This is a genomic window from Arthrobacter sp. H35-D1, assembly GCF_030063185.1.
In the GTDB taxonomy this organism is placed as follows: domain Bacteria; phylum Actinomycetota; class Actinomycetes; order Actinomycetales; family Micrococcaceae; genus Specibacter.
In genome coordinates, this window is sequence record NZ_JASISP010000004.1 from 1 (window position 1) to 42,752 (window position 42,752).

32 protein-coding genes are annotated in these 42,752 nt (G+C 61.9%); 26 read left to right on the forward strand and 6 right to left on the reverse strand.

The genetic code is table 11. The annotated features are described in order from the left end of the window. Positions 1-206 precede the first annotated feature (206 nt). Positions 207-728, forward strand: coding sequence for a hypothetical protein (locus QMG25_RS06815; protein ID WP_283458574.1), 522 nt, complete (start codon positions 207-209; stop codon positions 726-728). Positions 729-753: 25 nt separating this feature from the next. Here QMG25_RS06815 and QMG25_RS06820 read toward each other — a convergent pair whose 3' ends face one another. Beyond that, positions 754-972 (reverse strand): helix-turn-helix domain-containing protein, encoded by a 219-nt coding sequence (locus QMG25_RS06820; RefSeq protein ID WP_283458577.1) that lies wholly within the window; start codon positions 970-972, stop codon positions 754-756. A 259-nt stretch (positions 973-1,231) separates the two neighbouring features. On the opposite strand from QMG25_RS06820, the gene QMG25_RS06825 reads away from it, so the two are divergent. From QMG25_RS06825 to QMG25_RS06840, 4 genes are all read left to right on the forward strand, one after another. Beyond that, complete coding sequence (locus tag QMG25_RS06825; RefSeq protein ID WP_283458579.1) at positions 1,232-1,873, forward strand: hypothetical protein; 642 nt, start codon at positions 1,232-1,234, stop codon at positions 1,871-1,873. Between the two features lie 5 nt (positions 1,874-1,878). Continuing rightward, positions 1,879-3,558: a CpaE/TadZ family protein gene (locus QMG25_RS06830; RefSeq protein WP_283458581.1), complete on the forward strand. Its 1,680-nt coding sequence runs from the start codon at positions 1,879-1,881 to the stop codon at positions 3,556-3,558. Positions 3,559-3,617: 59 nt separating this feature from the next. After that, complete coding sequence (locus QMG25_RS06835) at positions 3,618-8,492, forward strand: NAD-glutamate dehydrogenase (protein ID WP_283458583.1); 4,875 nt, start codon at positions 3,618-3,620, stop codon at positions 8,490-8,492. Between the two features lie 102 nt (positions 8,493-8,594). Then, positions 8,595-10,073 (forward strand): sensor histidine kinase, encoded by a 1,479-nt coding sequence (locus tag QMG25_RS06840; protein WP_283458585.1) that lies wholly within the window; start codon positions 8,595-8,597, stop codon positions 10,071-10,073. A gap of 115 nt (positions 10,074-10,188) precedes the next feature. On the opposite strand, the gene QMG25_RS06845 is transcribed toward QMG25_RS06840, so the two are convergent. After that, a complete protein-coding gene (locus QMG25_RS06845) occupies positions 10,189-10,437 on the reverse strand; it encodes a WhiB family transcriptional regulator (protein WP_038469266.1) in 249 nt (82 codons plus the stop codon). A gap of 230 nt (positions 10,438-10,667) precedes the next feature. On the opposite strand from QMG25_RS06845, the gene QMG25_RS06850 reads away from it, so the two are divergent. After that, positions 10,668-11,147 (forward strand): hypothetical protein, encoded by a 480-nt coding sequence (locus QMG25_RS06850; protein ID WP_283458594.1) that lies wholly within the window; start codon positions 10,668-10,670, stop codon positions 11,145-11,147. Between the two features lie 18 nt (positions 11,148-11,165). Here QMG25_RS06850 and QMG25_RS06855 read toward each other — a convergent pair whose 3' ends face one another. Next, positions 11,166-15,524, reverse strand: coding sequence for an FtsK/SpoIIIE domain-containing protein (locus QMG25_RS06855; protein ID WP_283458596.1), 4,359 nt, complete (start codon positions 15,522-15,524; stop codon positions 11,166-11,168). Between the two features lie 307 nt (positions 15,525-15,831). On the opposite strand from QMG25_RS06855, the gene glf reads away from it, so the two are divergent. From glf to QMG25_RS06910, 11 genes are all read left to right on the forward strand, one after another. Beyond that, positions 15,832-17,016 (forward strand): UDP-galactopyranose mutase, encoded by a 1,185-nt coding sequence (glf, locus tag QMG25_RS06860; protein WP_283458598.1) that lies wholly within the window; start codon positions 15,832-15,834, stop codon positions 17,014-17,016. Further along, entirely contained in the window at positions 17,013-19,070 is a 2,058-nt protein-coding gene (locus QMG25_RS06865) for a glycosyltransferase (RefSeq protein ID WP_283458600.1), read from the forward strand. The genes glf and QMG25_RS06865 overlap by 4 nt, the downstream gene beginning before the upstream one ends. Next, positions 19,067-19,972, forward strand: coding sequence for an ABC transporter permease (locus QMG25_RS06870; RefSeq protein ID WP_283458602.1), 906 nt, complete (start codon positions 19,067-19,069; stop codon positions 19,970-19,972). The genes QMG25_RS06865 and QMG25_RS06870 overlap by 4 nt, the downstream gene beginning before the upstream one ends. Further along, complete coding sequence (locus QMG25_RS06875; protein ID WP_283458605.1) at positions 19,972-20,700, forward strand: ABC transporter ATP-binding protein; 729 nt, start codon at positions 19,972-19,974, stop codon at positions 20,698-20,700. The genes QMG25_RS06870 and QMG25_RS06875 overlap by 1 nt, the downstream gene beginning before the upstream one ends. A gap of 137 nt (positions 20,701-20,837) precedes the next feature. Then, positions 20,838-22,772 (forward strand): DUF6541 family protein, encoded by a 1,935-nt coding sequence (locus QMG25_RS06880; protein ID WP_283458607.1) that lies wholly within the window; start codon positions 20,838-20,840, stop codon positions 22,770-22,772. A 175-nt stretch (positions 22,773-22,947) separates the two neighbouring features. After that, positions 22,948-24,237 (forward strand): nucleotide sugar dehydrogenase, encoded by a 1,290-nt coding sequence (locus QMG25_RS06885; RefSeq protein ID WP_283458609.1) that lies wholly within the window; start codon positions 22,948-22,950, stop codon positions 24,235-24,237. A 45-nt stretch (positions 24,238-24,282) separates the two neighbouring features. Continuing rightward, positions 24,283-24,879 (forward strand): acyltransferase, encoded by a 597-nt coding sequence (locus tag QMG25_RS06890; RefSeq protein ID WP_283458611.1) that lies wholly within the window; start codon positions 24,283-24,285, stop codon positions 24,877-24,879. Continuing rightward, complete coding sequence (locus QMG25_RS06895; protein ID WP_283458613.1) at positions 24,876-25,967, forward strand: DegT/DnrJ/EryC1/StrS family aminotransferase; 1,092 nt, start codon at positions 24,876-24,878, stop codon at positions 25,965-25,967. The genes QMG25_RS06890 and QMG25_RS06895 overlap by 4 nt, the downstream gene beginning before the upstream one ends. A gap of 3 nt (positions 25,968-25,970) precedes the next feature. After that, complete coding sequence (locus QMG25_RS06900) at positions 25,971-26,963, forward strand: Gfo/Idh/MocA family protein (RefSeq protein WP_283458615.1); 993 nt, start codon at positions 25,971-25,973, stop codon at positions 26,961-26,963. Beyond that, positions 26,963-28,135, forward strand: a complete 1,173-nt coding sequence (locus tag QMG25_RS06905; protein WP_283458618.1) for a glycosyltransferase family 4 protein — start codon at positions 26,963-26,965, stop codon at positions 28,133-28,135. Before QMG25_RS06900 ends, QMG25_RS06905 begins: the two co-directional genes overlap by 1 nt. A 5-nt stretch (positions 28,136-28,140) precedes the next feature. Further along, on the forward strand, positions 28,141-29,184 hold the full coding sequence (locus tag QMG25_RS06910; protein WP_283458620.1) for a D-glucuronyl C5-epimerase family protein: 1,044 nt from the start codon (positions 28,141-28,143) through the stop codon (positions 29,182-29,184). 10 nt (positions 29,185-29,194) lie between these two features. On the opposite strand, the gene wecB is transcribed toward QMG25_RS06910, so the two are convergent. Together wecB and QMG25_RS06920 are read right to left on the reverse strand one after the other, a co-directional pair. Beyond that, positions 29,195-30,259, reverse strand: a complete 1,065-nt coding sequence (wecB, locus tag QMG25_RS06915; protein WP_283458622.1) for a non-hydrolyzing UDP-N-acetylglucosamine 2-epimerase — start codon at positions 30,257-30,259, stop codon at positions 29,195-29,197. 9 nt (positions 30,260-30,268) lie between these two features. Further along, positions 30,269-31,456, reverse strand: coding sequence for a glycosyltransferase family 2 protein (locus QMG25_RS06920; RefSeq protein ID WP_283458624.1), 1,188 nt, complete (start codon positions 31,454-31,456; stop codon positions 30,269-30,271). A 55-nt stretch (positions 31,457-31,511) separates the two neighbouring features. Here QMG25_RS06920 and QMG25_RS06925 point away from each other — a divergent pair, with 55 nt between their 5' ends. The 3 genes from QMG25_RS06925 to QMG25_RS06935 all read left to right on the forward strand — a co-directional run bounded on the left by QMG25_RS06925 (position 31,512) and on the right by QMG25_RS06935 (position 35,142). Continuing rightward, on the forward strand, positions 31,512-32,621 hold the full coding sequence (locus QMG25_RS06925; RefSeq protein ID WP_283458627.1) for a glycosyltransferase: 1,110 nt from the start codon (positions 31,512-31,514) through the stop codon (positions 32,619-32,621). 65 nt (positions 32,622-32,686) lie between these two features. Then, positions 32,687-33,808: a glycosyltransferase gene (locus QMG25_RS06930; protein ID WP_283458629.1), complete on the forward strand. Its 1,122-nt coding sequence runs from the start codon at positions 32,687-32,689 to the stop codon at positions 33,806-33,808. A gap of 236 nt (positions 33,809-34,044) precedes the next feature. Then, positions 34,045-35,142 carry a glycosyltransferase gene (locus QMG25_RS06935; RefSeq protein ID WP_283458630.1) on the forward strand — a complete coding sequence of 366 codons (1,098 nt, stop codon included), beginning with the start codon at positions 34,045-34,047 and terminating at the stop codon, positions 35,140-35,142. Between the two features lie 12 nt (positions 35,143-35,154). Here the strand turns inward: QMG25_RS06935 and QMG25_RS06940 are convergent, their stop codons facing one another. Further along, positions 35,155-36,993 (reverse strand): ABC transporter ATP-binding protein, encoded by a 1,839-nt coding sequence (locus QMG25_RS06940; RefSeq protein ID WP_283458632.1) that lies wholly within the window; start codon positions 36,991-36,993, stop codon positions 35,155-35,157. A gap of 327 nt (positions 36,994-37,320) precedes the next feature. Between QMG25_RS06940 and QMG25_RS06945 the strand changes: the two genes are divergently transcribed. Genes QMG25_RS06945 through QMG25_RS06970 form a run of 6 tightly spaced genes read left to right on the forward strand, consistent with a single transcriptional unit; the run spans position 37,321 to position 42,599 of the window. Further along, positions 37,321-38,664 (forward strand): glycosyltransferase family protein, encoded by a 1,344-nt coding sequence (locus QMG25_RS06945; RefSeq protein WP_283458634.1) that lies wholly within the window; start codon positions 37,321-37,323, stop codon positions 38,662-38,664. After that, the gene (locus QMG25_RS06950; protein ID WP_283458636.1) at positions 38,661-39,149 is read left to right on the forward strand and encodes a hypothetical protein; all 489 of its coding nucleotides are present in this window, start codon (positions 38,661-38,663) and stop codon (positions 39,147-39,149) included. The genes QMG25_RS06945 and QMG25_RS06950 overlap by 4 nt, the downstream gene beginning before the upstream one ends. A 53-nt stretch (positions 39,150-39,202) precedes the next feature. Continuing rightward, on the forward strand, positions 39,203-39,868 hold the full coding sequence (locus QMG25_RS06955) for a glycosyltransferase family 2 protein (RefSeq protein ID WP_283458638.1): 666 nt from the start codon (positions 39,203-39,205) through the stop codon (positions 39,866-39,868). Positions 39,869-39,872: 4 nt separating this feature from the next. After that, entirely contained in the window at positions 39,873-40,289 is a 417-nt protein-coding gene (locus tag QMG25_RS06960; RefSeq protein ID WP_283458640.1) for a DUF2304 domain-containing protein, read from the forward strand. A 29-nt stretch (positions 40,290-40,318) separates the two neighbouring features. Beyond that, entirely contained in the window at positions 40,319-41,395 is a 1,077-nt protein-coding gene (locus tag QMG25_RS06965; protein WP_283458642.1) for an acyltransferase, read from the forward strand. A gap of 58 nt (positions 41,396-41,453) precedes the next feature. After that, positions 41,454-42,599 (forward strand): glycosyltransferase family protein, encoded by a 1,146-nt coding sequence (locus QMG25_RS06970; RefSeq protein WP_283458644.1) that lies wholly within the window; start codon positions 41,454-41,456, stop codon positions 42,597-42,599. Positions 42,600-42,752 lie beyond the last annotated feature (153 nt).

A 42,752-nucleotide genomic window follows, 5' to 3' on the forward strand; every position in this document is an offset into this window, starting at 1 on the left:
CATTGTCAGCTCCATAGAAACTGGCGTACCCGACACCGCAGAACCAGACTTGAAACCACGCCGAAGCGGATGAAATCAAATGAGGCAACGTATGTGGATACGCGGAGGTTTTCTATGAGTCAACGCGCCCGGTTGACGTCCAGTCCGCCCGCGCCTAGCGTGGCGCCATGCGATGGGAACTACTATTTGGTGATTTGGAAACGCAAATGCAGGCAGCCTCACAGCAGGACCTGGAGCACCATATCAACGAACTGGCGCGGGTAGAGGCGGCCCGGCTGACGATGGCCGAGGCTTTGCGCGGATCCGTTGGCAGCCGGCTGTCCATCGTGATGAGAACCGGAACGGCCTTTCATGGGCGGCTGTGCCGGGTGGAAACGGAGTGGGTGCTGTTGGACGAAGGCAGCCGGTCAGTGCTTTTGCCGTTGGCCATGATCCAGCGGGTGCAGGGGTTGGGTACGCAACGGGCCAGGGCGCCGTCGAAAATCCCCTATACATTCGCCGCCGCACTGCGCGTTCTGTCCCGCAACAGATCGGCGCTGGTGCTGGAATTGGACAGCATCCGCCCGGCCGCCTTGCGCGGAGTGATCGACGAAGTGGGCTCTGACTACATCCAGCTCATGCAGCTGTCCGACGGCGTCAATCGAGACCGCGAGAATCGACAAGGAAGCGTGGTGGTGCCGACGGGCGGGCTGGTTTCCTTGGCGTCGTCGCCGGACAACGAGTTCTGACCGCCGACAGTGCAGCGGGCGGGCGTCAACGGCCGGGTGTTGAATTCTCGGCATCCAGCATGGCACGGGCCGCAGCGTGGCGGTCCTCGATGAATTGCTCGAACTTTGCCGCATCCACGCGCCATTGCCCGCGGCCGCCAATTTGGAACGCGGGCAGTTCGCCGCTGTGGACAAGTGCATAGCAGGCGGCGGCGGAGATTTGCAGTTGTTCGGCAACGTCGGCCAATGTCAGGAAACGAGGCATGCAACCATTATCCCCCTTTTGACCACCTTTGACGAGATTCGTGAAAGATATCCACAGGTCCGGCAATGCCGCTCGTTGTCCACAGATTCAGCCTGCATCGGCACAAGGTCTTTCCACCGGAGCGAAGAGGCGGTAGAAATGGTAGACGGCGGCAGGGCGCACAGGCAACGCGCGCACGGCGGCCCACACTGGATGCGACGGCGGATCCTTCGACAGGGCCGGCAGCACGTGGTGGCACGATCCCGTAGGGGGAGGAACCATGACGATGGAAGGGCGAGGGCCAGCCCCTCGACTGAAGAAGCCGACGTGGAAAGATCCCAGGCTCTTGATTGGCATACTGCTGGTTCTGGCCTCCGTTGCAGGTGTCGTGGCGCTGGTGGGAAATGCCGAAAAGACCGTGCCAATGTATGCGGCACGGGATGCGTTGGTGGTGGGCCAGAAGATCAATGCCGGCTCCTTCACCATCGTCCACGTCCAGTTGGGGGAGGCCAGCGGTCAGTATTTGGACCCAGCTGAGGAGCTGGTGGAGAACGCTGTCGCAGTGCGCATGGTGCCCAAGGGCGAAATTGTGCCCCGCTCAAGCATCGGTCGCACCGACGCCCTTGATCGCAAGCCCGTCTCCGTAACCATTGAGGAGCCCCTGCCGAAGGAAGTCATCGCCGGCACGCACGTCGACGTGTGGGTTTCGCTGCCTGATGAGCGAAACGGCTTCCAGGCTCCGGTGCTCATGCTGCCGGGTGCGGAGGTTGCAGCCTTGAATGTCGCCGCCTCCTCACTTGGCTCCAGCAAAAACATGCAGTTGATGGTCCTTGTCACGGACGCGCAGATGCCGAAGTTCATCGGTGCCGTCGCCAACAAAGCCAAGATCTCCGTCGTGTGGAACCCCGGGGCCGCCCCGTGAAGCCGGTGACTGTCATTGCAGTGGGGGATACGGAAGCGGCCGTCGTTGAAGAGCTCGCGCAGCAGCAAGGGCGGCTGCACATTGTGCGGCGCTGCCCGGAACTGCCCGAATTGCTGGCTGCCTGCCAGAGCGGGTTGGCACAAGTGGCGTTCGTCGCCGGATTCTCCGGCGACTTGACTGCAACTCTTGTGGACAGGCTGACAGCTGTCGGCGTGAGTGTCGTGGCGGTCGCAGACTCGCCCGAGGAAGCACGGCGGCTGCGAGGCATCGGTGCCACACCCGTCGCCGCGCGCGTTGCGGCAACTTCGCTGGTTGGGGTGGTTTGCGCCGCAGTTGAGGACCGCCGCCACCCTGGCCATTCCGGCTATGCAGTTGCGTCCGCCGAAGCGGCTCTTCCGCCGGGCAGGGCAGTGCCCACGGACCACACCGGGGTGGCGGCGCCACTACACAACAACGCTGCAGGGGACGGCGACAACGGCGGCAACAACGCCGGGCCCGGGCACCAGACGGACTCCACGGGCGGAAGCCCGCCTGAACCCGACGCCGGAGACGACGATGCCAGCGGGACAGGAAACGAAAATGCGGCTGAGCCGCCAGAGAACAACCTCCACCTCCGCCGACCAGAAAAGGTGGGCGAAGACGGGTCGCCGCCGCAGGACTCGAGCCAGCCAGAAAGAACTGCAAGCTGGAGGGCGATGATCACCGCCAACCTGCGTCCGGGCAGGAACAGGGACAGCGACCGAGAAGCGGACCAAGCCGGGGCATCAAGGCGGAAATTAAGGAAGCAGGGGTCCAGCCCCGCCGCACCGTCCACCAAACCTGCCGTCCCCGGCAGGATTGTGGCGGTGTGGGGGCCGATCGGCTCCCCGGGAAGGACCACCGTGGCCATCAACCTGGCAGCCGAACAAGCAGCTGCCGGCCGAAGGGTCATGCTGATCGACGCGGACAGCTACGGTTCCAGCATTGCCGCCACCTTGGGATTGTTGGATGAATCGGCGTCTTTTGCCCAGGCGTGCCGCGCAGCGGATCAAGGGGCGCTGTCCCCTGCCGCACTGGCAAAAATCACCACTGAGCTAGTCTTTTCCGGAGGAACATTTTCACTGCTGACCGGACTCACGCGGGCGGACAGGTGGCCGGAATTGCGGGCAGCCGCCGTCGAACGGGTCCTGGGGCTGGCCCGGGGCATGGCCGAACTGGTGGTGGTGGACTGTGGCTTTGGGTTGGAGAACGACGAAGAACTCAGCTACGACACTGTGGCCCCTCGGCGCAACGCAGCCACCTTGGCGGTGCTTTCACAGGCGGAGCTGATTTATGCCGTCGGCAACAGTGACCCGGTGGGCATTCCGCGCTTGATCAAGGGGCTGAGCGAGCTGGCCGAGGCGTGCCCTGGCGCCGATGTGCGTGTGGTGGCCAACAAAGTGCGCCGCAAGGCTGTGGGCAGCTCCCCTGAGAAGGCGCTCGCACAGGCTTGGGACCGCTTCGGCCCGGCGATGGGCATCAGCCATTTCCTGCCGTGGGACCCGGAGCTGACGGACAAGGCCCTGCTGGAGGGTCGGCTGCTTTTGGAGATTGCCCCTGATGCGCCGCTGCGCAGGGCCATTCGGGACATCACTTGTGCAGCTGACCAACAGAAGTCAAAAGTTGCTGTAGCAAAAGCCACTGCAAAGCTTGAAGTTCAAGGCTAGGCTCAAGTGACGGATCGCAATGAAGCGGTCTAAACTTTTTTGACGGAGGCGTTATTTTCATGTCATCGCACACAAGCAGCCACGAGCCTGAACAGAACCAAACCAGGTACGGCGGCCAGTCATTCTTGGATGACTATTTTGTGCAACTATCCGAAGAAGACGCGGGCACTTATGACACCGAACGGTTGAGCGCCAGGGCCTGGGCCCACCAGGAGCTGGCAGCCAATCGCAGCCCGGGCGAGGCCAACCTGGAAATCCGTGATGAGCGCGACGCCAGCGTCGTTTACATCGTCACCGATGACATGCCATTCCTTGTCGACTCGGTTAGCGCAGAGCTGGTGCGGCAGGACATGGCCATCCACCTGGTCACCCACCCCGTCTTTGTAGTCGCCAGGGACAAGACCAGCAACGACCTGACAAAGGTGACAAAGGTTCCTTCGCATGCCGGCGTGGCCAGCGGCGACACCTCCGCACTGCCCAACATTGCCTACCTCCTCGGGGATGGCGAAAACAGCTCCTTCCTGGAATCATGGATTGCCGTTCAAATCCCCAAAACCAGTGCGCCTGAGAAGGAAGCTCTGCTTGCGGGAATAGCCAAGGTCCTCACAGACGTCCGAGCTGCTGTTGAAGACTGGCCGGCCATGCGCGAGAAAGCCCTGAGCAGGGCAGAGATTCTGGCCTCCGTGCTTTCCGGGGAATCCTTGGTGGACCTGCGCGAAGCCGAAGATCTCCTGCACTGGATGGAAGCGGACAACTTCGCCTTCCTGGGCTACCGGGAATACGACCTTGAGAAGCGCGACGGCGAAGACGTCCTTGTCAACCGCGAAGGCAGCGGGTTGGGCCTGCTGCGGGACGGCTCCGGCCACCCGACGGTGCAGCACCTGACCAAGACGGGACGGCGCAAGGCCCGCGAGAAGCGTGTCTTGGTGATCACCAAAGCCAACTCCCGCTCCACGGTGCACCGTGGCGCCTACTTTGACTACATTGGTGTGAAGTCCTTTGACTCCCAAGGCAATGTCAACGGCGAGCAGCGCTTCATCGGGCTGTTTGCCAGCGCGGTCTACACCGGCTCGGTACGGAATATCCCCGTGGTGCGCGAAAAGGTTGATGCCGTGCTGCGACACTTTGGCTTCCCGCCCAACTCACACTCCGGCAAGGACCTGTTTGCCGTCCTGGACACCTATCCTCGCGACGAACTCTTCCAAATCGAAGTTGACGACCTGATCGAGATCGCCGAGGGCATCCTCCGGCTGGCCGAACGCCGTCGCACGCGCTTGTTTTTGCGACCGGACATCTATGGCCGTTTCATGTCCGCACTGGTTTACATTCCCCGCGACCGGTATACAACGGCCGTGCGCCACCGCATTGAGCGGGAGCTGATGCGCACCTTCGACGCCAGCTCCATTGACTTTGAAGCCCGCATGAGCGAATCAGCGCTGGCCCGGTTGTTCTTCCGCATCCGGCTGCCCAAGGACTACATTGTCTCTGCCGAGCTGCATGCCGCGGAGCTGGAACAGCGTCTTGTTCGGGCGGCACGTTCCTGGCCCGAAGGGATCGCCCAAGTGCTGCGCGACTCCCGCCACCTGGATGTGGCCGACCCGCTTGTCACCAAATGGTCCGACGCCTTCCCGGCCGGCTACCGGGTGGACTTTGAAGTGGAGGAGGCGCTGGCCGACATTGCCCGCTTTGAGAGCTTCGACGCCGACTACAAGGCTGTGGTTGCTGCCGGCCTGGCACCGAACCAGTGTCCTCCCGGCATGCACGTTTATCTCCCGGCAGGCACCGGTGCGTTGCTGGAAGAGGACGCGCGCGTCAAGCTGTACATGGCACACCCGAAAAGCTTGAGCAAGATTGTGCCGTTCTTCCACAATCTTGGGCTTGAAGTCCTGGACGAGCGCCCCTTTGAAATTGAGACAGCCGATAAACGCGACTTTTTCCTCTACGACCTGGGCCTGAAGTATCCCCAGGGGGTTGACCCGCTGGCGACGGCGGAACTGCTCACCGAAGCATTTGGGGCCGCCATCACGGGCAAAAGCGAATCGGACCACTTTGACATGCTGGTGCTCACCGAAGGCATGCCGTGGCGCCAAATCGTGATCCTGCGCGCGTACGCCAAGTACATGCGCCAGATTGGAAACACCAACTCCTTCGGCTTCATCGCCGACACGCTTTTGCAAAATGTGGCCGTGACAAGGGGGCTCGTTGAACTGTTTGAGGCCCGGTTCGACCCCGCTGTCGACGCAACGGCCAGGCCCGGCTTGCAAGCCGAGATCCACGAGCGGCTCAACGCCGCACTGGAGGACGTCCCCACCTTGGACGCGGACAGGATCCTGCGCACCTTCGCCAACCTCATCGACGCCACCCTGCGCACCAACTTTCATCGCGACCGGGCATACCTGAGCCTGAAACTCGATCCCTCCGCCATCAATGGCTTGCCCGCCCCGCGGCCCATGTTCGAGATCTGGGTGTACTCCCCGCAGGTGGAAGGCAGCCACTTGCGTTTTGGCAAGGTGTCCCGAGGTGGTTTGCGCTGGTCGGATCGTCGTGAGGACTTCCGCACCGAGGTGCTGGGCCTTGTGAAGGCGCAGACGGTCAAAAACGCCGTCATTGTTCCCACCGGCGCCAAGGGCGGCTTCTTCGCCAAGGCGCTGCCCAACCCTGCAATCGACCGTGGCGCATGGTTGGAAGAGGGTCGGGAAAGCTACAAAATGTTCATTCGCGGCCTGCTCGATGTCACGGACAATCTCAAGGCCACCGCCGAGGGTGAAGTGGTGGTTCCGCCGGAGAATGTGGTCCGTCATGATGCCGACGACAGCTACCTGGTGGTCGCCGCGGACAAGGGCACGGCATCTTTTTCCGACACCGCCAATGCCATCTCCGCCGAATACGGCTTCTGGCTCGGGGACGCTTTCGCCTCGGGCGGCTCGGTTGGCTACGACCACAAGGACATGGGTATCACCGCCCGCGGCGCGTGGGAGTCGGTCAAGCGGCACTTTAGCGAGTTCGACGTGGACACCCAGACCCAAGCGTTCACGGCAGTGGGTGTCGGGGACATGTCGGGGGATGTCTTTGGCAACGGCATGCTGCGCACCCGCCACGTGCGCCTTGTCGCGGCGTTTGACCACCGCGACATCTTCCTTGATCCGAACCCCGATGCGTCGGCGTCCTTTGACGAGCGCCAGCGCCTGTACGACCTGCCGCGCTCCTCTTGGCAGGACTACAATGAGGAGCTCATCAGCGAGGGTGGCGGCGTGTTCTCACGCACGCTGAAGTCAATCCCCATCTCCGCCGAAGTCCGCGCTGCGCTGGGGTTGCCCGAGGGAACCCAAAAGCTCAGCCCGCCGGAACTGCTGCGTGCGGTGCTTTTGGCGCCGACGGACCTGCTGTACAACGGTGGCATCGGCACCTACATCAAGGCCAGCACCGAATCCAACGCCGATGTGGGGGACAAGACCAACGACTCCATCCGGGTGGACGGTGCGGATCTGCGAGTGAAGATCATTGGCGAAGGCGGGAACCTCGGCATGACCCAGCGAGGCCGTGTCGAGGCAGCCCTGCACGGGGTCATCCTCAACACCGACGCCATTGACAATTCAGCCGGCGTTGACTGTTCCGACCATGAAGTGAACATCAAAATCTTCGTTGACAGGATGGTCGTGGCAGGAAAGCTGGATCCGGCCGAGCGCACCGAGTTCCTGATGTCCATGACAGATGAAATCGGGCAGTTGGTGCTTGAAGACAATATTGAGCAAAACATCCTGTTGCTCAATGACCGCCAGAACGTGGTTGAAGCAAGTCCCAGCTTCGAGCGCTTCATGGACTGGTTGGAGGAATGCGCCGACCTTGACCGCGAGCTGGAGGCGCTGCCCAGCAATGCCGTGTTGCGGGAACGTGTGGCTGCAGGGCAGGGGCTCACCTCCCCGGAACTGGCCGTGCTGCTGGCCTACGCCAAGATGGAATTGGCCTCTTCGTTGGCCAAGAGCGACTTGGCCAACGACCCGTGGTTCAAGTCGACGTTGCGGCGCTACTTCCCGGCTCAGGTGGCGGACCGTTTCGATGCCGAGCTCGACAGCCACCCGCTGCGGAAGGAGATCATTGCCACCGTGGTGGCCAATGACATGGTGAACCTCGGCGGCATCACCTTCGTCTTCCGGGCCTTGGAGGAAACTTCGGCCAGCGAGGTCGCCATTGCCAAGGCCTTTGTGGCACTGCACGAGATCTTTGACATGGACTCCATGCGCTCGGCGTTGCGGGAGCTGCCGCCGAGCTTCCCCACCGGGCAGTGGTGCGATGTCCAGCTGGACATGCGCCGCCACCTGGACCGGTCCGTGCGCTGGCTGCTCAATGAAGGCACCGGAGCGCAAGAGATCGAGGATGTGGTGAAGCGCTTCAGGCCGGTGGTCGGCAGTCTTGGTGCTCGCATGGACGACTTCCTCCAAGGAGTCGACGCCGAACGCGTCGCCAGCTGGTACGGCCGTGCCGAAGCCGTCGACATGCCCACGACCCTGGGGCGCCGCTGGGCGGAACTTTTTGAGACGTTCCCGCTCCTTGACGTGGCCAAGGTCAGCGAAGGCCTGGGGCAACCCCAGGCCGCCGTTGCCAGTGTGTATTATGCGCTGTACAACCGCTACAGCGTGGACGCGTTGCTGGACCGCATCACGTCGCTGCCGCGCAAGGACAGGTGGCAGGCCCTGGCCCGCGCGGCCTTGCGCGACGACCTGTATGCGACCATTGCCGACATGGTGCGCAATGTCATGGACAGCACCACCCCCGGCGCCGGCCCGCTGGAACGGATTGAGGAATGGGAAGCGCAGAACGAGGAGCAACTGGCCCGGTCCATGCGCATGTTTGCCGAAGTCAACGCCCTTGAACAAGACGACATGGCGTCGTTGTCTGTAGCATTGAGGCTCTTGCGTTCGATCGTGCGGCGTTAAAGCCACAGCCTTGTGAGGCTGTGCCAGCGGCACAGTTGCAACAGCCTATGCGGTGCCCGCCTGCCACAGGCGGGCACCGCCACCCATTTTTGAGGAGCCAGCATGGCAATTTTTGCCGACATGATCAGGGAAAGCACGGGCTTGTGCCCGGGCGACGCCGAATGGCTGCACCTACTGGTGGGGGACTGGCAGATGATTGCGGATCTCTCGTTCGCGGACCTGGTGTTGTGGTTTCCGTCCAGCGACGGCAAGAGCCACGTTGCCTTGGCGCACGTGCGCCCCTCCACCTCCCACACCATGTTTCACTCCGATTTCGTGGGGGATTCGGTGCAGCCCGAGCTTGCGCCCCTGATCCGGGCAGCGTGGACAAACCAGAACATTGAGCGCTCGCATGAGACGAAAATTTGGAATTCGGACATGGCGATGCGTGTTGAGGCGATCCCGATGGTCCGCAGTGGCCGAACTCTGGCTGTCATCACCACGCACATGGATCTGACCAGTTCACGCATGCCCTCACGGCTGGAACTGACGTACCGCCAGTGCGCCTACGACTTGCTGAAAATGGGCACCTTGGGGTTGTGGCCCGACTTTGCCTCGCCCACCGGTTCACGCCGTGGAGCCCCACGCGTGGGCGATGGACTGCTGCGCCTTGATGTTGACGGGATCGTGCAATATGCCAGCCCCAACGGCGTTTCGGCCTTCCGGCGGCTGGGCGACGGTGAATCATTGGAAGGCCGTTCCTTGGCCGAAGTCACCACGTCCCTGCTCAAGGACCGACGCATGGTGGATGAATCCCTGCCGTTGGTGGTCACCGGGCGGATGCCATGGCGCACCGAGATTGAGTCCCGCGGTGTCAGCCTGTCGCTGCGAGCCATTCCGCTGCGTGATGCCACTGAGCGGTTTGGTGCCCTGGTGTTGTGCCGCGACGTCTCTGAACTGCGACGCCGCGAACAGGAACTGGTGACCAAGGACGCCACCATCCGTGAAATCCACCACCGGGTGAAGAACAACCTCCAAACCGTGGCCGCCCTCCTGCGCATGCAGTCTCGACGCATGCACAGCGAGGAAGGCCGGCAAGGGCTTGAACAGGCCATGCGCCGCGTGTCCACGATTGCCCTGGTGCACGAGACGCTGTCCCAAGGGCTGGCCCAGAACGTGGACTTTGATGAGCTCATCGACAGGCAGTTCAGGCTGTCGGCCGAAGTGGCCTCGCCGTCGCAGCGAGTGCACACCGAACGCGAGGGAGCGTTTGAAGAGTTGCCCAGCGACTTCGCCACCCCGCTGGCACTGGTGATCAACGAATTGGTGACGAACGCCGTCGAGCATGGCCTGCAGGACAGGGAAGGGACGGTGTGGCTCACCGCGCACCGTTACAAGAACGAGTCGGGGGACGATGCCTTGACGGTGACCATTGCCGACGACGGCGTGGGTCTGCCGGAGGGGCAGATCGCCGAGGGCCTGGGCCTGCAAATTGTGCGGACCCTTGTCACCAGTGAACTTGGCGGCACCATTGACTGGTCCCCGCGGGCGGGCGGCGGAACCGTCGTCGAACTGCAAATGGCGTTGATCAGCCGGCACTGAGTCCGGTATTGAGAACTGCCCGCCTTGAAATTAAACGCAACTGGCCCGCAGCGCGGACCGAAGACCATTGCCAACAATGGTCCGGCCGCTGCTGCGGGCCAGTTGGTGCGAAAAGCTAGCTGGCGCGTCGAGCGCGGGCAGCGCGACGCTTCATGGCGCGGCGTTCATCCTCGCTCAAGCCACCCCAAACCCCTGCGTCCTGCCCGGATTCAATGGCCCACTTCAAGCAGGTGTCGATCACGGGACAGCGACGGCATACGCTCTTTGCTTCCTCGATTTGCAGCAAGGCCGGGCCCGTGTTTCCAACCGGGAAAAACAATTCCGGGTCTTTGTCGAGGCAGGCTGCGCGACTACGCCAGTCCATGCTGATCACTCACTCCTTTTAGAACACGAGACACTTGTGAAAAAATTCACATTGGCCGCATAAGAAAGGGCCCTGTATGGGCCCCTGTTGGTCACTGAGTTAAGAATGGCATGTTCACACGGCGTAAACAAGAGGTTCGGAAGGAAAATCCGCTGTGCGGCCTGAGCGATAAATCACAGTGACTCAGGGCGTCTTGGCTGCTAGACAGCAATCTCCGATAAGGTGCTGTTGTGCAAAACAATCCCCAAAATCCAGCTGAAACGCCCCCTTCCGAGGACGACGGAGCGGCGGAAACAATCGCCGGGACCGACGACGTGAAGCGACCGACAGGCGTTTTTGTGGTGGCTGGCGTGGTGGGCCTGGAAGCTCTCGCGCTGGGGGTGGTCGGCGTAGGGTCGGTCGTTGCGATGTTCACCCAACCGGTGTTCTCCCTGGCTAGCGCCATTTTCCTTTCCGTGTTGCTCTTGGGGCTGGCTGCGGCATTGGGTGCCGTGGCGGTCAATGCCTTCAAGGGATTCCGGTGGACGCGGTCGGCGGCGTTTGTGTGGCAGCTGCTGATGGTGGCAATTGCCACGCCGATGTTGCTCGAAGGAAACCTGCTGCTGGGGCTGGCGCTGTTGCTGCCGCCGATGGCCGTGGTGTTTTTCCTGTTCACCCCGAACGTGGTGGCCTTCTCACTGCGCGCCGGAGCCAGCGACAAAGTGGTGTAGGCCCTTTGGCCGAGCCCTTCATGGTCCGGGACGTCGGAGCGCTGTATGGCCTGTGTCGCCCGTGTGGCCCGCAGGGCCAGTCTCGGGCAGCGGGAACTGAAACCACGAGCGCGGGCCCCTGTCCAGCAGCACTCCGCGGCCCAGCGGTTCGGCCCCTGCCGTGTCCAGCCGCACGCCAAAAAGCTCGCCATCGCCGCTGCGTTGGGGTCTGAGGACAACGCCTTGTTGTGCCGTTCGCAGGCCCCACTCCAGCGGCAAGCTGGACAGTGCCGGTCCCGGCCAGGAGAATGCGACCACCAGCACCATACCTGCCGCCAAGCCGTCCCGTGCTTGCTGCAACTGCAGGGACGTCAGTGATGCGGCGTCGTCCAGAAAGAGCGTCCCGGGATCGTGGCCGGTTTGGCGCACGGCGCGGACGGAGCCACAGTTCAATTGCTCCAGCGCGTGGAGGAAACTTGATTTCCCGCTTCCCGGACTGCCGAGCACGGGAAACACGGTTCCGGGAGCCAGCGCGACCCGCACAGGCTGGCGTCCGTCTCCGCCCAGCCCAACCACCAGCGTTGTTTCGCAGCGGTCCCGGCTGCCGGGTGCCGGCAGCTCCCCCGAAACAGCCTCGTGCATTTGCACCATGGAGACCGATTCCGGCAAACCTGTGACGAGGAGGGTGGCGGCAGCGCAGTTTTCGGTGCCCGCGACACTGCGTTTCGGCGCGGCTGCGCCCCCGCGCGTTGCAGCTGCGCAGGGTGGTGGCGACGGAGAATTTCCGAGCTGCGCAATATGCAGCTGCTCAGCCCCTCCGGCTGAAACCACGGGATTGACCGGGCCGGCTACGGCGCCCCGCCCGTGGAGGGGTTTGAAGCCCGGCAGTCGAGGCCACAGCATGGTCGATTCGGAACTTGCCCCATACGGCAGGAAGATCCGGTTGGGGACCGACGGCAGGAAGGTGGCCGTCAACAGCTCACGGCCACCGCCCATGACCGCCACCAGGTTTGGACAGCCGAAGCGGACCAGCGCGGCAATGCTGTCCTCGGTTTCGTGCCAAGGACTGGCACGGAGTGCGGCAGCCCAGCGGCCCCAGTCGGATATGCACAGGACAAGGGTTTGCGTGCTGCCTGCGGCGGCCTGCCCCAACCGCTGGACCAGGTGTGCTGCAGTTCGCAGCTGGTTCGGTCCCACACACCCGCCCACCCAGGGGCTTCCCGAGAAACTGCCCAGCGAGCCGTCCCCGTCCAGCAGATACAGCAGCCGCGGCACGGAACCGCCAGCTGCACCTGCAGCGCCGGTGGCTGCGTCGTTGGTGGCTGCGTCGTTGGCTGCCAGGAGCTGGCCGGCGACCAAGGCCACGGCGCATGAGGTTTCCGCAGGCGTGCCAACGCAGGCGAGGTGCGCATTCAGCTCAGGATTCCACAACAGCGGCTCCACCGACTGGCGGTGCGGAACGTCCACCAGCCCCAGCAGCAGGGATACTTTGCCGGGCGGGTTGCACAGCTCCACCTCCGCCGGCAGCCCGGCGGCGACAACGGCAGGGGCTGCGCGACGGTTGGGATCGGCGGCGCTGCAGCGTTCCCACGCTTCCGCCATGAGCTTGGCGAGGGCGCCCACGTCACTTGCAAAGGCTCCCCGCGCTGCCTCATGGGCGGGGGTGGCTGCCAAGTGTTCACGGGCATCCTCCACCACGGGGATCAGCCCGGAGTCCGCAACAGACAGGCGCAGTGTGGCACTTTGGAACTCCTGCGGTGGTGCACCTGCCTTGCTGATGTAGGCCCGGCCCGGGACGGTGACGCTGATGGTTGCGGCAACGCCGGTGCCTATGACATCCGTGGAGTCGAAAGGGGATTGCACGCGCAGACAAATGGAACTTGTTACATTGGCACGGATGTCGGCGTTCAAGGCGCCTTGCGGCCGTTGCGTGGCCATGACCAGGTGGATGCCCAGCGAACGGCCGACGGCGGCAATGCGCATGAGTTCGGCCATGGCATCGGGGAACTGGTCCACGAGCACCCTGAACTCATCAATGACCACCACCAAGTGGGTCATGGCATGGCCGTCCTGGCCGGACGGCTGCACGCGGTGTCGAGCAGCGGAGCGGTAGGAGTCGCTGTCTGCAGCTTCGAGGGCGGCAAGCGCAGCTTCGCGACGGTGGAGTTCGGCCCGCAGCGAGGCCAAGGTGCGCTCCATCCCCTCGCCGCCCAAGTCGGTGATGAGCGAAGTGGTGTGCGGGAGCCTGCACAAGGAGCCCAAGCCTGCCCCGCCCTTGAAATCGATGAACACAAATTGCAGGTCTGCGGGGGAGTGCGCGGCGGCCAGGCTGCCTGCGAGGGTACGCAAGAGTTCGGACTTTCCCGATCCGGTGGTGCCGCCAAGCAAGAGATGAGGGCCGTCCCGGCGAAAATCGAACATGACGGGGCCTGCCGTCGACTGTCCAAGAGGGATGGGGAGCAGCGGACCTCCGCTCGAGAGCTGCCATTGCAGCATGAGGGAATCAACTGTGCACAGTTCAGCAAGTGGCAGGGAATTGGGCGCCAGGTCGCCTTGCACGGCAGGTTCTGCTTTGCTGGCGAACCCGGGGTCGCCGTGCTGTCCGGTCCGGGAGCCGCTCCCCGGGCGTGGCTGTCCCGCAACGGACAAAGCACGACGGCGGGCATAGGCATCAAATACTGTGGGCGGCACACCATCGGGGACAAACTCTCGGCCGGCACAAGATCCCACCAAGCGATTTCCGGCAGTACGCAGCTCCACAGTGGCCGGTGTGGTCGCGGCCCCGCGTCGGTGGGCGGCAGTGCGTGGTGGCGCTGCCGCCGCGCACCCTCCGGACGGAACCCCGGAGGGGAACCCGCTGCCGGACGGGTCCGAAACAGGCCGTGAAAGCCGGGCCTGGATAGTCCCTGTGTTCGTGCCGGGGCCGTCGGGGGCACGCACCGCGAAGTGCACCACCCGCAGTCCCGGATTCGTGTCGAGCCAGGCAGCGGCGGGCTCATCAACAAGCAGCAACACGGCCGGATGAGTTTCAGTGCCGTCGCCTGCCGGGCCGCGCAGACTGGCCAAGGCGTGTGAGGCGGCAGCAGCGGATGTGGCGAGAAGAGTGCGCGGCAGAAACCTGGCTGCCAGCGGAACGGTCTCTGCCGGGCCCAGCAGGACTGCAGGGATGGCGGCGGCATCCAATTGCATCAGAACATAGTTCAACGTTGCCACCACGGCACGAGCAGGCCCGGAGACCGTGACCGGTTCGTTCGTCAAACCGACGCACAGGGGAAGCCCCTGCAGCTGGGGCGCCGAGAAGCCCGCATCAGCCGGTGCCACCTCAATGGCGGCCGCCTGGGTGGCCGTGCCAAGGCGCAGCGCGGCCTGTGCGCCGGAGGGCGCTGGCCAGGGAGGCCCCGGCCCGGCCCGGGCGGCAACCATCAAGGTTCCGGCATCGGGGAAGGTGCGAAAACGTCGACTGGCGTCCTGCCATGCTGCAGCTTCGACGGCCGAACGGAACGTCCTGCGCCGCTTGAGGCCGCCGAACAAGGGAACCAGCACTGCCATGGCGCCCATGGCAGCAAAGGCCAGAAACATCCACGAACCCGTCAGTAGCGCCAGCCCCAAGCCCAACAACAGCGGGAGGCAACCGGCAACAGCCATGGCGGCACGGTTGCGCGTGGAACCGGTGGTGTTCGGTACGGACAGGGCACCCAACGCTGCGGAATCCAGCAAGCGCGGCCCGGCACCGGACACGGGCAGGACAGGATCATTGAAACGAAGCTCAAGGGTGCTGCTTCCGCAGGCAACCACGTGGCCCACCTCAAGAACCACTGTGCCCTTGACGCGCTCGGCGCTAGCGGTCGGGGAAGAATTCCGGGAACGGAGACTGAATCCGCTGGATCCAACAGCAGCACTCAATGTGATCTCATGCGCACCCACCACCAGGGTGCCGTGGTGCCGCGACAGGGATGGGTCGGCGACCCGGATGCGGCACTGGCCCCGGCCCAAAGTGTAGCTGCCGCGATGCAGTGCAAAGACGGCCCCTGCCCCGGGTCCGGAGCAAACGGACAACACCGCTGCGATGGCCCCGTCACGATCTTGGAAGACGGCCCGTGCCGGCTGCCTGTCCGGCCAGGCCACCAAGACGGCGCCATTGACAAGGGGAACGATGCCCGCTTGCAACGCTTCGAGGGGCTCGCCTGAGACGGTAAAGGACAAGCCGGGCCAGCGCTGGGCCAGAGCTTGGTGCAGGGACAGGCCCGAACAACTTGTTTGCGGCACCCCGGACGGCCAGGCGATGCTGAGTTCGGCCCAAGGGAATGGTGCAGCAGTCAAGACTGCCCCGTCCCCGCCTCCGCTTCCCCCTCCGTTTCCGGCACCGGGCCCTGCCACGACCGTGACTTCAAGCAACATGGCACCTCCTCCTCCCGGCTCGCAACCCAGGCACCCAACCCAAGCATCACGCCCAACCCGGTCCCCGCTGGTGTCTGTTTCCGAGCCTAGGCGGGGTGCATCGTTGGTGGGGACCGGCGTCGTACTTTGTCAATGAACGCCTGTCCAGGACCCCTTGTGGAGGAAGGAAAGCGGCCGACAAGCTGCCAACATGGTGTGAGGATTACCACCATGGAGGGGAGTGCGTATAACGGTCAGGTAACCTAGTGAGGAAAGACCACGGCACTGCTGTGCCCATAAATCGCTACCAAGCACCGCAGGAGAGTTTGTGAACGCTGACCTAGTCGTCGTCGGTTCGGGTTTCTTTGGCCTAACCATTGCAGAACGGGCCGCCACCGAATTGGGCCTGAAGGTGGCCGTACTGGACCGCCGCCACCACATCGGCGGCAACGCGTACAGCGAGAACGAAGCCGAGACGGGCATTGAGGTGCACCGCTATGGCGCGCACCTGTTCCATACCTCCAACGAACGCGTGTGGGAGTACGTGAACCGCTTCACCGCGTTCACCAACTACCAGCACAAGGTCTACACCTCCCACAAGGGCGAAGTGTACCAAATGCCCATCAACCTGGGCACCATCAACCAGTTCTTCCGCTCCTCCATGGGGCCGGGCGAGGCTCGTGCATTGATCCAGGAGCAGGCAGGCGAGCTCGCCGGCACCGATCCGGAGAACTTGAACGACAAGGGTATCCAGCTCATTGGCCGCCCCCTCTACGAGGCGTTCATCAAGCACTACACCGGCAAGCAGTGGCAGACGGACCCGAAGAACCTGCCGGCGGAGATTATTTCCCGGCTGCCTGTGCGGTACAACTACGACAACCGCTACTTCAGCGACACCCACGAAGGGCTGCCGGTTGACGGCTACACCGCCTGGATTGAGCGCATGGCGGACCACCCGAACATTGAAGTGGTGCTGAACACCGACTTCTTTGACGACGGCGTCTACGGCCGCAAGGCTGTGGCCGGCCAGGTCCCGGTCATCTACACGGGCCCCGTGGACCGCTACTTCGACTACGCCGAGGGCGACCTTTCCTGGCGCACCATCGATCTGGAGCAGGAAGTGCTGCCGATCGAGGACTTCCAGGGATGTGCGGTCATGAACTACCCGGACGAGGACGTGCCGTACACGCGCATCCACGAGTTCCGCCATTTCCACCCGGAGCGCAGCTACACCAAGGACGCCACCGTGATCATGCGCGAGTTCTCGCGCTTCGCCGAAAAGGGCGACGAGCCGTACTACCCCGTCAACACTTCCGATGACCGCAGCAAGCTGCTCGCCTACCGCGACCTGGCCCGCGGGGAGCAGGACGTGCTGTTCGGCGGACGGCTGGGCACCTACAAGTATCTGGACATGCACATGGCCATCGGTTCTGCCCTGAACATGTACGACAACAAGATCAAACCGCACTTCACCGGCGGGGCGAAGCTGCAAAGCGGAGGAGTAGACGCGTGAGCGAAGCAACGAAGACCAAGAAAACCGACGCTCCGATCGAGGCAACGGTTTGGAAGACCATCCACAGGGTGGTCTTCCCGACCGACGGCGACACCGACACCCTTCCGTTGTACGTTGACTTCAACGCCGCCCAGCGCGTGGTTTCCACCGACGAACTGGCGACGAAGACAGGTGAGTCCAAGCCGGGTGCCGGCAACACGGCCTTTTCGCCTGCATCGAGTTCCTCCGGATCGCGCCAGCGCACCGACTACATTCAGGACCGCCGCGCCTTGCGCCTGCCGGCGTTCAGCAGGGTGTCGCTGGGCACCTACTTCAACGCATTCCCGGCGAGCTACTGGCGCGCCCACACCGCGGTTGAAAAGGTTCGGCTGACGGTGGAGGCCGACGGCGATGCGACAGTCATCGTGTACCGCTCGACTCCGCGCGGCACGGCCAACCGGGTTGAGAGCCTGAAGCTCACCAAGGATGCATCGGTCACCATTGACCTGTCCATCATGAACTTTGCCGACGGCGGCTGGTACTGGTTCGACCTTGCAACAGGCGAGGAAGCAACCACCATGACGCGGGCCGAATGGTCGGTGCCACGGCCTGAAGGCTTCGAGGCAGGAACACTTTCGGTAGGCGTGACAACGTTCAACCGACCTGATTTTTGTGTGAAGCACCTGCGGACCTTCGCAGAGTCACCGGATCTCACGGCCGTGCTGGACACCTTGATCGTCACCGACCAGGGGAACCAGCGTGTTCGCGATGAAGCTGGCTTCGAAGAAGCGGCAGCCAATCTTGGCGAACGCTTCAAGCTCGTTGAACAAGCAAACCTTGGCGGCTCCGGCGGCTTCGCCCGCGGCATGCAGGAGACCGTCAAGGCAGGCAAGAGCAAGTACGTGATGCTGCTCGACGACGACGTCCTGATTGAGACCGAAGGCATCCTGCGTGCCGTCCAGTTTGCCGACTTCACCCGCAAGCCCACCATTGTGGGCGGACACATGTTCAACCTGTACGAACGTGCAGTGGTCCACAACTTTGGTGAAACCATCAATGAATACCGCTTCCGCTACGAAGCCTCGGGAGACAGCGAAGAAGTCCACGATTTCGGTGCCAGCAACCTGCGCACCACGCCGTGGATGCACCGCCGCATCGACGTTGACTACAACGGCTGGTGGATGTGCCTGATCCCGACCTCCATCATCAAGGAAATCGGGTTGGCCCTTCCCGTCTTCATCAAGTGGGACGACGTGGAATACGGCATTCGTGCCAAGGCTGCCGGCTACGCCACCGTCACCTTGCCCGGCGCAGCCGTGTGGCACATGCCGTGGACTGAAAAAGACGACACGATCGACTGGCAGGCCTACTTCCACCAGCGCAACCGTTGGTTGGCCACCATGCTGTATTCCCCGTACAGCCGTGGCGGCCGGATGCCGCTCGAGAGCCTCATGGTGGACGTCCGCCACTTGCTCTCCATGCAGTACTCGGCTGTTGAACTTCGCCTTCAGGCCCTTGAAGACCTGCTCGAAGGCCCGGCTCACCTGCATCGCAACATCGGCACGAAACTCCCTGAGATCCGTCGTGTTCGCAGCACTTTCTCCGATGCCCAGGTCAGCAAGGACCTGAGCAAGTTCCCGCCGGTCAAACGTGTCAAGCCGCCGAAATTCGGCATTGTTCCCAGCGCTCCGGCCAGCTTGCCTGCTGCCCTTTCGCGGGCACTGTCCGGCGTGCTCAGTGCAAGCCGCGACCCGCGCGACGGTTCGGTGGACTTCCCCGAGGCAGTTGTTCCCGCCATGGATGCTCGTTGGTGGCGCCTGGCAGGCTTGAATTCCGCCTTGGTTTCAGCTTCCGACGGCGCTGGGGCATCCTGGTACAAGCGCGACGCCAAGACGTTCCGCAAATACATGATTCGCAGCGTCAGGCTGCACCAGAAGCTCCTCCGTGGATGGGACGAGTTGGCGAAGACCTACCAGGACGAGCTGCCGAACTTCACCTCCCCCGAAACGTGGGAAAAGACGTTCGCCGCCAACCCGGCAGTGGTTGTTGAAGCCAAAACGGCTTCGGAGAAGTGAGTGTAAAGGTGGGGGGAAGTGGCACCTCAAACGCTCTTCTCCCGCTGACCAGCCCGGGGCATGGCAGCGGCCTGCTGGATATATTCCGGTCCCGCTACCTTTTGAACCTGCTGGTTCAGAAGGAACTGAAGGTACGCTATCGCGGTTCGGTGCTGGGAATTCTCTGGTCCTACGTGAAGCCTGGCATGCAATTTGTTGTGTTTTACATTGCCCTGGGCGTGTTTCTGGGTTTGGAGCAGAGCCCCACCAACAGGTCGGGGATGCCAAACTATGCCATCTACCTGTTTTCCGGCATAGCCCTGATCAACTTCTTCACCGAAGCCTTGGGCAATGCTGCACGTTCAGTGGTGGGAAATTCAGGGCTCATCCAAAAGATCTACCTGCCACGCCAGCTGTTTCCGGTGGCCTCCGTGTGGGTTTCGGCCGTGCATTTCCTGCCCCAGGTGCTGATCCTTGCCTTCGTTTGCGTGCTCAACGGCTGGCGCCCGGGATTCCTTGAGATTGGGGTGGCCGTGGCCGCCTTCGTCATGGTGGGGCTGCTGGCAACCGGGCTGGGCCTTTTCTTCGGTGCCGTCAACGTGTACTTCCGCGACGCCGAGAACTTTGTGGATATGCTCCTGCTCGTCGCCACGTGGGCATCCCCGGTCCTGTATTCGTGGGAAATGGTCCACAACAAAGTTGGTCCCACCTGGTTTGCCCTGTACCAGCTCAACCCTTTGACGGTGGCGGTGGAGAGCTTCCACCTGGCATTTTGGTATCCCACCACGGTCGAAACAGTGGCCTTGGTGCCAAACCTGCTCTCACTGTGGATTCCGGTGGGCATGGCTATTTCCCTGACAGTGCTCATCCTTGGGCAGTTGGTCTTTCGGCGGCTCGAGGGCCGCTTCGCGCAGGAGCTCTAATGACCACTAATTCAATCGAAATCAAGGACATCAGCAAGAAGTTTGTGCTGCGCCACACCCGTTCGCTCAAAGAAGCTTTTGTGTGGATCATGAAGGGCCGCAAAGGCGACCTGTCCAAGAAATTCTATGCTTTGGACGGCATCACCTTGGATATTGCAACGGGGGAGTCAGTGGCCTTGCTGGGCCTGAACGGATCAGGAAAATCCACTCTCCTCAAACACATCTCCGGCGTGATGCTTCCCGACACGGGAAGCGTTGCCACGCGGGGACGGGTGGCAGGGCTGATCGAGGTCGGAGCAGGCTTTCACCCCGACCTCAGCGGCAGGGACAACGTCTACCTCAACGGCGCGATCCTCGGCATGAGCAAGGAGGAGATCGATGCGGCTTTCGACTCCATCGTCGCCTTCTCCGAAATCGAAGAGTTCATTGACACGGAAGTGAAGTTCTACTCTTCCGGAATGTACTTGCGTTTGGCATTTTCCGTGGCAGTCCACACAGATCCCGATGTCTTTCTCATTGACGAAATTCTTGCGGTGGGCGACGAACCCTTCCAAAAGAAGTGCCTGGCAAAAATCAAGGAACTCCACGCAGCCGGCAAGACACTGATTGTGGTCAGCCACGATTTGGACGTTGTGGCCAAGGTTTGCGACCGGGGCATTTTGATGCAGCAAGGACACGCCGTCATGGACGCTCCCGTTGCCGAGGTCATTGCCAAGCTTCGAAGCTAGTAGTTGGCAACGGCCCTTAATATTGCCCGACAGCTTGTGAAGCGGGGGAAACCTCAACCGGGGCGCAACCCCGGCACAACGTGCGCCCGCCTTTAACCTTGGAGGAAATCGTGTCCTGGTGGACAACAGTGCCAGTCATGCTGGTATGTATTGCCCTGGTGCTCATTCCAGGCGGCGCCCTGGCGTATGCGCTTGGCTTTCGGCGTGTTTCCGTGCTGGGCCTGGCCCCGGTGCTGTCACTATCCCTGGTAGGGGTTGCAGCTGTCGGTGCCTCGTTTGTGGGCGTTGGTTGGAATATCTGGGCAGTTGTGGTCCTGGCTGTCGTCGCCTGTTTGGTGGCATGGCTGATTACCGACTTCCGCCAAAAGAGCACCAACAGGGCCGGTTTTCACCGCGATTCCTGGCTGACTTTGGGGGCCATGGTGGTGGGTGTCGCGGCCGGAGCATTGCTCATTGCCCGGCGCTTCATGCAATTGGTGGGGGCCCCGGACAACATCTCCCAACGCTACGACAACGTCTTTCAGCTCAATGCCGTTCGGCATATTTTGGACACCGGCGACGGGTCCACGCTCACGCTGGGCCAGATGGCCGGCGGACACGGGCTGGGGGCCGTTTATCCTGCCGTCTGGCACGACCTTGCCGCGTTGCTTGTCCAACTCACGGGAACCCCCATTGCTGTGGCGGAAAACGCCGTCAACATGTGCGTTGCTGCGCTCATTTGGCCCATTTCGATTATTTTTCTCACACGGGTGGTGGCAGGGCCCAAACCGGTTGCGCTCATGGCGGCGGGCGTTGCCTCCGCCGGTCTGGTCGCCTTCCCGTTCCTGCTGCTGGTCTGGGGTCCGCTGTTCCCCAACCTGCTCTCCATCAGTGTTGTGCCGGCCGCCTTGGCCATCGTCATTTTGCTGTGCAAGCTCTCCGACCAGCGGGAACGGCCCTTGCGGCTGTGGGCCACGACCGTGATCATGATTCCCGGGCTGGCGTTTTCCCACATGAGCGCCCTCGGCGCCCTGCTGGCCTTCGGCGCGCCCATGATTCTTTGGGCAGTGGGACTCCACGTGAAAGCGTTGGCGAAGGACAAGGCACCAATCCGAAAATACGCAGTGGTTGCGGCCGCAAGCGTGGCCGGTCTGGCCCTTGGCTTGCTGTTGTGGCTGAGGCTTCGCCCCGACGATTACAGCGGATGGACGCCCCACACCAACGTGCCGGGGGCCATCGGGGAAGTGGTCGCCAACGGTGTCATGGGCACTGAGGCAACGTGGGTGATTTCCATTCTTGCCGTTATTGGCGGTGCTGTGATTCTGGGCAAGCGGACCCATATTTGGTGGTTGCTCAGCTACGCCGTGGCCGCCTCGCTGTACATAGCCGATGCGTCTTTGGACCGAGGCTTTATTAGGACTTTCCTGACAGGAGTCTGGTACGCGGACACGAACCGCGTTGCAGCGTACCTGCCCATCTTTGCCGTGGTCTTGGCAGCCATCGGATTCAAACGCGTTGTTGAAGTGGTTCTCTCAGCCGTATCGAGACTTCAGCGGAACACTTCCTGGTGGACCAAATCCATTGCCTTGGCGGTTGTGCTGGCCCTGTTCGGCTTGCTGGCCCTTGGCACGCAGGTGGGCACCATCCGGAACTACATCGGTGCACAAAAGGTGTTCTATGAACGGGACACAGGCTCGTCCATCCTCTCCGACGACGAGTACAAGCTGCTGGCACGGATTGACAGCGAAGTGCCGGCAAATGCCGTCATAGCAGGCAACCCATGGAACGGCTCCGGTCTTGTCTACGCCTTCGCAGACCGAAAGGTGCTTCGCTACCACCTTTCCCAGCACGGCACTCCTGCCGAAGTGCTGGTGGAGGAAAAACTCAACACCGCAAATTCGGACCCTGCAGTGTGCAATGCCGTTAGGGAGCTCAACGTAAAGTACGTGCTTGATTTTGGCGAACAGTACCTGCTGAATCATCCCGACAGCAAAGATTTTGGCGGACTTCAGAATTTGGCCGGCTCCGGGACAGTGGAGTTGGTTGACCAGGAAGGGGCTGCGAAGCTGTACCGGGTCACGGCGTGTTGGTGACGGCGTGTTGGTGGCGCAGAGTGGACCTGCAGGAGTCGCCTTGTTGCTGCCTGCGGCGTGGTTTTGCTCTCACCTGAAGCGCAGGCGGCCCAAAGGCCGATATTCTAGTGGACAACTGCCGGTGGAAGCATGCTCCGGTCCGTCACCAAAGCTATAAAGAAAAGGCTACTAAAACGTGAAGATTGCAGTTATCGCACTCGGTAAGATCGGGCTGCCATTGGCAGTTCAGTTTGCTTCCAAGGGGCACGAGGTTGTCGGGGTCGACGTCAACGCGACCGTAGTTGACCTGGTCAACGCAGGCAAGGAACCCTTCCCCGGCGAAGCGCACCTGCAGGAGAAGCTTTCCGAGCTGGTGCCAGCTGGCAAGCTGCGCGCCACGACGGACTATTCCCAAGCGGTCCCCGGTGCCGACGCAGTGGTGCTGGTGGTGCCCTTGTTCGTTGACTCCGAGGCCAAGCCCGACTTTGGGTGGATGGATGGCGCCACGGCCGAACTGGGCAAGCACCTGACGGCAGGCACGCTTGTCTCCTATGAGACAACGCTGCCGGTCGGAACCACACGCAGCCGCTGGAAGCCCGCACTGGAGGCCGCCTCCGGCCTGGTTGAGGGCAAGGACTTCCACCTGGTGTTCTCCCCTGAACGCGTTCTCACCGGCCGCGTCTTTGCGGATCTGCGCAAGTACCCCAAGCTCATTGGCGGGCTGTCTGTTGCCGGGGCAGCCAAGGCGACGGAATTCTACGAGTCCGTTCTGGACTTCGACGACCGCCCCGACCTGAACCGCCCCAATGGTGTCTGGGACTTGGGCTCGGCTGAAGCTTCCGAGCTGGCCAAGCTGGCCGAAACCACGTACCGCGATGTCAACATTGGCCTTGCAAACCAGTTTGCCCGTTTTGCTGCCAAAACCGGCATCGACATCTACCAAGTCATCGCGGCCTCCAACTCCCAGCCCTTCAGTCACATCCACCAGCCAGGCATCGCCGTCGGCGGACACTGCATCCCCGTCTACCCGCGCCTGTACCTGTGGAACGATCCTGACGCCACTGTGGTCCGTGCTGCCCGCGCAGCCAACGCAGACATGCCCGACTACACCATCGGACTGCTCGAAGGCGCCTATGGCGACCTCACCGGAGCACGCGTGGTGGTGCTGGGTGCCGCCTACCGAGGCGGCGTGAAGGAAACCGCGTTCTCGGGTGTCTTCGACGCCGTGGAAGCCATCACCCGCCGCGGCGGCACAGCCATGGTGCAGGACCCCCTGTACACCGATGCCGAGCTGGAAAAGCTCGGCTTTGCCCCGTACCACCTGGGCGAGGCCGTTGACGCTGCCGTGGTGCAGGCCGACCACGCCGAGTACCGTGAGTTGACGCCAGCGGACCTGCCGGGGGTCAAGGCATTCATCGACGGGCGCAGGGTCAGCTCGGCCGAGCAGTGGGACGGCGTTACCTATCGCGTCATCGGCAAGGCCTAGAAAACCCAATTCGCCCGCCACACGGGCCGAGTCAGGAGAAACAGCATGAGTTATGTAGCACCCAGCGCCGACGTGTCGGATCAAGCCGCGATCGGCGAAGGCACCAAGATTTGGCATTTGGCCCAAGTTCGCGAAGAAGCCGTGCTTGGTGAGAACTGCATCGTTGGACGAGGGGCCTATGTTGGAACCGGCGTGCGCGTCGGCGACAACTCCAAGATCCAAAACTACGCCTTGGTGTATGAACCGGCAGTCTTGGGCCATGGTGTTTTCATCGGACCGGCCGTCGTGCTGACCAATGACACCTACCCGCGCGCCGTCAGCCCCGATGGATCACTGAAAAGTGCCCACGACTGGGAACCGGTTGGCGTCACCATCGAAGACGGTGCAGCCATTGGTGCTCGGGCAGTTTGCATAGCTCCCGTAACAATTGGCCGGTGGTCCACCATCGCGGCCGGTTCAGTGGTGACGAAGGATGTTCCCGCCTTTGCCCTGATGGCCGGCGTACCAGCCCGTCGCCTGGGCTGGGTCGGGAAGGCCGGATTTCCGTTGAAGCTGGAGGACGGTTTTTGGGTTTGCCCTGAAACTGGAGCAAGATACATAGAGGATTCAAACTCCCTGAAAGAGGCAGAGGACAACGCATGAGCCAGGACTTCATTCCCGCAGCAAAACCGATCATTGGCGACGAGGAACGGGCAGCGGTCGACGCCGTCATGGCCTCCGGCATGTTGGCCCAAGGCAAGGAGGTGGCCAACTTTGAGCTCGAGTTCTCCAAGGTTCTCCTTGACGGCCGCGCCAGCGTTGCCGTGAACTCGGGCACCTCCGGCCTGCACTTGGGCCTGCTGGCCAGCGGGGTCGGCCGAGGCGATGAGGTCATCGTGCCCTCGTTCACCTTTGCCGCCACCGGCAACTCGGTGGCCTTGGCGGGGGCCACCCCCGTGTTTGCCGACATCGAGCTGGACTACTACTCTCTCGATGTGGCCCACGTGGAGTCGCTCATCACGGACAAGACCAAGGGCATCATGCCTGTTCACTTGTACGGGCACCCGTTTGCCGCAGACGCGTTCGCCGCACTGTGCGACAAGCACAACATCGACCTGTACGAGGACGCGGCCCAGGCCCACGGCGCCGCTCTGAACGGCAAAAAAGTCGGCACCTTCGGCAAGTTCGGCATGTTCAGCCTGTACCCTACAAAGAACATGACCTCCGGGGAGGGCGGCATGGTCTCCACCTCGGATGCGACAGTGGAGCGCAACATGCGCCTGCTGCGCAACCAGGGCATGGAAAAGCAGTACGAAAACGAACTGGTGGGCTTCAACAACCGTATGACGGACCTGCACGCCGCCATCGGCCGGGTGCAGCTGACAAAGATCGAGGCCTGGACCAAGAAGCGCCAGGAGAACGCCGCGTTCCTGACGGCCAACCTCGAAGGCGTGGGGACGCCGAAGGTCGCCGATGGTGCCGAGCACGTCTACCACCAATACACGATCCGCGTACCCGAGGGCCGTGACGAACTGCACGAGAAGCTGCGCAGCGAGTTCAACATCGGCTCCGGCGTCTACTACCCGGTCCCGAACCACCGCCTGCCCTCCTTCAACCGCACGGAAGACCTGCCGAACACGGAGATCGCGGCCAAGGAAGTGCTCTCGCTGCCGGTCCACCCGTCGCTGACCCAGGACCACCTGGAACGCATCGTCTCCGCCGTCAACACCATCATGAAGGCAGGTGCCTAGATCGTGGCGAACTTGCGCGTAGGACTCATCGGACTGGGCATGATGGGCCGCCACCATGCCCGCGTCATCCGCGAGGTCGACGGCGTCGAGCTCTTCGCCGTGGCCGACGCCTTTGGCGACCCGCACGGCGTGGCCAGGGAACTGCCCGTGTTGTCAGGTGTCGAGGAACTGATTGCGGCCGGCATCGACATGGCCGTAGCGGCCGTGCCCACCGGCATGCACGAGGAAGTCGGGCTGGCTTTGGCGGAGGCGGGAATCCACACCCTCGTGGAGAAGCCCATCGCCGCCAGCGTCCCCGCCGGGCAGCGCCTCGTTGAGGCATTCGCCGCCAAGGGCCTTGTCGGCGCCGTCGGACACATTGAGCGCTTCAACCCGGCGCTGCAGTCGCTGCGCAAGCGCATCGCCGACGGCGAACTGGGCGAGGTCTATCAGATCGCCACCCGGCGGCAGGGCCCGTTCCCTTCGCGCATTGCCGACGTGGGCGTGGTCAAGGACCTGGGTACGCACGACATCGACCTGACCGCTTGGCTGGCGCAGAGCCGGTTTGCCTCGATCTTTGCCCAGACCACCACGCGCAGCGGGCGCCCGCACGAGGACATGGTTGCTGCCACCGGCAAGCTCGCCAACGGCATCATCACCAACCACCTGGTGAACTGGCTTTCACCCATGAAGGAACGCCTCACCATCGTCACCGGTGAAAAGGGTGCGTTTGTGGCGGACACCGTCACCGCCGACCTCACGTTCTACGAAAACGGCACCATCGCCACCGAATGGGACTCCATCGGAGCGTTCCGCGGAGTCTCCGAGGGCAACGTCACCCGCTTGGCCATCCCCAAGCCGGAGCCGCTGCGCACCGAACACGAAGCCTTCCGCGACGCCGTGCTCGGATTGCGCAACGACGTGGTGACCATGGCCGAAGGGCAAGACACGCTCGTTGTGGCCGAGGCCGTGCTGGAATCTTCCCGCACAGGACAGCCCGTGAGGATGCTCTCTTAGTGGCAGCACACAAACCGTTGAAGGTCGTCGTCGCCACAAGGCTTTTCACGCCTGAAGTGGGGGCGGCGGCCTTCCGCTTGAGAGCCCTGGTTGACGGACTCGTCGAACAGGGCGCAGAAGTCCAGGTCATCACGACCAAGCCGCCACGGGGGAGCAGACCGTTCAAGCCCACCTACGGGCTCAGCCGGTGGCCCGTGCTGCGTGACTCCGGCGGCAACGTCCGCGGTTACGTCCAGTACCTCAGCTTTGATGTCCCCGCCTTCTTCAGGCTCCTTGCCGCGCGTGCCGACGTCGTTGTTTCCGAGCCGCCGCCCACCACAGGTGTGGCAGTGGCGCTGTCCTCGCTGCTGCGGAAGCGCCCTTATGTTTACTACGCTGCCGATGTGTGGACCGAGGCGCTTTCTGCCATGCAGGTGCCTTCCATCGTGAAGAAGGTCATGGGCGCCGTCGAGGGGAGGGTGCTTCGCCGTGCGGCGAAGGTTATTGCCGTCTCCGAGCCGGTGGCAACCCAGGTGGCCCATTTCAACGTGCCCGCCGGCAGGATCGAGGTGGTCGGCAACGGCGTGGATACCGGCGTGTTCCGTCCGGACGGCACTGTGGCTACCACCGCGAACCCGTACTTTGTCTACACGGGAACCATGAGCGAATGGCAGGGAGCGGACATCTTTATCCGCGCGCTGCCGCTTGTCCGCGAGCGGTTCCCCAACGCCGAGCTGAGGTTCTTTGGCCAGGGCGCCGACGAAGACCACCTGTCTGCCCTTGCCACCGAGACCGTGCCCGGGGCCGTGCACTTCGGCGGGGTTGTGCCACCAGCCGACGCCGCGGGGTGGATCCGCGGGGCCGTGGCGGCACTTGTTAGCATCAAGCCGGGTCAAGGCTACGACTTTGCCAAGCCCACCAAGATCTACGCGGCGGCAGGCTGCGGCACCCCCGTAGTATTTGCGGGACAGGGCGACGGTGCAGCCATCGTCGAGTCCGGCCGCTTGGGCGCAGCGCCCGCCTACGAGCCCCGCAGCGTGGCGGACGCCATGATCGCGGTATTGAAGGACCCCGACCACGGCGGGACCGAGTCCCGCGAAGCACGAGTCCGGTGGGTGGCGGAAAACGCTTCCCTGAAAGCTTCGGGCCAAGCGGCTGCGCAAGCCATCTTGAAGGTGCGGACACAACCCTGAGTACCATGATCGATCTGCAAGTTCCGCCGGTACCAGAAGTGCAGACTCGGCGTCGGCCGGAGCCGGGACCGCCGCCCATCGCCCGTCGTCGGCACCTTGCCCGGACCCTGCTGGCGCTGGTTTTGGTTGTCGCCGTCGGTTCGGTCCTCATTGTCTTCAGGGCTGAAATCTGGGGACCGCAATTCAACCACTCGGGTTATTCACTCAGCCGTGACGGGCAGTCCCCGTACATTGGCAACTACGTGATTCCGTTGACGGATACCACTTGGGGTGAAACAAGCGAGGACGACGTCCTCATTACTCGGGTTGGTAATGAAGCCGTCTATCATCCCGTGAACTCGGCCTGGTACATCAATCAAATGCTCACCTCGTTCAAGGAATCGAATAACCCGGAATATTTGGACCGGGCGATTGCCACCGCAAAATACCTCATCAACGTCTCGGCAACCGATGACAGGGGAGCCATTTGGTTCCCTTATCGATTCGGCCATGATGTGAAAACACTTCGTTTGGGAGCTCCCTGGCATTCGGGCATGGCCCAGGGCATGATGCTGTCCACCTTCGTGAACCTCTACGAGGCAACAGGAGACAAGTATTGGAAGAAAATGGCGGCTGGCACCGTCAAGTCGTTTGACCAGCCCAAGGTGGAATCCGGGCCCTGGTTCACCAACGTCATTGAGGAGGATGGGAAGAAGTTCGTCTTTTACGAAGAATATCCGGCACTGGCCGAAGAACAGAACACCCAGGTGGTCAACGGCCACATTTATGCCCTCTATGGGCTCTACGACTATTACAGAATTACCGGTGACAAACGCATTGAATGGTTGTTTGACGTGGGGGCATCAAGCATTCGCGATTCCTTCGATGCCTACCGGAATCCCGGCCAGGCCAGCTGGTATTCCCCCACGGAGTATGGGCGCACCGTGTGGGGCAATCCGGAGAAGTATCACAAGGGTGTCATCAGCCAATTGCGAACCCTCGGTGAAATAACGGGAGATGTTGCATTCTGGCAGCAAGCCGATATTCTCTACTCCGACTTTCACGAGTAGGGACCCGCTACTACTTGCCGAATGCCGCCAGCAATGCGTCCACCGTCCGTTGCGCCGCATGCCCGTCGCCATACGGCGTTGCATCCGTTGCAGCCGGTGCGGTGCGCTCCACGACGCCGGCCAGCAGGCTGAGGTCGTCGTTGACAAGGGCGTTCCAGCCCAACTCGACGGTCTCCACCCATTCGGTCTCGGGGCGGATGGTGGTGCAGGGGACACGCAGCAGGAACGCTTCCTTCTGCAGTCCGCCCGAGTCTGTGACAACGCCGGCGCTGTTGGCCACCGCGTTGACAAGCTGTGGGTAGGCCAGCGGATCGCAGAGCCGCAGGGAGCCGGTGTTCAGGTCGATGCCGTGCGACTCGGCCAGCGCCCGCAGGCGCGGGTGGGCCAGCAGCAGCACCGGCTTGCCGAGGGCGGAAAGCGAGTCCACGATGGCCTTCAGCCGGGCGGGGTCGTCGGTGTTGTCGGGGCGGTGGATGGTGCACACGTAGTAGTTGCCGGCCGTGACGCCGTCGGGCAGCGGCTGGCTTTGGGCTGCGAGCTGGTCGCGGACGCTGTACAGCACATCGGTCATGACATCGCCCACCATGACCGAGCGTGCGGCAAGGCCCTCGGTGGCCAAATGGTTCATGCCCACTTCGGTGGGGGAGAGCAGGAGGTCGGAGGCATGGTCGGTCAGCACCCGGTTGTGTTCCTCGGGCATGCGCCGGTTGAACGAACGCAAACCGGCTTCAAGGTGTGCCACGGGGATGTGGATCTTCACGGCCGCGAGGGCCGCTGCCAGCGTGGAGTTGGTGTCGCCGTACACGAGCACAACGTCCGGCCGGGACTCCTCAAACACTCTTTCCAGGCCTGCCAGCATGGAGCCGGTCTGCTCGCCGTGCTTGCCGGAGCCCACGCCCAGGTTGTAGTCCGGGGCGGGGATGCCTAGATCCTGGAAGAAGACGTCGCTCATCAGCTCGTCGTAGTGTTGGCCCGTGTGCACGATGACGTGTTCGGCGCGGCCGTCCATGGCCTTGGCGATGGGGGCAAGCTTCACAAACTGTGGGCGCGCGCCCACCACACTCAAAATTCGCATGGGTCAAGCTTAATGGGTATCGCGCTGCTCCTTGGCAACCGGTGCGGGAAGGGGTGAGTCGTAGACGCCGGATCTGGAGCGGAGCCGCTCGTTCATGTAGTGCCGCACTACGGAATCGCCGGACACCAAGCTGCAGAACTTGTCAGTGAGCAGCTCCTCCTTCCGTCCGGATTTTTTGTGAAGAACGACGGCGTCACGCAGCTGCTGCTGGTCCTGCGCCTTGGCAGCGGCTCGGCACAGCGTTGCGTCGCGCCGTGAAAGTGCCGGGAGCGAACCACCGGCCAGCTCAAGAAGCTGCTGATGCGCCGATTTCCAAGCTGCACCATCAGCCTCCGACCACACGGTGGCGGCAAGCGGCCCCGACATGGAACCTCGCCGCACCAGTGCTCCAATGCCATGGACTCGCAGGAGTTTGAGCGCGATCGCCCGGCGTTCCTGCTTTGGGGCGGAATGGATCCACACAGTCCCAACCAAGGCGTCCAGCCACAGGAACTCCTCGGCCAGGGGGCGAATGGCGCTGGTCACCCTGGTGCCACCGGAGGCGTCGGTTTGGTGGTAGGCCGGGCTCGAATAGGGGTAGCTGATGCGGCCTCCCCGGAACCACAGCCTGAGTGCTGCCTCCAGGTCCTCGCCGATCTCAATTCCTTCCGCGTATCGAAACCCGCAGGCGAGGAGCGCGCTGCGGCGCAGCAATCCGTAGGGGACGCTGCGGTACGCCAGCCCGTCCTTGACCGCGTCCAGGACTGCGGGTTTTGACGGGCGAATTCGGGGGGATCGAAGAATTGAGCCTTCCGGCGTCCGCAGCGGCGCAATGACGGCGGCAGCGCCCTGGGCAACGGCCGCCTTCCACCAGGCCGCCAGCGACCCTGGTTCCAGGTAGTCGTCGGAGTCCAGGAAACTTAGGAACGTGGCGGAACTGTTGTCGAGGGCGGCGTTGCGCGGGCCGGCCGGGGAATTGATGCCGTCTGCATGGCCAAGCCACGTGACGGCGTCGTTCGTGGCATGTTCGGAGGAAAGGCCGGCCTTGATGTCCGCGATGGCAATGTTGTGGCAGACCACGGTGGTGCGGAGATCCACTCCCAGCGCTGACAATTCGGCACGCTGGCCCAGGATTGAGACAAGTCCCCGTTCCAGCGGCCGTGCCGGATCGTGCACGGGTATGACTACTTCAATGCTCTGGCTCATGCTTTGGCTCATGACCGTGTTCTCCTGTGCAGGGTTCGTTCCTTTGGTTCCGCGATAACCTTACTGGGTGGACAACGATATTCAGGACTCAGCGTTGGTGGACGTGGTCATCGCCGTGCATACGCCCAACCGCCCCATTGAACGCACTGTCGCCTCCCTGATGGCTTCGGGACTGTCCACGGAGACTGGGTCGCCCAACCGGCTGCGCATCACCGTGGTCTGCCACAACACCGCGGTGGAGCCGATCCGCGCCCGTGTGGCGCCCGAACATCAGGGCCGGGTCCGGTTCGTGCACTTTGCCGATGGGATCAAGAGTCCGGCGGGTCCCTTCAACCATGGAATTTCCCTGGCCACCGGCACGTGGGTCTCAATTATGGGCAGCGACGATTCACTGGAGCCGGGTGCACTGGCGGGGTGGGTGCAGGCGGCAGAGAAGGACCGTGCTGACGTGCTCATTGCGCCCATGGCCCATGCCGATGGGAGGGCCATCCGGACACCCGTGGTGCGCAGGCTCCGAGCGGCTGCCCTTGACCCGATTGCCGACCGCCTCACCTACCGCACCGCACCGCTTGGGCTCATGCGGCTGTCCCTGGTTCGTGCGCTGGGCCTGGATTTCCCCACCAGGTACGCCACGGGGGAGGACCAGTCGTTTTCGGCCAAGCTGTGGTTTTCCGGGGCGAGCGTGAGCTACGGACGTGGCCTGCCCCGCTACGTGGTGCACGACGACGCCGCGGTCCGCGTGACGGCCACTCCTCGCAGCGTCACGGAAGATTTGGCCTTCGCCACGGATCTGGTGGGATCGGACTGGTTTGCCGGACTTGGCTCGGCGCAGCGGGCTGCGATCGTCACAAAGCTCCTGCGCATCCACCTATTTGGACACATCATGCTGCGCGCGGATGCCGGCACGTGGGATTCAGCCGATGCAGCAGAAATGGCTGGCGCGGCGCGGACCATGATGTTCGCGGCCCCGGGAGCGGCCCGGCCGTTGTCGTTGGCGGACAGGGCGCTACTCGACGCGGTGGTCCGGCAGGAGCCCAACTCTCGCGTGATGAAGACTCTGACTACACAGCGGCGCACCTTCACCAACCCGCGGACCTGGTTGCCGCGAGATCTCTCCCAGTTGCTCCACCCGGAGGCTCCGTTGCGGTTCATGGGCGCCTCCGCACTGGTGTCGTAGCCTCCCATCCATAGAGCCCGCGTCATTCCCAGCCCCATTCGAGCCCAGCCCCATTCAAGGAACCCATGAAGATCCTGGTCATTGCCACTTGGTACCCGCACGAGGAAAACCCTGCCGAGGCGCCTTTCAACGCTGAACATGTCGAAGCCATCCGCGGCCAGGGCCATGAAGTCCGGGTGGTTCATGCACGTTTGGGAACTGCCCTGCGCATGCCGGAAGAGACCAACGGCCTGTGGGAAGGAGTTCCCGTGCGACGCGTGTTGGCCGACCCCAAGCACCCGGCAACTTTACTCGCCTGCGAACGCCTGCTTGCCCGGGAAATGGCCTGGGCCGACGTGGTCCACACCATGGCCTTCTCCTCCATCCTGCTGGCAGTGCCGGCCTGGTCCGCACGCACCATGGCGGGACGTGGCAGCCCCTGGGTGCATACCGAACACTGGAATGGCGTGGTGAATCCCGCCAGCGTCTCGCCCTTGTGGAAAAAGCTCTCCGGGTTGCGCCGTGTGTTGCGGTTCCCACACGTGGTGACGGGGGTGACGGGACAGCTCGCGGCGGAGATGCAACGGTTTGCCCGGCCGAATGCCTCGCGGGTGGTGCCTTGTGTGGTGAAGGGCCGCGGACCGGTTGTGCCCGCCACCTTTGGAACGCCGCTGCGCTTGGTGGCTGTCGGCGGGCTCATTGAACGGAAACGCCCGCTGGCCGCCATTGCAACTATCGCGTGGCTGCGCGACCACGGAACTGAAACGCACCTGGTGTGGGTGGGCGAGGGACCCCAACGGGCCCAGTGTCAGGCACTGATCGAGCAACTGGGCCTGGCCTCGAATGTCACCTTGGCCGGATCGGTCCGCCCGGCCGCAGTGGCCACCCACTTGTCCGCAGCGGCCTTGTTTTTCCTGCCCACCGCCCAGGAGAACTTTTTCACCTCGGCTGCCGAGGCACTGGCGGCCGGACGAGCCGTGGTGGCAACCCGTGTAGGGGGTTTTAGCGACTACGCCGATGATTCCAACAGCAGGCTTGTCGACGATGTCAGCCCCGAGGCGCTGGGAGCAGCCGTGTTGTCGGCTGCAGACGCATTCCGGGAGACTCCCGCCGGAGACATTGCAGACCCCATAAGAGCGCGATTTTCCCCTGCGGCGGTCGGCGAACTTTTTGATGGTGCATATTTGGCCGCCGTGGCCAGCGCCTGACCCCAGGTTCGTCGCGGCCAGGGCACGACACCGTGGCCCAGCTTGGGTCTGTTGGACTACACGACATCTTTAACAACGAAGGAAATATCATGGCTGCACGCCGACTCGTCCTGCTGGCAAACCAGTACCCATATGTCAACGGGGACCACGTCTTCGTTGCAGCGGAGATGCCGGCCCTGGCGGCACACTTTGATGAGGTGGTTGTGTTCAATTACGCACCCGGGGAGCCGTCGGAAATGGCCATCCTGCCCAGCAATGTGCGCTTCGGTGGAAGCCTGTACGGCATTCCGCGTGCTGAGAAAATCAAGGCATTGTTATCCCCGCGGAACCTGACGCGACTGGCCGGCATCACACTCATGGAAGCGCGAACAGGACGTTTGGCCACGAACTTTCGGTCCTTCGTGGCAGGGACGATCGCTGGCATGGGACTGGCAAACGACGCTCGCCTCAAAGACGCGCTCTACGAACGAGGCATTGAAACCACTGTGTACAGCTTTTGGGGGATGGGCATCGGAATGCTGGTGCCGTGGATCCGGCCCCGGATCAGTTCCGTCAACCTTCGGCTGCACCGCTATGACCTGTATGAGGAAGAGTCAGGCTATCTGCCGTTCCGACCCGGCCTGTTTCGGCGCACGGACAGAATCTTGGCGATTTCCGAATCCTCACGGCGCTACCTGCTGGAGAAGTATCCGCGTGAAAAACTGGCAGAAAAGATCGAAATCCGACGCTTGGGGAGTGCGGCACCCCTTGAGCCGGAGGTGCCATTGTCGGAAAGAACAGGAGACGAGGAAGCAGGGCGAATAATCGTCAGCTGCTCATATGTCATTCCTGTTAAACGTGTCGCCCGAATTTTGGATGCACTGGAAAAGATTCCGGGAGACACCCCACTGACGTGGATACATTTTGGTGGTGGAATATTGGAAGAAGAGCTGCGGAATCGAGCTTCGGCTCAGATACGGCCGGGCCTGTCGATTCAGATTCGAGGCGCAACCCCGCATGAGGAAATTATCGACTACTACAGAACCCACAAAATTGCGGCTTTCGTCAACGTCAGCGCCTCTGAGGGTGTCCCGGTGAGCATAATGGAAGCCATTTCGTACGGCATCCCCGTGGTTGCCACGGATGTGGGCGGCACCGCCGAAATAGTGGGCGGGCCACTCAAAACAGGCGAACTCGTACCTGCAGATTTTACCCAAGACGAACTCGCGGAGAAATTGCTTCACGTGTTGTCGGCAGCACCGGGCACATATACACCCAAGGAGCTGTGGGCCAATCGCTACAATGCTGTAGTCAATGCGGAGGCCACGGCAAGTCTCATAGCCAGCAAACCCTAATTCCGGCCACACTCAGGAGCTTTGATCGGGCACGGCCACCGGCGACGTCAGTCCGGCCAAGGCGGCCTGCTGCGCGAAACTTGAGTTGGCGGCAACCACTTCGTCAAACGTGCCCCGGGTCTCGATGGTTCCTTCACTCATGAAGAACACCTGAGCGCAGTCACGGATTGTGGACAGGCGGTGGGCCACCGAGATGACGGTTACTTCGCCATGGAGTTCATGGATGGCTGCGGCGACGGCCGCCTCCGTGGCAGTATCCAAGGCGCTGGTTGCCTCGTCAAGCACCAGCACCAGGGGGTTCATATAGAGGGCTCTGGCGATGCCAAGGCGTTGGCGCTGCCCGCCTGAAAGTGATCCGCCCCTTTCACCCACACGGCCGTGGATACCCTGTGGCCGGTTTTCAATCGTTTCGAGTAGCTGTGCCTTGGCAAGTGAGGTGCGGACGCGGTCCTCATCCAAGTCTGCTCCCCAAGACAGAGCGACGTTTTGTGCCACTGAACCGTCAAAGATGGCGACTTCCTGCGGAACGTAGCCCACCCTTTTTCGCCAATCGGCCAGCACGTCTTCCAGCGGGACACCGTCTAGGGTCATCGTTCCGCTTGACGGTACAAGTAGGCCCAGGAAGATATCGATCAGCGTCGACTTGCCTGCGCCGGATTGCCCCACCACCCCTACTGAAGTGCCCAGCGGAAGTGTGAGGTTGATATTGGTTATTGCAGGGGTTTTAACCCCTGGATAAGTGAATTCAACGTTGCGTAGCTCAAGTGCTTTGGGGTCTCCCGAGATGGGAGTCTTGCCAAGAGTTTCGGCATTATTGCGGAACTCCTCGGCTTCGCGGATGTCTGCCATGACAAGTTCAGTGTAGGGCAGGGTGGACTGAACCAGCGTGACCTGTGACTGGATGGTGGTGAGCGCGGGGACCATCTTGAATCCCGCCAAGGCGAAAATTGCGACGGAAGACATGGCCGTTCCGATGCCACCGGTAAGGAAACCAACTGTGCCGATCAGTACGAAGCCGCCTATCAGCGCCATGTCAATCACAAACTTGGGCACCGTGGCGAGGAATCGAATGTTGGAGCGGGACCGTGCGGCCTTTTCCCTGCTGAGATAAACCACGTCGCCAACTTCCTCGGCCTTGTCCCTGAGCGTGATTTCCTTCAGTGCGGCCAGCATCTCCGCCACAAGGGTCGACATGCGCATGGCTGCGTCCCGGTTGACCCGTCCAGCTTCATACGATTTCCTGGACAGATACAGGTAGAGGAATGCAGCGATAATACCCAGATATATCACCGTAATCAGCGCTGTCTGCCATGAAGCAACGACCAATATAACGAACACCGACAGGAACGTAAGTGCCTGTGCGGGCAGGACCACGGCCGGAAACAACACCCCGGAAATCGTATTGGCAATTCCCACATCGATCATGCGGACTAGTTCACTCGTGGACCTGTTCTGACGTGAAATCCAAGGTGCTTTTATGTAGCTCTGAAAGAGCACCGTGCCGATCTCTAGTTCATAGTCTGCAAACTTCCTGGTGGAAACCCACTGCAGCCAGATATTTAGAAACGACTTCAGGATCATGACGGCTGCTGCGACAATGAGGACAACCAGCCCGACGTTCTGAGAAATTTCGCCAGTGAGGGGCAGCTGCATCGTTCCACCGGCGGATTGCGTCTGCATGATTTGGTTCAGCACCAACGCGAACACTCCAAGAGCTGCAGCATCCAAAAGAACCAACACAGATGAGAGCGATGCGAAGAGGAGCAGAAACCTTCTCGCATTGGCGGGAAGCAACGGCAACAGCTGGCCAAGGGTGCGGCGCAGGTTTTTCAAGGTTTTACTCCATGACACAGTAGAAGAATCCATCCCATACTACGTTGGATAGCTAAGTGTCGCTGTGTTGTTCGACTTGGTCTGCCCAACAGGTTTGGCCCCAAGTCGTAAGCTGGAGTCTCGATGCAATAATGGGTTGCAAGCGCCTAAGGGCTTGACACCCTGTTCTTTGAGCGGCCGTGGAGCTGGAGACCACAAGGATGACATCCCCTGGCGAGGCATCCGAATCCTCTGGAAATCCCTCGTGCCTGGCAGCACCAGTCGGGCAAGTCTGATATGCATTGTTCGGCTACACGAATGACCTGGGCGGCTACCGCCTGCATCGTTGAATTGGAGTAAGAAAGTATGACTCGCCCCCACCTCTTGTACATCGCTTTCGCCTTCCCTCCCAGCTCCGCATCGTCGGTCTATCGATGTACTGCGGTCGCCAACGGCTTTGTTGAAGCAGGATGGGATGTCACCGTCCTTACCGTCGACGAGCATATTTGGGCAGAAGTGACGGGAGCGGACAATCGTTTGCTAGATGCCGTGGACCCCAGGATCAAGGTTGTCCATGTATCCGACGGCGGTTCGGAGGAACCCAACCGCCGCGACTTGCGGCGCTATTCGCGACTCCGCATTGAGGCTCCTTATCTCTGGAAGGAACTATTTCGTCGTCGCAGCCGCAAAGGTTTTCCCGAGGACTTCCACGCCTCGTGGTTTGCGCCTGCCAGCAAAGCCCTCCAGAGGATCCACCAGCAGCAGCCAGTTGACCTTGTCATGGCCTCTGCAGCCCCCTACGTGTCGTATAAAATAGCGCGCGAATTAGTCGATGTTCCCTATGTTCTGGACTATCGAGACGCATGGTCATTCAGCACGTTCACAGGGGCCGAGATCTTTGACACTGCGTCCGAACGAGGCATGCTCGAACATGCCTATTTGAAGGGTGCGATGCAGACTTGGTTTGTGAATGACCCCATCCGCAACGAATACGCGCGCAGGTACCCCGATACGTGCAACAAGATGCGAGTGGTTCCCAATGGCTTTGACCCGCAACCGGGACACCGGAGTCCTGAAATCAAGGCAACACAGGAACCACGCATCGGTTACCTGGGTACGCTGCAGTACACGGCAGTTCCCTTGGACGAGTTCCTGGCCGGATGGGATTCTGTCTTTGGCACTCCGGATGCGTCAAAGGCACACGCAATATTTCGGGGGAAGCTGAGCCCCACCGGATTGGTTCCGTCAGACGTCCTGGAAATCTTCAATTCAGGCATGCATCGCGGTCTTGCCTATGAAGGTCCCATCTCCAAGCGAGACGTTGCCAGCTTCTATCAGAGCGTGGATGCGCTCCTGCTCATACTTCCGCCTGGCAAGTTCGTCACAGGAGGCAAGACGGCGGAGTACATTGCCACGGGGCTGCCCATCGTGTCTGTGCATGCGGCGGACAGCGCCGCATCAACGATGTTGCGGGACTATCCGCTCTGGTTCGAGTCCAAGGACCTGACACCGGAGGGCATCGCAGCCGCCTTGGAAGCATGCGCCAAGGAACTTGCCGCACCGGATCCTCAACGATGGGCAGAGGCATGGGAATTTGGGCAACAATTTGAACGGTCCGCGACCCTCCGCCCGGCGATCGCCGAACTCCGCTCCGCACTTGATTTGGGTGCTGTGCACACCCCACGAAACAGCGAGCGGAGCAAGCCATGAAGGAATCCATTCAACTTGCCATCCTTCTGGGCCGCGGTGAGCGGGCAGACATGGCCATTGCCGAGCTGTGGAGAAGTGCCCAGACTGCGGTGGCGGAATATGATGTGCCGGTACTCTGCGTCGCTGGATACGCCCAATTGGGCCACGAGGCGGATACTCTCAGCCACACCAACGTGGAAGTCGTCGGGCTGAAAGTTCCCCTTGCAGGTCGATTGGGCGCCCTTGTTGACTCCCTGGCATCCAAGCAGGGTCCGTTGGGAATCATGGGACGGTTGGCGAAATACAATCTAGCCTCGCGCCGAGTAGCGCACGCCCTGAAAGCGAACAGCAGGCTCATGGATCGTTTTTGCAACGCGGACGTCATTGTCGCCGCAGATCCGGAAGCTGACAGGGCTGTTTGGGGTTTGCGCGGCAAAACGGACGCACGACTCATGCACGGCCCCTTTGCCATGGCCAACGCGTTGTCCGAGGCGGCCAAAGATTGAGGCCGCGAGGAACTGCTGGCACCCGTGACTCGCGCCTATGGGATACTGGTGCGGTGAGTCGAACTTGGATAGTCATCCCCATGTACAACGAGGCGTCGGTTGTCGGCACCGTCATCGAGGGGCTGCGAGAGGTGTTCCCATTCGTCGTCTGCGTCGACGACGGCAGCACTGACGGCTCCCAAGAAGCAGCCCGTGCCGCCGGAGCCGTGGTGGTTCAACACCCGGTGAATCTAGGCCAAGGTGCTTCATTGCAGACGGGCATCGAATATGCGCTCAATGATCCAGAGCTGGACTGCATTGTCACCTTTGACGCCGACGGCCAGCATCGGGTGGTCGATGCGCAAGCCATGGCCGAGCGCATCAAATCGGGCGAAGCCGAGATAGTGCTGGGCTCCCGTTTCCTTGACAAAAGGACAAAGCTCTCCCCGGCCAAACGCTTGGTTCTGCGAACCGCAGCCGTGCAGTCGCGCATGGCCACCGGACTGGCGCTTACCGACGCCCACAACGGGCTCCGCGCACTCAGCCCCAAGGTTGCTCGGGGCATCCATCTGACACAAAACCGCATGGCGCACGCCTCGGAGCTGGTTCACCAGATTGCCGAGATGAAGCCCAAATGGGTGGAGCAGCCGGTGGAAATCATCTATACCGATTATTCCAAGGCCAAGGGGCAGTCCCTGCTAAATTCGGTCAACATCATCGCCGACCTTTTGTTTAGGTGACATTGTGCAAATAGTTGTTCAAATTTTTCTTGTCCTTGCCGTTGTCATCCTGTCTTTGGCGCTCATGCGTGGCGGATCGAATGCGCGGCACTTGGCGATCAGACGGATCATGCTGGTGCTGTTTGCCTGCGTGGCAGCGTTGTCAATCTTTTTCCCGCGACTGCTTTCGCAGCTTGCGGGCGTGTTTGGCATAGGCCGTGGAACTGATTTGGTCCTTTACGGGCTGATCGTCAGTTTCCTGGTGTTCATGGCCACCACCTATCAGCGTTTCCGACATATGGAAACCACCATGACCAAGCTTTCACGCAGGATTGCCCTCGATGAGACCAACCGGACTCAATCGCCGGCCATGGCAGCTGGCGTGATGGCAGCTGAAGTTGGTCCACCAAATCTTGGGCAGGCCGAGGCCGCCGCGGAATGAGTCAGGCAGCCAGTACTAGCGAACCCCGGGTGACGACTTCCGTTGCGGGCCAAGGCCGGCCGGCGCGCAACTACGGACTGGACGTTCTGCGGATCGTCAGTATTTGCGGAGTGGTGGCCATTCACGTCTTTGGACTTCGAGTGGGCGCAGAGCCCCATGATGGCCGGGGGTGGTGGGCGGCCGTCATTCTGGACATTGGCTTTATCTGGGTGGTGCCGGTATTTGTCATGATTTCAGGAGCGCTCCTGTTGGGGTCCCGCCAGGTGGTGGAGGCTCCAGCCGCGTTCTACCGTAAACGCGCCGCCAGACTCCTTCCGGCCTTGGTCTTTTGGAATGCTGTATATCTGGTTGGCGTCCGGATATGGATGAGACACGAGGAATTGTCCACTGCGCGGGTCTTGCAGCTTCTCTATGACAGTTCAGTCTTCACGCAGTTGTACTTTATCTGGCTCATTTTGGGCCTTTATGTTATCGCCCCAGTCTTGGCACCGTTTATCACGGCCAAAGATAACCATCGCGCGGTGGCCACTGCCTGTAGTTTGCTTGCCGTATCGGTCTTGGCCTTCATGGTGCCGGGTATTTTGGGATACTTCGATGTGTCCCGGCCCATACCGATGAATATCTTTAGCTATTGGATGCCGTATGTTGGTTACTTCGCGGCAGGCTACGCCTTTCGCAACGTTCGACTCAAGGGCTTGCCGCTTGCTGCAGTTTCATTGGTGACGGCTGTGTTGATCGGCTTTACGATCTGGCATTACGGGCATCGAGGCATCCTTCCATGGGCTGACAGGCTGTTGTCTGTTTCGTACCTTGGTGCGGGTGTTGCCGCGGCGGCGCTGGGAGTCTTCGTGGTCGGGCTTTCCTTGTCAGTGTTCCTCAGCGTTTCCTCCCAGGCAGGGACCCTCCTCGTGTCGCTCTCGAATGCATCATTCGGGGTCTTTCTTGTGCACCTGGTGATTTTCGAGGCGATTCGGCTCAACGTCCCGGCAGTGCTGGGCGCTACGTCTTTCCCGGCCATCGCTGCGGCCTACCTGGCAACCTTGGCTGGCAGCTTCGCCGTTTCCCTGCTGGCTTCGAAGGTTCCGCTGCTGCGTCGGGTGTTCTAGGCCCCGGCATTGCGGCGCGGGTACTATTGCCGGCAGTTGATCGGGAATAATGGACAGCATGACTGACCTTCCCTCTTTGCTGATCCTTACTTTCTCTCCCCTCCGGTCCGACCCCCGGGTCCTCAAACAAGTGGAGTTGTTCAAGGATAAATACCGTGTGGTCACCTGTGCCTACGGGGAAGCGCCCGACGGCGTGGCCGAGCACTTTGCGTTGCCGGAAGATTCACGCGGCTGGCCCTCGGACAAGGTGGGGCTCGTCAGCCGCCAATACGGGAAGGTCTACAACTCACTGCCTGCCGTGCAGTCGGCCCGCGCAATATTGCCCAAGGGCTCTTTTGACATTATTTTGGCCAACGACCTCAACACCTTGCCGCTCGCCCTTGATTTGGCTCCGAAGATGGGCGTGCATGCCGACCTGCACGAGTTTGCGCCCCGGGAGAAGGAAGACAACCTCAAGTGGAGGCTTTTCATCGCACCTTTCATGCGGTGGCTGTGCTCCCGCTACCTTCCCTCGGCTGCGTCGGTGACGTCGGTGTCTCAAGGCATCGCCGATGAATACCTCAAGGACTATGGAACTCCGACGGAGGTAGTCACCAATGCGGCTCCTTATGTGCAAGGCACCGTCAAGCCCGTGGGAGAGAAGGTTCGGCTCATCCACAGTGCAGCAGGACAGCGCTACAGGAAGCTGGAGAACTTCATCGAAGCCATGAAGGACGCCCCGGAGTGGCTGACCCTCGACATGATCGTCATGCCGAATGAACCAGACTACGTTGCCGAACTCAAGGCACTGGCAGCAGCTGTTCCTGCCATCACGTTCCGGGACCCGGTTCCCTACAGGGATCTGGTGGCCACCCTGGGCGAATACGACGTTTCTGTGGTCTTCCTGCCGCCCACCAACTTCAATTTGAAAAATGCGTTGCCGAACAAGTTCTTCGAGGCTGTCCAGGCCCGGATCGGGCTCATTGTTGGGCCTTCGCCTGCCATGATGGGGCTGGTCAGGGAATACGGGCTCGGGGCCATCACAGAGGACTTCTCTGCAGAGTCCTTGCGCAAGACTCTTCTGTCTCTGACACCGGCGGCCATCACCGAATGGAAGCGCGCCGCCGACGCTGCGGCAAACCCCCTGTCAGCGGAAGCGCAAGTCTCGGTGTGGGAGGCCGCCATTGCCAGGATCGCCGCAATCGACGGTGCGGCGATCCGATAAGTGCAGCGGCTGGCTAGGGAACATAATTTTTGAGTTTGGCCAGGACGTTGTTGCTGACTGTGGTGGGTCCGCCGAGAATGATGATTCTTTGTGGTTTTAGTCGGGTGAGTTCTGCTCTGATGGCATCTGGCAGGACGTTGGTGGCTGTGAGGA

Excerpts from the sequence above, each read along its gene's own strand:
- QMG25_RS06930 (WP_283458629.1), top strand. The coding sequence starts at position 32,687 with ATGAAGATCCTGGTCATTGCCACTTGGTACCCGCACGAGGAAAACCCT.
- QMG25_RS06845 (WP_038469266.1), bottom strand. The coding sequence starts at position 10,437 with ATGGACTGGCGTAGTCGCGCAGCCTGCCTCGACAAAGACCCGGAATTG.
- QMG25_RS06945 (WP_283458634.1), top strand. The coding sequence starts at position 37,321 with ATGACTCGCCCCCACCTCTTGTACATCGCTTTCGCCTTCCCTCCCAGC.
- QMG25_RS06855 (WP_283458596.1), bottom strand. The coding sequence starts at position 15,524 with ATGTTGCTTGAAGTCACGGTCGTGGCAGGGCCCGGTGCCGGAAACGGA.
- QMG25_RS06840 (WP_283458585.1), top strand. The coding sequence starts at position 8,595 with ATGGCAATTTTTGCCGACATGATCAGGGAAAGCACGGGCTTGTGCCCG.
- QMG25_RS06880 (WP_283458607.1), top strand. The coding sequence starts at position 20,838 with ATGCTGGTATGTATTGCCCTGGTGCTCATTCCAGGCGGCGCCCTGGCG.
- QMG25_RS06825 (WP_283458579.1), top strand. The coding sequence starts at position 1,232 with ATGACGATGGAAGGGCGAGGGCCAGCCCCTCGACTGAAGAAGCCGACG.
- QMG25_RS06820 (WP_283458577.1), bottom strand. The coding sequence starts at position 972 with ATGCCTCGTTTCCTGACATTGGCCGACGTTGCCGAACAACTGCAAATC.
- QMG25_RS06935 (WP_283458630.1), top strand. The coding sequence starts at position 34,045 with ATGGCCATCCTGCCCAGCAATGTGCGCTTCGGTGGAAGCCTGTACGGC.
- QMG25_RS06875 (WP_283458605.1), top strand. The coding sequence starts at position 19,972 with ATGACCACTAATTCAATCGAAATCAAGGACATCAGCAAGAAGTTTGTG.
- QMG25_RS06895 (WP_283458613.1), top strand. The coding sequence starts at position 24,876 with ATGAGCCAGGACTTCATTCCCGCAGCAAAACCGATCATTGGCGACGAG.
- QMG25_RS06815 (WP_283458574.1), top strand. The coding sequence starts at position 207 with ATGCAGGCAGCCTCACAGCAGGACCTGGAGCACCATATCAACGAACTG.
- QMG25_RS06890 (WP_283458611.1), top strand. The coding sequence starts at position 24,283 with ATGAGTTATGTAGCACCCAGCGCCGACGTGTCGGATCAAGCCGCGATC.
- QMG25_RS06950 (WP_283458636.1), top strand. The coding sequence starts at position 38,661 with ATGAAGGAATCCATTCAACTTGCCATCCTTCTGGGCCGCGGTGAGCGG.
- QMG25_RS06910 (WP_283458620.1), top strand. The coding sequence starts at position 28,141 with ATGATCGATCTGCAAGTTCCGCCGGTACCAGAAGTGCAGACTCGGCGT.
- QMG25_RS06970 (WP_283458644.1), top strand. The coding sequence starts at position 41,454 with ATGACTGACCTTCCCTCTTTGCTGATCCTTACTTTCTCTCCCCTCCGG.
- wecB (WP_283458622.1), bottom strand. The coding sequence starts at position 30,259 with ATGCGAATTTTGAGTGTGGTGGGCGCGCGCCCACAGTTTGTGAAGCTT.
- QMG25_RS06835 (WP_283458583.1), top strand. The coding sequence starts at position 3,618 with ATGTCATCGCACACAAGCAGCCACGAGCCTGAACAGAACCAAACCAGG.
- QMG25_RS06920 (WP_283458624.1), bottom strand. The coding sequence starts at position 31,456 with ATGAGCCAAAGCATGAGCCAGAGCATTGAAGTAGTCATACCCGTGCAC.